45 protein-coding genes are annotated in these 55,012 nt (G+C 70.7%); 25 read left to right on the top strand and 20 right to left on the bottom strand.

What is annotated here, in order from left to right; all coding sequences use genetic code 11:
• Positions 1-209 precede the first annotated feature (209 nt).
• The 8 genes from ACIPC1_RS39105 to ACIPC1_RS39070 all read left to right on the top strand — a co-directional run bounded on the left by ACIPC1_RS39105 (position 210) and on the right by ACIPC1_RS39070 (position 11,171).
• A complete protein-coding gene (locus tag ACIPC1_RS39105) occupies positions 210-1,295 on the top strand; it encodes an S-(hydroxymethyl)mycothiol dehydrogenase (protein WP_402526256.1) in 1,086 nt (361 codons plus the stop codon).
• The gene (locus ACIPC1_RS39100; RefSeq protein ID WP_402526254.1) at positions 1,292-1,519 is read left to right on the top strand and encodes a hypothetical protein; all 228 of its coding nucleotides are present in this window, start codon (positions 1,292-1,294) and stop codon (positions 1,517-1,519) included. Before ACIPC1_RS39105 ends, ACIPC1_RS39100 begins: the two co-directional genes overlap by 4 nt.
• A 33-nt stretch (positions 1,520-1,552) precedes the next feature.
• Positions 1,553-4,009 (top strand): FAD-dependent oxidoreductase, encoded by a 2,457-nt coding sequence (locus ACIPC1_RS39095; RefSeq protein ID WP_402526251.1) that lies wholly within the window; start codon positions 1,553-1,555, stop codon positions 4,007-4,009.
• 36 nt (positions 4,010-4,045) lie between these two features.
• Positions 4,046-5,200 carry an N-methyl-L-tryptophan oxidase gene (gene solA / locus ACIPC1_RS39090; protein WP_402526248.1) on the top strand — a complete coding sequence of 385 codons (1,155 nt, stop codon included), beginning with the start codon at positions 4,046-4,048 and terminating at the stop codon, positions 5,198-5,200.
• An 11-nt stretch (positions 5,201-5,211) separates the two neighbouring features.
• The gene (locus ACIPC1_RS39085) at positions 5,212-6,342 is read left to right on the top strand and encodes an aromatic ring-hydroxylating dioxygenase subunit alpha (RefSeq protein WP_402526245.1); all 1,131 of its coding nucleotides are present in this window, start codon (positions 5,212-5,214) and stop codon (positions 6,340-6,342) included.
• Positions 6,335-7,801, top strand: coding sequence for an aldehyde dehydrogenase family protein (locus ACIPC1_RS39080; protein WP_402526242.1), 1,467 nt, complete (start codon positions 6,335-6,337; stop codon positions 7,799-7,801). The genes ACIPC1_RS39085 and ACIPC1_RS39080 overlap by 8 nt, the downstream gene beginning before the upstream one ends.
• Positions 7,802-7,997: 196 nt before the next feature.
• Positions 7,998-9,563 (top strand): APC family permease, encoded by a 1,566-nt coding sequence (locus tag ACIPC1_RS39075; RefSeq protein ID WP_402526240.1) that lies wholly within the window; start codon positions 7,998-8,000, stop codon positions 9,561-9,563.
• Positions 9,564-9,620: 57 nt separating this feature from the next.
• Positions 9,621-11,171, top strand: coding sequence for a GMC family oxidoreductase (locus ACIPC1_RS39070; RefSeq protein ID WP_402526237.1), 1,551 nt, complete (start codon positions 9,621-9,623; stop codon positions 11,169-11,171).
• 39 nt (positions 11,172-11,210) lie between these two features.
• Here ACIPC1_RS39070 and ACIPC1_RS39065 read toward each other — a convergent pair whose 3' ends face one another.
• The 4 genes from ACIPC1_RS39065 to ACIPC1_RS39050 all read right to left on the bottom strand — a co-directional run bounded on the left by ACIPC1_RS39065 (position 11,211) and on the right by ACIPC1_RS39050 (position 19,688).
• Entirely contained in the window at positions 11,211-16,064 is a 4,854-nt protein-coding gene (locus ACIPC1_RS39065; RefSeq protein WP_402526234.1) for a hypothetical protein, read from the bottom strand.
• Between the two features lie 78 nt (positions 16,065-16,142).
• Positions 16,143-17,021 carry a hypothetical protein gene (locus ACIPC1_RS39060; RefSeq protein ID WP_402526231.1) on the bottom strand — a complete coding sequence of 293 codons (879 nt, stop codon included), beginning with the start codon at positions 17,019-17,021 and terminating at the stop codon, positions 16,143-16,145.
• Between the two features lie 136 nt (positions 17,022-17,157).
• Positions 17,158-18,684: a hypothetical protein gene (locus tag ACIPC1_RS39055; protein ID WP_402526229.1), complete on the bottom strand. Its 1,527-nt coding sequence runs from the start codon at positions 18,682-18,684 to the stop codon at positions 17,158-17,160.
• Between the two features lie 299 nt (positions 18,685-18,983).
• Positions 18,984-19,688: a GntR family transcriptional regulator gene (locus tag ACIPC1_RS39050; protein WP_402526226.1), complete on the bottom strand. Its 705-nt coding sequence runs from the start codon at positions 19,686-19,688 to the stop codon at positions 18,984-18,986.
• Between the two features lie 178 nt (positions 19,689-19,866).
• Between ACIPC1_RS39050 and ACIPC1_RS39045 the strand changes: the two genes are divergently transcribed.
• From ACIPC1_RS39045 to ACIPC1_RS39025, 5 genes are read left to right on the top strand one after another with little or no spacing between them, the layout of a single operon-like run.
• The gene (locus ACIPC1_RS39045) at positions 19,867-21,186 is read left to right on the top strand and encodes an MFS transporter (protein ID WP_402526223.1); all 1,320 of its coding nucleotides are present in this window, start codon (positions 19,867-19,869) and stop codon (positions 21,184-21,186) included.
• Positions 21,183-22,025 carry a putative hydro-lyase gene (locus ACIPC1_RS39040; RefSeq protein WP_402526220.1) on the top strand — a complete coding sequence of 281 codons (843 nt, stop codon included), beginning with the start codon at positions 21,183-21,185 and terminating at the stop codon, positions 22,023-22,025. Before ACIPC1_RS39045 ends, ACIPC1_RS39040 begins: the two co-directional genes overlap by 4 nt.
• Positions 22,026-22,044: 19 nt before the next feature.
• Entirely contained in the window at positions 22,045-22,803 is a 759-nt protein-coding gene (locus tag ACIPC1_RS39035; RefSeq protein ID WP_402526218.1) for a LamB/YcsF family protein, read from the top strand.
• Complete coding sequence (locus tag ACIPC1_RS39030; protein WP_402526215.1) at positions 22,800-23,417, top strand: allophanate hydrolase subunit 1; 618 nt, start codon at positions 22,800-22,802, stop codon at positions 23,415-23,417. The genes ACIPC1_RS39035 and ACIPC1_RS39030 overlap by 4 nt, the downstream gene beginning before the upstream one ends.
• On the top strand, positions 23,414-24,283 hold the full coding sequence (locus tag ACIPC1_RS39025; protein WP_402526213.1) for a biotin-dependent carboxyltransferase family protein: 870 nt from the start codon (positions 23,414-23,416) through the stop codon (positions 24,281-24,283). Before ACIPC1_RS39030 ends, ACIPC1_RS39025 begins: the two co-directional genes overlap by 4 nt.
• A gap of 25 nt (positions 24,284-24,308) precedes the next feature.
• Here the strand turns inward: ACIPC1_RS39025 and ACIPC1_RS39020 are convergent, their stop codons facing one another.
• From ACIPC1_RS39020 to ACIPC1_RS39000, 5 genes are all read right to left on the bottom strand, one after another.
• Complete coding sequence (locus tag ACIPC1_RS39020) at positions 24,309-25,166, bottom strand: SGNH/GDSL hydrolase family protein (RefSeq protein WP_402526210.1); 858 nt, start codon at positions 25,164-25,166, stop codon at positions 24,309-24,311.
• On the bottom strand, positions 25,163-26,317 hold the full coding sequence (locus ACIPC1_RS39015) for a glycosyltransferase (RefSeq protein ID WP_402526207.1): 1,155 nt from the start codon (positions 26,315-26,317) through the stop codon (positions 25,163-25,165). The genes ACIPC1_RS39020 and ACIPC1_RS39015 overlap by 4 nt, the downstream gene beginning before the upstream one ends.
• Positions 26,314-27,438, bottom strand: coding sequence for a glycosyltransferase family 4 protein (locus ACIPC1_RS39010; RefSeq protein ID WP_384389849.1), 1,125 nt, complete (start codon positions 27,436-27,438; stop codon positions 26,314-26,316). The genes ACIPC1_RS39015 and ACIPC1_RS39010 overlap by 4 nt, the downstream gene beginning before the upstream one ends.
• Before the next feature lie 139 nt (positions 27,439-27,577).
• Entirely contained in the window at positions 27,578-28,996 is a 1,419-nt protein-coding gene (locus ACIPC1_RS39005; RefSeq protein ID WP_402526205.1) for a HEAT repeat domain-containing protein, read from the bottom strand.
• 300 nt (positions 28,997-29,296) lie between these two features.
• Positions 29,297-29,689, bottom strand: coding sequence for an ankyrin repeat domain-containing protein (locus ACIPC1_RS39000; protein ID WP_384389843.1), 393 nt, complete (start codon positions 29,687-29,689; stop codon positions 29,297-29,299).
• A gap of 259 nt (positions 29,690-29,948) precedes the next feature.
• Here ACIPC1_RS39000 and ACIPC1_RS38995 point away from each other — a divergent pair, with 259 nt between their 5' ends.
• A complete protein-coding gene (locus ACIPC1_RS38995) occupies positions 29,949-30,143 on the top strand; it encodes a hypothetical protein (RefSeq protein ID WP_266824614.1) in 195 nt (64 codons plus the stop codon).
• 37 nt (positions 30,144-30,180) lie between these two features.
• A complete protein-coding gene (locus ACIPC1_RS38990; protein WP_402526201.1) occupies positions 30,181-31,725 on the top strand; it encodes a hypothetical protein in 1,545 nt (514 codons plus the stop codon).
• A gap of 97 nt (positions 31,726-31,822) precedes the next feature.
• Here the strand turns inward: ACIPC1_RS38990 and ACIPC1_RS38985 are convergent, their stop codons facing one another.
• On the bottom strand, positions 31,823-33,322 hold the full coding sequence (locus tag ACIPC1_RS38985; protein ID WP_402526198.1) for a PLP-dependent aminotransferase family protein: 1,500 nt from the start codon (positions 33,320-33,322) through the stop codon (positions 31,823-31,825).
• Between the two features lie 102 nt (positions 33,323-33,424).
• On the opposite strand from ACIPC1_RS38985, the gene ACIPC1_RS38980 reads away from it, so the two are divergent.
• The 4 genes from ACIPC1_RS38980 (at position 33,425) to ACIPC1_RS38965 (ending at position 36,893) form a co-directional block, all read left to right on the top strand.
• Positions 33,425-34,111, top strand: a complete 687-nt coding sequence (locus tag ACIPC1_RS38980) for a YitT family protein (RefSeq protein ID WP_402526196.1) — start codon at positions 33,425-33,427, stop codon at positions 34,109-34,111.
• The gene (locus ACIPC1_RS38975) at positions 34,108-34,875 is read left to right on the top strand and encodes a glycerophosphodiester phosphodiesterase (RefSeq protein ID WP_402526194.1); all 768 of its coding nucleotides are present in this window, start codon (positions 34,108-34,110) and stop codon (positions 34,873-34,875) included. The genes ACIPC1_RS38980 and ACIPC1_RS38975 overlap by 4 nt, the downstream gene beginning before the upstream one ends.
• Before the next feature lie 39 nt (positions 34,876-34,914).
• A complete protein-coding gene (locus tag ACIPC1_RS38970) occupies positions 34,915-36,264 on the top strand; it encodes an MFS transporter (protein WP_402526192.1) in 1,350 nt (449 codons plus the stop codon).
• Positions 36,265-36,518: 254 nt separating this feature from the next.
• Positions 36,519-36,893: an RNA polymerase-binding protein RbpA gene (locus ACIPC1_RS38965; RefSeq protein ID WP_164314920.1), complete on the top strand. Its 375-nt coding sequence runs from the start codon at positions 36,519-36,521 to the stop codon at positions 36,891-36,893.
• A gap of 161 nt (positions 36,894-37,054) precedes the next feature.
• Here the strand turns inward: ACIPC1_RS38965 and fxsA are convergent, their stop codons facing one another.
• The 4 genes from fxsA to ACIPC1_RS38945 all read right to left on the bottom strand — a co-directional run bounded on the left by fxsA (position 37,055) and on the right by ACIPC1_RS38945 (position 41,213).
• A complete protein-coding gene (fxsA, locus tag ACIPC1_RS38960; RefSeq protein WP_402526189.1) occupies positions 37,055-37,633 on the bottom strand; it encodes an FxsA family membrane protein in 579 nt (192 codons plus the stop codon).
• Between the two features lie 143 nt (positions 37,634-37,776).
• Positions 37,777-38,568 (bottom strand): polyprenol monophosphomannose synthase, encoded by a 792-nt coding sequence (locus ACIPC1_RS38955; protein ID WP_402526187.1) that lies wholly within the window; start codon positions 38,566-38,568, stop codon positions 37,777-37,779.
• A 543-nt stretch (positions 38,569-39,111) separates the two neighbouring features.
• On the bottom strand, positions 39,112-40,725 hold the full coding sequence (locus tag ACIPC1_RS38950; RefSeq protein ID WP_402526185.1) for an amidohydrolase: 1,614 nt from the start codon (positions 40,723-40,725) through the stop codon (positions 39,112-39,114).
• Positions 40,726-40,772: 47 nt separating this feature from the next.
• A complete protein-coding gene (locus ACIPC1_RS38945) occupies positions 40,773-41,213 on the bottom strand; it encodes an Lrp/AsnC family transcriptional regulator (RefSeq protein WP_189188097.1) in 441 nt (146 codons plus the stop codon).
• 266 nt (positions 41,214-41,479) lie between these two features.
• Here ACIPC1_RS38945 and ACIPC1_RS38940 point away from each other — a divergent pair, with 266 nt between their 5' ends.
• Complete coding sequence (locus ACIPC1_RS38940; RefSeq protein WP_402526182.1) at positions 41,480-41,917, top strand: hypothetical protein; 438 nt, start codon at positions 41,480-41,482, stop codon at positions 41,915-41,917.
• Between the two features lie 31 nt (positions 41,918-41,948).
• Here ACIPC1_RS38940 and ACIPC1_RS38935 read toward each other — a convergent pair whose 3' ends face one another.
• Together ACIPC1_RS38935 and ACIPC1_RS38930 are read right to left on the bottom strand one after the other, a co-directional pair.
• Positions 41,949-43,043, bottom strand: a complete 1,095-nt coding sequence (locus ACIPC1_RS38935) for a phosphotransferase family protein (RefSeq protein ID WP_402526179.1) — start codon at positions 43,041-43,043, stop codon at positions 41,949-41,951.
• 12 nt (positions 43,044-43,055) lie between these two features.
• A complete protein-coding gene (locus ACIPC1_RS38930; protein ID WP_402526177.1) occupies positions 43,056-44,282 on the bottom strand; it encodes a hypothetical protein in 1,227 nt (408 codons plus the stop codon).
• 198 nt (positions 44,283-44,480) lie between these two features.
• Between ACIPC1_RS38930 and ACIPC1_RS38925 the strand changes: the two genes are divergently transcribed.
• Positions 44,481-44,744 carry a hypothetical protein gene (locus ACIPC1_RS38925; protein ID WP_402526175.1) on the top strand — a complete coding sequence of 88 codons (264 nt, stop codon included), beginning with the start codon at positions 44,481-44,483 and terminating at the stop codon, positions 44,742-44,744.
• Here the strand turns inward: ACIPC1_RS38925 and ACIPC1_RS38920 are convergent.
• Entirely contained in the window at positions 44,707-45,879 is a 1,173-nt protein-coding gene (locus ACIPC1_RS38920; protein WP_402526173.1) for an acyl-CoA dehydrogenase family protein, read from the bottom strand. The genes ACIPC1_RS38925 and ACIPC1_RS38920 overlap by 38 nt on opposite strands.
• Before the next feature lie 347 nt (positions 45,880-46,226).
• Between ACIPC1_RS38920 and ACIPC1_RS38915 the strand changes: the two genes are divergently transcribed.
• Positions 46,227-47,498, top strand: a complete 1,272-nt coding sequence (locus tag ACIPC1_RS38915) for a glycoside hydrolase family 18 protein (protein WP_402526171.1) — start codon at positions 46,227-46,229, stop codon at positions 47,496-47,498.
• Between the two features lie 51 nt (positions 47,499-47,549).
• On the opposite strand, the gene ACIPC1_RS38910 is transcribed toward ACIPC1_RS38915, so the two are convergent.
• Together ACIPC1_RS38910 and ACIPC1_RS38905 are read right to left on the bottom strand one after the other, a co-directional pair.
• Positions 47,550-48,215 (bottom strand): TetR/AcrR family transcriptional regulator, encoded by a 666-nt coding sequence (locus tag ACIPC1_RS38910; RefSeq protein ID WP_402526168.1) that lies wholly within the window; start codon positions 48,213-48,215, stop codon positions 47,550-47,552.
• Between the two features lie 119 nt (positions 48,216-48,334).
• Positions 48,335-48,475 (bottom strand): SCO1431 family membrane protein, encoded by a 141-nt coding sequence (locus ACIPC1_RS38905; protein ID WP_402526165.1) that lies wholly within the window; start codon positions 48,473-48,475, stop codon positions 48,335-48,337.
• A 222-nt stretch (positions 48,476-48,697) separates the two neighbouring features.
• Between ACIPC1_RS38905 and ACIPC1_RS38900 the strand changes: the two genes are divergently transcribed.
• Entirely contained in the window at positions 48,698-50,179 is a 1,482-nt protein-coding gene (locus tag ACIPC1_RS38900) for a M1 family metallopeptidase (protein ID WP_402526163.1), read from the top strand.
• A gap of 45 nt (positions 50,180-50,224) precedes the next feature.
• Here ACIPC1_RS38900 and ACIPC1_RS38895 read toward each other — a convergent pair whose 3' ends face one another.
• The gene (locus tag ACIPC1_RS38895; protein WP_402526161.1) at positions 50,225-51,616 is read right to left on the bottom strand and encodes a peptidase C39 family protein; all 1,392 of its coding nucleotides are present in this window, start codon (positions 51,614-51,616) and stop codon (positions 50,225-50,227) included.
• A gap of 302 nt (positions 51,617-51,918) precedes the next feature.
• Between ACIPC1_RS38895 and ACIPC1_RS38890 the strand changes: the two genes are divergently transcribed.
• Together ACIPC1_RS38890 and ACIPC1_RS38885 are read left to right on the top strand one after the other, a co-directional pair.
• A complete protein-coding gene (locus tag ACIPC1_RS38890) occupies positions 51,919-52,482 on the top strand; it encodes a uridine kinase (RefSeq protein ID WP_402526159.1) in 564 nt (187 codons plus the stop codon).
• A 435-nt stretch (positions 52,483-52,917) separates the two neighbouring features.
• Complete coding sequence (locus ACIPC1_RS38885) at positions 52,918-54,780, top strand: AAA family ATPase (protein WP_402526156.1); 1,863 nt, start codon at positions 52,918-52,920, stop codon at positions 54,778-54,780.
• The last annotated feature ends 232 nt before the right edge of the window (positions 54,781-55,012 follow it).

Raw genomic sequence — 55,012 nt, 5'->3', positions numbered from 1 at the left:
TCCCGCGCACCCCCCCCCCCCCCCCCCCCGGGGGGGGGCCCCCCCCCCCCCCCCCCCCCCCCCGCCTCTGTGTGTCGGGCAGGTTTCGTGCCGTCCGTTCCTTTTGCCAAGGGTTAACCCCCGCCTCTTGACGACCCCATGACGGCGTTCTCACTATGTTCCTCATAGCGCAACCCATCGTGCATTGCGCAACAGCAGAGGAGCTTGTCGTGCCACACGAGGTCCGTGCCGTAGTCGCCGTCAAGAAGGGCGCACCCGTCGAGGTGCAGACGATCCTCGTCCCCGATCCCGGCCCGGGTGAGGTGCTCGTCGCCGTACAGGCATGCGGGGTCTGCCACACGGACCTGCACTACCGGGAGGGCGCGATCACCGACGACTTCCCCTTCCTGCTGGGCCATGAGGCGGCCGGCACGATCGAGGCGGTCGGCGCGGGTGTCACCGATCTGGTCCCCGGCGACTACGTGGTCCTCGCCTGGCGCGCGCCCTGCGGCAGCTGTCGCTCCTGTCGCCGCGGCCGCCCCTGGTACTGCTTCGACTCACGCAACGCCACCCAGCCGATGACGCTCCTCGACGGCACCCCGCTCAGCAACGCGCTCGGCATCGGCGCCTTCGCCGAGAAGACCCTGGTCGCCGCCGGACAGGCGGTGAAGATCGACCCGGCCGCCCGTCCCGAGGCCGCGGGCCTCATCGGCTGCGGGGTGATGGCGGGGTACGGCGCCGCCGTCAACACGGGCAACGTCGGCCGGGGTGACACGGTCGCCGTCATCGGCTGCGGCGGTGTCGGCAACGCGGCGATCGCGGGCGCCTGCCTCAACGGCGCCATGAAGGTCATCGCCATCGACATCGACGACAAGAAGCTCGACCAGGCCGAGAAGTTCGGCGCGACGCACACGGTCAACTCCCGCGGCACGGATCCCGTGGAGGCGGTACGCGCACTCACCGACGGTTTCGGGGTCGACATCGCCATCGACGCGGTGGGCCGGCCGGAGACGTACAAACAGGCCTTCTACATGCGCGACCACGCCGGGGTGCTCGTCCAGGTCGGCGTCCCCGACCCGGAGATGAAGATCGAGATCCCGCTGATCGACCTGTTCTCGCGCGGCGGCGCCCTGAAGTCGTCCTGGTACGGCGACTGCCTGCCGAGCCGCGACTTCCCGTTCCTCATCGACCAGTACCTCTACGGTCTGCTGGACCTCAACGCCTTCGTCAGCGAGACCATCTCGCTCGATCAGGTCGAGGAGGCGTTCGCGAAGATGCACCGGGGCGAGGTGCTGCGTTCGGTGGTGGTCCTGTGATCACGGACTGCACTGGTGTGATCACGGACTGCACTGGACAGAGCCGCATCGACGCGGCCACCGGTCTCACCAATGCGACCGGCGGCTCGTATTCCGACCGACCCACCGTCGACACCTCCCTCCACAACCGGCTCCTCAACCTCCCCGGCAACACGGTCGTCCGCACCGGACACGGCGAGGACACCACCGTCGCCGCCGAGCGGTCCAACGTCCCCACGCCCTGAGCGCGTTCGCTCCCCACCCCGGCAAGGAGGGGCATGTCCAGTACGCCCGAAACCCATCCCCGAGTGGTCATCGTGGGCGCCGGCATCGTCGGCTGCTCACTCGCCGACGAGCTGACCGCCCGCGGCTGGACCGACGTCACCGTTCTCGAACAGGGGCCGCTGCCCGCCCCGGGCGGCTCCACCTCGCACGCGCCAGGTCTGGTGTTCCAGACGAGCCCGTCCAAGACGCTCACGGCGTTCGCCCGCTACACGGTCGAGAAGTTCAACTCCCTCCAGGTGGACGGAGTTTCCTGCTTCAACCAGGTCGGCGGTCTGGAACTGGCGACCACACCGGAGCGACTGGCCGATCTGCACCGCAAGGCCGGTTACGCCGCCTCCTGGGGCGTGCGCGGCGAGGTCGTCAGCGCGACCCGTTGCAAGGAACTCTGGCCGCTCATCGACGAGTCGACCGTCCTCGGCGGCTTTCACACGCCCGACGACGGCCTGGCCCGCGCCGTGCTCGCGTGCCGCGCCCAGCTGGCACGGGCCACCGAAAGGGGCGCCCGCTTCCTGGACCGCCACACGGTCACCGGCATTGAGCAGGAGGACGGCCGGGTCACCGCCGTCGTCACCGACCGCGGCACCTTCCCCGCAGACCATGTCGTCTCCGCCGCCGGTTTCTGGGGCCCGGTCATCGGCCGTATGGCCGGAGTCGAGATCCCGCTGCAACCACTCGCGCACCAGTACGCGAAGACGAGGCAACTCCCCGAGCTGGCCGACGCGGAGACGGAAGCCTCCAGGCCCATCCTCCGCTTCCAGGACCGCGACCTCTACTTCCGCGAGCACAACGACCGTATCGGTATCGGCAGTTACGCCCACAAGCCGCTCCCCGTCGACCCGTTCGCGATCCTCCCCTACGACGAGGCGCGCGCGAACGACATGGAGATGCCCTCCTCGTTCCCCTTCACCGAGGAGGACTGGGCGCCGAGTTGGGAGGACTGCCGCCAACTGATGCCCGCCCTGCGCGAGACGGAGATCGAGGAGGGCTTCAACGGCGTCTTCTCCTTCACGCCCGACGGCATGCCGGTGCTCGGCGAGTCACGGAAACTCCGCGGCTTCTGGCTGGCCGAGGCCGTCTGGGTCACCCACTCCGCGGGGGTCGCGAAGGCGGTCGCCGAGTGGATGATCGACGGACGCGCCTCCATCGACCTGCACGAGTGCGACCTCACGCGTTTCGAGGATGCGCAGCGTTCACCGTCGTACGTCCGTGAACGCGGTTCACAGCAGTTCGTCGAGGTGTACGACGTCCTGCACCCCCTCCAGCCGATGGAACAGCCCCGTCCACTGCGCGTCAGCCCCTTCTACGCCCGGCAGCAGGAACTCGGCGCCCGGTTCCTGGAGGGCGGCGGCTGGGAACGCCCGCACTGGTACGAGGCGAACGCCCCGCTCGTCGACACCCTCGGGCCGCTCCCCGAGCGCGACCCCTGGTCGGCCCGCTACTGGTCGCCCATCGCGGCCGCGGAGGCGAAGGCGACGCGCGAGAAGGTCGCGCTGTACGACATGACCCCGCTGCGCCGCCTCGAAGTCACCGGCCCCGGCGCCCTCGCCTTCCTCCAGCGCATGACCACCAACAACCTCCGCAAGAAACCCGGAGCGGTCACGTACACGCTGCTCCTGGACGAGACGGGCGGCGTCCGCTCCGACCTCACCGTCGCGCGCCTCGCCGTCGACCGCTTCCAGGTGGGCGCCAACTCCGCCACCGACCTTGACTGGTTGACCCGGCACGCACCCACCGACGTACACATCCGCGACATCACCTCCGGCACCTGCTGCATCGGCGTCTGGGGCCCGCTCGCCCGCGACCTCGTCCAGCCGCTGACCCGCGACGACTTCTCGCACGAGGGCTTCGGCTACTTCCGCGCGAAGGAGACCTACCTCGGGCATGTCCCGGTGACGGCGATGCGGCTGTCGTATGTCGGCGAGCTGGGCTGGGAGTTGTACACCAGCGCCGACCTCGGGCTCAGGCTCTGGGACACGCTGTGGGCGGCGGGCCGGCAGCACGGCGTGATCGCGGCCGGTCGCTCCGCCTTCAACTCCCTCCGCCTGGAGAAGGGTTACCGCGCCTGGGGCGTCGACATGACCGACGAGCACAACCCGTACGAAGCGGGCGTCGGTTTTGCCGTCCGCATGGACAAGGACGGCTTCGTCGGCCAGGAGGCACTGCAAGGACTCGCTCAGGCCGAGCCGGCGCGCAGGCTCACCCCGCTCCTCCTCGACGACCCGGCCGCCGTGGTCCTCGGCAAGGAGCCGGTGTATGTCGACGGCGTCCCGGCCGGGTACGTGACCAGCGCCTCGTACGGCTACACGCTGGGCCGCTGCGTCGCGTACGCCTGGCTGCCGACGCTGGCGAGCGGCACGGGCGTGCACATCGAGTACTTCGGCGAGAAGGTCCCCGCGACCGTCGCCGACGAGCCGCTCTTCGACCCGAAGATGACCCGCATCCGCCGCTGACACACCTGCCGTCGACACACCCTCAGGAGGCCAACTGTGTCCCCGACCTACGACGTGATCGTGATCGGTCTCGGCGGTATGGGCAGCGCCGCCGCTCACCACCTCTCCGCGCGCGGCGCCCGTGTGCTCGGCCTGGAGAAGTTCGGCCCGGTGCACAACCGCGGTTCCAGTCACGGCGGTTCGCGGATCACGCGCCAGTCCTACTTCGAGGACCCGGCGTACGTACCCCTGCTGCTGCGCGCCTACGAGCTGTACGACGAAGTGGAGCGGGCCACCGGACGGGACATCGCGACGCTCTGCGGCGGCGTGATGATCGGCCCTCCCGACTCGCTGACCTTCTCCGGCTCACTGCGCTCCGCCACACAGTGGGACCTGCCCCACGAGATCCTGGACGCCGCCGAGATCCGCCGCCGCTTCCCGACCCTCAACCCGAACGACGGCGAGATCGGGCTGTACGAAGCCCGCGCCGGGTTCGTCCGCCCGGAGAACACCGTCGCCGCGCACCTCCAGCTCGCCACCCGTCAGGGCGCCGACCTGCACTTCGACGAGCCGATGACGCGCTGGGAGCCGTACAAGGACGGTGTACGGGTTCACACGGCCGAAAACACTTACACGGCAGGCCAGTTGGTGATCTGCCCGGGGGCGTGGGCGCCGCAACTGCTCACCGATCTGGGGGTGCCGTTCACGATCGAGCGGCAGGTCATGTACTGGTTCCAGCCGAAGGCCGGCGTCCAGCCGTTCCTCCCCGCCAACCACCCCGTCTACATCTGGGAGGACGCGGCCGGAGTACAGGTCTACGGCTTCCCCTCGATCGACGGGCCGGATCTCGGCGCCAAGGTCGCCTTCTTCCGCAAGGGCGTCGAGTGCACCCCGGAGAACATCGACCGGACCGTGCACGAGGACGAGATCGGGGTCATGGCGGACCACATGTCCCGCTGCATCCCCGACCTGCCTGGCACCTTCCTCAAGGCCGCCACCTGCATGTACTCCAACACTCCCGACGAGCACTTCGTGATCGCCCGGCACCCCGCGCACCCGGAGTCCGTCACGGTGGCCTGCGGGTTCTCCGGGCACGGCTTCAAGTTCGTGCCGGTGGTCGGCGAGATTCTCGCCGATCTGGCCCTGAACGGCACCACCGAACACCCGATCGACCTCTTCGACCCCCGCCGCCTCGCCGCCGCGCCCGCCTGAGGAGTACGCACGTGACGACGACCCCCATCTCCCCCAGCCTGATCGCCACCCTCCCCGGGCGTTACTACACCGATCCGGAGATCTTCCGGCAGGAGCAGGAACGACTGTTCGAGTCGATGTGGTTCTGTGCCGTGCGTTCCGCCGATCTCGTCAAGCCCGGCGCCTTCCGCACGGTCCAGGTCGGCCGCGAGAGCGTCCTGATCACCCGTTCGCGCACCGGTGAACTGCGCGCGTTCCTCAACATCTGCCGCCACCGCGGTGCCCGGCTGTGCACGGAGGAGGCGGGCGAGGTCCGGCGCAATATCCAGTGCCCGTACCACGCCTGGACGTACGACCTCGACGGCAAGCTGGTCGCTGCACCGAACCTGATCAAGATGCCGGACGTCGACCGCGTCGAATACGGCCTGGTCAAGGTGGCCCTGCGGGAGTGGCTCGGCTATGCCTGGGTATGCGTGGCCGAAGAGCCGCCTTCCTTCGAGGAGACGGTGATGGGCGCGGCCGTGGAACGGCTCGGCAACGCGGCGGCCATCGAGCACTACGGAACGGAGAATCTCGCCCTGGGAAAACGCATCACCTACGACGTGAAGGCGAACTGGAAACTGATCGTCGAGAACTTCATGGAGTGCTACCACTGCGCCACGATCCACCCCGAGCTCACCGACGTACTCCCGGAGTTCGCGGAGGGTTACGCCGCCCAGTACTACGTCGGCCATGGCGCCGAGTTCGGCGAGGAGATCAAGGGATTCACGGTCGACGGCAGCGAGGGATTCACCAAGCTGCCCGCGGTAGCGGAGGATCAGGACCGTCGTTACTATGCGATAACCGTCAAACCGACCGTATTCATCAATCTCGTACCGGACCATGTCATCCTGCACCGCATGTTCCCCCTCGCCGAGGACCGCACGGTCGTGGAGTGCGACTGGCTCTACGCTCCAGAGGTCGTCGCGTCGGGCGCCGATGTGTCGAAGTCCGTGGAACTCTTCCACCGGGTCAACGCTCAGGACTTCGAGGCCTGCGAACGTACGCAGCCCGCGATGGCGTCCCGCGCCTACCGGCGGGGCGGGGTTCTGGTGCCCACCGAGCACCACATCGGGATCTTCCACGAGTGGCTCATAGGCATGCTGGGAGGCATGGATGGCTGATCTTTATATCGACGGCGCATGGACGAGTCCCCGGGAGAAACGGACCCGCGAGATCCGGTGCCCGGCGGACGGCTCGCTGGTGGCCGAGGTGGACGAGGCGGGCAGCCAGGACACGGTCGACGCGATCGCGGCCGCGCGCCGCGCCTTCGACGAGGGCCCCTGGCCCCACACGTCCGCGAACGAGCGCGGCGACCTGCTGCTGCGGGTCGCCGATCTCCTCGTACGCGACAAGGACGCACTCGCCCGCGCGGAGTCGCTCGACACCGGCAAACGCCTGGTGGAGAGCGAGTACGACATCGACGACATCGCGAACTGCTTCCGCTACTTCGGGAAGCTCGTGACGAACGAGTCCGGCCGGGTCGTGGAGACGGGTTCGGCGGGCGTCGACAGCCGGGTCGTATACGAACCGGTCGGCGTCTGCGCGCTGATCACCCCGTGGAACTATCCGCTGCTCCAGACGGCCTGGAAGGTCGCCCCGGCGATCGCGGCGGGCAACACCTTCGTCCTCAAGCCGAGCGAACTGACCCCGCACACCGCGATCCATCTGATGCGCCTCCTGGAGGAGGCCGGGCTGCCCGCCGGCGCGGGGAATCTGATCCTCGGCGCGGGGCCCGAGGCCGGCGCACCGCTGAGCGAGCATCCCGACGTGGACCTGGTGTCCTTCACCGGCGGTCTCCAGACCGGCCGCAGGCTGATGGCCGCGGCGGCCGGGACGGTGAAGAAGGTCGCGCTCGAACTCGGCGGCAAGAATCCGAACATCGTCTTCGCGGACGCCGATTTCGACACGGCCGTCGACATGGCGCTGACCGCCGTCTTCCTGCACTCCGGGCAGGTGTGTTCGGCAGGCGCCCGGCTGCTGGTCGAGGACTCACTGCACGACCGCTTCGTCGACGAGGTCGTACGCCGGGCCCAACTGATCAGGCTGGGCGGGCCGTTCGACGAGCAGGCGCAGACCGGTCCGCTGATCTCGGCGGCGCACCGGGCGAAGGTCGAGGCGTACGTCGCCAAGGGCCTGGAGGAGGGCGCGGTACTGCGCTGCGGCGGCGAGCGGCCGGCTGACCCTCCGCACCCGGAGGGCTTCTACTATCCGCCGACCGTGCTGGACGAGTGCTCCGGCGGGATGTCCGTCGTCCAGGAGGAGTCCTTCGGTCCCGTACTGACCGTCGAGCGGTTCACCGACGAGGCGGAGGCCGTACGGCTGGCCAACGCCACCATCTACGGTCTCGCGGGCGGGATCTTCACCTCCGACGAGGCGAAGGCCCAGCGGGTCGCGTCCGCGCTGCGCATCGGCACCGTATGGATCAACGACTACCACCCGTACGTACCCCAGGCCGAGTGGGGAGGTTACAAGCAGTCCGGGTTCGGGCGGGAACTCGGGCCTGCCGGTCTCGCCGAATACCGGGAGACGAAACACATCTGGCGTACGACGAATCCGAGTCCGCAGGGCTGGTTCGACTGATCCGATCCGCTCTGCCCTCCGATTCGACCGGTTCGGCCCTTCGGAGAAGTGAACGCCGGCAGCCAACGGATCCGCAGGATGACCCGGCAGCCGCGGATCAGCCCTATGATCCAGCACCCGCACACACCTTCGACCCCGCACGAGCCGCACTCCCCCTCCCGCCCGGGAGAACTTCCCTCTTTCCAGGAGCCCGCTCATGACCACCACGGCTCAACCACCCGAGAAACACAGTAACGACGACTCGGAACTCAACGAGTTCGGTTACAAGCCCGAGCTGAAGCGCACGCTTGGTAACTTTCACACCTTTGCCGCCGGCATCAGTTACATCTCCATCCTCACCGGTACCTTCCAGCTCTTCTACTTCGGTTACGGCAGCGGCGGGCCCGCCTACTGGTGGTCCTGGCCGATGGTCTTCGTCGGCCAGTTCATGGTCGCCTTGTGCTTCGCCGAACTCGCCGCCCGCTATCCCGTGGCCGGCTCCGTCTACAACTGGTCGAAGAAGGTGGGCAATCCGCACGTGGGCTGGCTCGCTGGCTGGACCATGCTGCTCGCCTCGGTCGTGTCGATCGCCGCCGTGGCCCTTGCTTATCAGCTGACGCTTCCTCAGATCTCTTCCGTGTTCCAGTTCGTGGGCGACGGCACGGGCAAGTACGACGTCGCCACCAACGCCGTGCTGCTTGCCTCCGTACTCATTGTCTTCACCACCCTGGTGAATGCCCTCGGCGTGAAGCTGATGGCCAGGATCAACACGGCGGGCGTCTTCATCGAGTTGGTCGCGACCGTCGTCCTGATCGTGCTGTTCGCGGTACACATCACGCGCGGTCCGCAGGTCGTGCTGGAGACGAACGGCACGGGAGCGGGCATGCCCGGCGGTTACCTCGGCGCGTTCCTGGTCGCTTCGCTCGCGTCCGCGTACGTGATGTACGGCTTCGACACGGCCGCGTCGCTCGGTGAGGAGTCCCGCGACCCCTCGCGCAACGCGCCGCGCGCCATCCTCCGCGCCATCATCGCCTCGTTCGTGCTCGGCGGACTCGTCCTGCTGTTCGCCCTGATGAGCGTCTCCAGCCTGAAGGGCGAGCAACTGTCCACGGACGGCCTTCAGTACATCGTCCTCAACGTGCTCGGTGAGGACGCGGGCAAGGCCATGCTGTGGTGCGTGTTCATCGCGGTCACGGTGTGCGCCCTGGCCGTCCACACGGCGGCGATCCGGCTGGCCTTCGCGATGGCCCGTGACAACAACCTGCCCGCCGCGTCCAAGCTGGCCAAGGTCAATCCGCGGTTCCAGACCCCGGTCCTGCCCGCGGTCATCATCGGCGTCCTGGCGCTGGCGATCCTGGTGGTCAACATCCGCCAGCCGCAGATCTTCACCGTGGTCACCAGCATCGGCATCATCATGATCTACCTCGCGTATCTGGGGGTCACGGTGCCCATGCTGGTCGCCAGGCTGCGCGGCAAGTGGCAGCCCGCGGGCGACGGGAAGTTCTCGCTCGGCCGCTGGGGCCTGCTCGTCAACATCGGCGCGGTGCTGTGGGGCACGGCCATGACGGTCAACCTGATCTGGCCGCGCGCCGCCGTCTACAACGCGACCGCCCCGTTCCACTGGTATCTGAAGTGGGGTGCGCTCCTCTTCGTCGGCATCGTGATGGGAGGCGGCTTCGCCTACTACTGGTTCGTGCAGCGGCACCGGACCGGGGTGCTCGCCGAGCACCAGTTCCAGCAGGCCCCGTCCGTCCCGCCCGAGGCCGCGACGGCAGCCGAGTAAGCGCCCCGAAGACAACAGCGATCTAGTAAGCGTCTGACTCAAGGAGGTCAACTCCCCATGAACGCAGATGAGTTCGACTACGTCGTCGTCGGTGGCGGCACCGCCGGCAACGTGGTCGCGGCCAGGCTCTCCGAGGACCCGTCCGTCACGGTGTGCGTGCTGGAAGCGGGGCCCAGCGACGTCGGCGACGACGACGTCATGAAACTGGAGCGCTGGATGGGCCTCCTTGAGTCCGGCTACGACTGGGACTATCCGATCGAGCCGCAGGCCAGCGGCAACAGCTTTATGCGGCACGCCCGCGCCAAGGTGCTGGGCGGCTGCTCCTCGCACAACTCCTGTATCGCCTTCTGGGCACCCGCCGAGGACCTGGACGACTGGGCGGCGGCGGGCTGTACGGGGTGGAGCGCGGCCGAACTCTTCCCGCTCTACCGGCGGTTGGAGTCGAACGACGCTCCCGGCGACCATCACGGCCGCACCGGCCCGGTGAAGCTGCGCACGCTGAAGGGCGAAGACCCTTGCGGCACAGCCCTGTTGGAGGCGTGCGCACAGGCGGGCATTCCCACCACCGGTTTCAATACCGGCCAGACCGTGGTCCGCGGCGCCAACTGGTTCCAGATCAACTCCGACGAGAACAACATCCGGCAGTCCTCGTCGGTCGCCTATCTCCACCCGATCATCGGGAAACGGCCCAACCTGGAGGTACGCACCGGGGTCCGGGCCAAGAAACTCCTGCTCGACGGCCGTCGCTGCGTCGGCGCCGAGTACCTGGACCCGGACCTGATCCACACCCGGACGGTACGCGCCCGCCGCGAGGTCATCGTGTCCTGCGGATCCATCGACACACCCAAGCTGCTCATGCTGTCGGGCATCGGGCCCGCCGAACAGCTGCGCGAGGTCGGGGTCGAGGTGGTGGTGGACTCGGCGGGCGTCGGCGAGAACCTCCAGGACCACCCCGAGGGCCTCATCATGTGGGACGCCAAACAGCCGATGACCACCACCTCCAGCCAGTGGTGGGAGGCGGGCATCTTCTACGACACCGAACCGGGCCTGGACCGACCGGACCTGATGTTCCACTACGGCTCGGTGCCGTTCGACATGAACACCCTGCGCTGGGGCTATCCGACGTCGGAGAACGCCTTCTGCCTCACCCCGAACGTGACCCGCGCCAAGTCGCGCGGCACCGTGCGGCTGCGCACCCGCGACTACCGGGACAAGCCCGTGGTCGACCCCCGCTACTTCACGCACGAACACGACGCGCGCGTGATGACGTACGGCCTGAAGCTGGCACGGAAGATCGCGTCACAGCCCGCGCTGAGCGGCTGGGCGGGCGCGGAGCTGGCCCCCGGCCCCGATGTCCGCACGGACGACGAGCTGCTCGACTACATCCACAAGACCCACAACACCGTCTACCACCCGTCCTGCACGGTGAAGATGGGCGCCGACGACGACACCTCGGCCCCGCTCGACGCCCGTCTGCGCGTCAAGGGGATCGAGGGTCTACGGGTCGCGGACGGATCGGCGATGCCGGACCTCATCTCCGTCAATCCGTGCATCACGACGATGATGATCGGCGAGAAGTGCGCGGACATGCTGAAGGAGGACCGCTAGTCACGCGCGAGGACTCTAGTCACACGCGAGGACCGCTGGTCACACGCCCTGCGGTGACGGCCGCTTGAACATCCGCGTCGCCGTGATCTCGCTGTGCACCGTCTCCCCCTCACCGGCCGGAGTCTGCTGAGGCAGACCCGGCCGGAGGTGTTCCTCCACGCTGATGTACTTCAGCCCGGCGCGCAGGTCGGCGTCGTTGCGGAGCCGGATGACGAGCGGGAACTCGGCGAGCGCCGTCGTGTCGAACAGGCCGGTGGTGTAGAGGAGTTGGACTCCGAGCGCGTCCGACACGGCACGCTGGAGCTCCAGCAGGTACGTCGCGTTGGCGCGCCCGATGGGGTTGTCCAGGAACAGCGTGCCCGCGTGCCGGTGCTTGTCGCGGCCCCGGTCGTTGCTGCGCAGCGCCGCCATCGTGCAGTACAGCGCGATGGCGGCGGTGAGCAGCTGGCCACCGGAGAACACGTCGCCCATCTGTCCGACGGGGACACGCTCGGCGCGCAGTACCGCGTCCGGCTTGAGGATCTCGACGGCGATGCCCTTCGGCTGGAGCGCGGCGCCGACCCCGCGCAGCAACAGCGACATGCCGTCGCGGCGCATGTCCGAGTTCTTCTTGACGGCCGCGCGGGTGGCCTCGTCGACGACCTCGCCGAGCCGGTCGGCGAGGGTGGCCTGGTCGGGCTCCTCGAACCGGATGCGCAGGAACTCCTGCCCGGACCACTCGCCGAGCCCCTCGGGAAGCCGGGACAGCCGCTGCGCGGACCGCAGGGTGGCGAGCGCCGACTCGACGAGCCCGCGCAGCCGGTCCACGATCGAGTCCCGGTTGCGCTCCAACTGCTCCAACTCGTCCGTCAGGACCCGCAGTCGGGGTGCGAAGGCGTCCCCCCACTTCTGGGCGTGCTCCGGCAGCGCGGAGGCGGGCAGTTCACGGATCTGCTGCCGCGCCGGGGTGCGCACCTGCTCGTACCGTGTGGAGTTGGCATGCCGTACGAGGATGTCGGAGGCCTCGCGCACGGCGGCCTCGGCGGCCGAGAGGTCGGCGGCGCAGCCGCGCAGGGAGCGGCGGGCCTCGGCGGCGGAGTGCCGTGCCTCTTCGAGGCTCCCGGGGTAGGGCTCGGTCTCCTCGTGCTCTTCGTCGGAGTGCTCGCGCAGCAGGTCCCTGAGCAGGGCGGCGGTCTCCTCGAAGCCGCCGCCCGCGTCCTCGGCGGTCCGGTGGGCGTCGAGCAGTGTGGCGTGGGCTTCGCGCGCCTGGCTCAAGGCCTCGGTGCGGGAGGCGAGTTCGCCGTTGGCCGTGCGCAGCAGCAGCTGTGCGTGCTCGGCGTTACGCGGGATCAGTTCCTCCGACAGCTCGGTGTGGGCCTCGCCGTCCTCGGGCGCGTGCCGCTCGGCCTCGCCGCGCAGCCGCCCGAGCTGCTCGCTCGCGGTCGACATCCGGGTCTCCAGGAGCTGCACGAGCTCCTCGGCGCGGGCGGCCGCGGCCTGCCGGGACGGCCCGTCGGAACCGTCCGTCGACTCCAGGAGCTGCCCCGCGCGCGTACGCACCTTGTTGCTGAGCCGGTCCCACTCGGCCAGCGCCGCGCTCTCCTCGCTCTCGGCCCGCGCCTGCTCGGCCCGCAGATCGGCGCCGACGCCGACCTTCTCGTACAGCTGCGATGCAGCCCGGTACGCCTCACGCAGGGCAGGCAGGGACGACTTCGCAGTCGTTGACTCGTCTTCCGCCACGTCGTCGGGGGCGCCCGCGATCTCCGCGCGCTCGGCACGCAGTGCGCGGGCCGTGCGGCGGGCGTCGTCGGCTGCGCGCTGGGTGGCGCGGCGGTCCTCGTCGGCGGCGCGGGCGCGCTCCAGGCAGACCTGGGCGCGGGTCTCCGACTCCGTTGCCTCGTCGGCGAGTTCGCGCACCTTGACCTGCCAGCCGGCCCGCTCGCGCAGCCGGAACGCGAGCCCGGCGAGGGCGTCGGCGGCGCGCCGGGCGCGCTGGGCGGCCTCCTGCCGCTCGTCCCGTACCAGGGCGGCCTCGGCCGCGGCTTCGTCGGCCTCGGCCCGCACGGTGCGTGCCTCGGCCAGCTCGGCCTCGGCCTCCTCGGCGAACGCGCGCGCGTCGCGGGCGGTCGCGGCGAGCTCGACGAGCCGCCCCGCCGGGCACCCGGTGCGCCAGGACGCGAGCCGCGCGGCCAGCTCACGGTCCTTGGCGAGCCTCCCTGCCAGCTCGCGGATCTCCTCGTCCCGTCGCGTCGCCCGCGTGCGCAGCGCCTGGCGCTCCTCGTCGGCGGCGTGCTCGTCGTGCATGGCCGGGTTCGGCGGTACGAGGAAGACGTCACCGTCTCCCGCGTCGGGCGCCGGAGCCGGGGCGAGCAGCGCGGCGGCGGTACCGACGGCCACCGCGGACCTCGGGAGCAGGGCGGCGTCGCTGAGCGCCTCGCGGGCCCGGGCATGGGTGGCCGGGTCGGTGATGATCACGCCGTCGACCAGCTCGGGCCGGGCGGCCAGCACGCGCGCGTGGTCGACGGGGTCGACTGCCTGCGCGAGGTAGCGCCAGCCCGGCAGCGCCGGGATCCCGTGCTCCCCGAGGAACTCGACGGTGGCGAGGACATCCGGGCCCGGCGGCAGCAGCCCCCCGTCGCCGAGCGCGCCGAGGATCCGCGCATCGTCGGCAGCGGCGGTGCGCAGGTCGAACAGCTGACGCTCGGCAGAGGCGACACCCTCGTCGAACAGCTCACGCAGTTCGTCGGCGTAGTGGTCCAACTGCTCGGGGGCAAGAGCGCGTTCTTCCGCAGGCCACGCCTCGGTGAGCACCTTGCCCGACCCACCGGCCGCGCGACCGGAGCGGGCAGCCGCCGTGCCCCCGCTGTGCGTGTCAGGAGCGCCCTGTCCCCGGAGCGCCGCCACGCTGTCACCCGCGCCCGGGCGCCTACGCGCCGTACCGCCCGTGTCGTCGCCGACGCGGTCGGAGTCACTGCTGGCCGCCCCGCGTCCCGCGGAACCTCCCGCTTCGGCTCGGGGCACCGGCACCCCACCGCGCCCACCGCCAGAAGCACCGGAAGCACCGGAAGCACCGGGCAGGCTCAGCAACTCCGCCAGTCGCTCCTCCCCCGCCAGCCCCTCCGCGGTGCCTCGCTCGGCCTCGTACGACCGCTCGGCCGCCGTCGCCGCGTCCGCCGCGCGGGCTGCCGTGAGCTCCGCGCGGGACGCCTCGGAAGCCGCTTCGCGGGCGTGCTCCGAGGCGCGCCGCGAGGCCTCCCGGGCGGTGTCCCAGGCGGCGACGGCCGTCTTCTCGGCGTCGCTGGCTGCGAGCGCGGCGCGCGCGGGGTCGGCGTCGGGGGCGCTGTCGTCGAGCCACCCGGCCCGCACCGCCTCGGCGGTCTCCTGCTCGACCTCGCCCAGGCGCTGGCGCAGATGCCCGATCTCACTGCGGGCGCGCTGCGCGGCGGTGGCGGCGGCGGTCGCGTCCGCGTGGGCCCTCTCGCCGACCTCCTGGAGCCCGGCGGACCGCTCCTCCTCCTCGTTGGCGAGCGCCTCGGCACCATCGGCGGCGCGGTGCAGGGCCCGTACGAGGTCGACGGCGGCCTTGGCCCGCGCGGCGAGCGCCGGTGCGGCATCCCGCTCGGCCTCGCGGATCGCGGCGGCCACGCGCGCGGAGCGGTCGGCGGCCGAGCGATGGCGCAGCACGGCCTCAGCGGCCTGCCAGGCGGAGTGCAGCGTGCGCGCGTCGGCAAGCTCACGCTTCTGCGCGGCCGCGGCCTTCTCGGCCCCGGCGAGCGCCAACGAGGCGTGCCGGTAAGCCAGTTCCGCCGAGATCAGCGAGCTCGTCGAGCAGGCGCTCTCAGCCTCGGTGACCGTGTGCGCGGCGCCGGTGACCCCTTGCGCCAACTCGCCTGCCCGGCCCCTCTCCCGCACGGCCCGCGCGGACAGGCGCCTGGCCAGGGTCCTCGTACGCCGCTCGGCGCCCGCGTGGATGTCACGCGCGCGTGCCCGTGTCTCGGCGGCTTCGACGATCCGCCCGAGCAGGTCCACGGACCCCGCCGTGAAGTCCCGTTCGGCGATGAGTTCGGCGCGCCGTCCCAGCTTGTTGCCGAAACCGCCGACCAGGTCGGCGAGTCCGTCGGTGTCCCGAGTGTCGGTGACCGCACGCAGCAGCAGATCCGTGAAGTCGGAGTCCTTCTTGACCGCGAAGAGACCGGCGGCCTCACCCTCGTCGGCGTTCATCTCCCGCTGGTAGCGGAAGAGTTCGGGGTCCAGGCCCAGGTCTCCGAGGTGTTCGTTCCAGCGGTCGTGGATCTCCTCCCAGTGCACTTCGAGGTGCGGATACGCCTTGCCCGCCTCGGTGATCGCGTCCCGGAAGCCCTTCATGGTGCGCCGTCGCCCCTGCGCCCCGGACGCGCCCTCCACGGGCGGCCGTACGGCGGTGGCCTCGGCGACCGGCAGATTGTCCAGGCTCAGCCCAGGACCGGGCCGGAACGAGTACCAGGCCTCGGCGAACTTCCGCGGGTCGTTGGAGACCTGCCGCCCCCGCCACTCGCTCACCTTGCCGACGACCACGCACTCACCGGTCAGCGTGTGCTGCCACTCCAGCGCCACATGCCCGCAGTCGTCGGCGAGCAGGAACTTGCGCAGCACACCGGAACTGGCGCCGCCCAGCGTGTTCCGGTGCCCCGGCAGCATCACCGAGAAGATCAGCTTGAGCAGCACCGACTTCCCGCCGCCGTTCTCCAGGAAGAGCACGCCCGCGGGCGCCGGGCGACGCGGCGGCCCGACGGGTTCCTCCGCGAAGAACTCCGCCTGGGTGGGCGCGGGGTCGGGCACCGGCTGACCCACTCCTCGCAGGTCAAGCACGGTGTCGGCGTAGCGCGCACCGGCAGGACCGATGGAGTAGAGGCGGACCCGGGACAGCTCGTACATGGCGGCGGACTCTCGTAGTCGTAAAGGGAGGGGTGGCGCTCGGGCGGTACTGACTTGGTCGGTTGTTGAGCGGCTCGGTCAGGAGTGGAAGGGCAGTCCGGCGCCGACCGCCAGCTCCACGTCGTCGGTGTCCGCAGCGGGCAGCAGACTCGCGGTGCCGTCGGTCACCGGGACGATGCCCAGTTCAAGGAGCTCGGCCATGGCGGCGCTCCCGGCCATGTCACGGACCTGGAGCTGATAGCGGGCCGTCGTCCGGTATGTCCCTCCAGAGTCGTCCCCGGTGCGCTGCAGGAACCCGGAGTCGGTGAGGAACGCGGCGGCCTTGCCGATGATTCCGGTGGTGGAACCGGCCAGTCTTCGCGCGTCCTTGGTGGCCCCGGTGGAGCTGCGCCGCGTCCAGATCCGCCAGGCCGCCTCCAGTCCCGGCGCGTCCGTCGCCGGATCACTGTTCTGCCCCTGCTCCTCGGCCCGCTCCTCCAGCCGGCGGCAGGCCTGTCGTACGAACGCGTCGACTCCGTTGACCGAGACCCGTCCGATGTACCCGTCGTCCGCGAGGTCCTCGGGACGGGGGAACGACATGGCGGCGACGGCCAGATGGGCAAGACCGTGCAGGAACCGGTCCCCCGAGTCGGTCGACGCCCGACGCGCGTAGTCGCCCATGCGGACGGCGAACACGGAGTCCTCGGCGGCGGTCACGGCCATCCCCGCGCGCGGGGACACCTCCAGGACGACCAGTCCCAGCCCGGCGGCCACGGCGTCCGCGAGCCGCGCGAACGGCGGGTCCTCTCGGTACCGCCGCAGCAGCTCCGCATACTCCTGATCGCGCGCGGGCTGCAGCTTGGGCTGCAGCCCGAAGGCGACGAGCCGCGCGGCATCGGCGGCGTCGGCGGGCGTGACGGCGGCGCTCACCGGCGCGGCGACGGCCTCCGGCTCGCTCCACTCGACGTGCTCAGTCACAGGTGAGACTCCTTGGTCTGATAAACGAGGGCGAGGGCAGTTGAGTAAGGGGCGCGGGGCGTGACATCAAGCGGCTCCGCCGCGTGGGCGCGACCAGCCACGGCCGGTCCGCAGCCGAACGACGACCCGAACAACATCACGCCGCCTCCGACCTGCCGGCCGCCATCCCCACCGCATCCAGCAAGGCCATGCCAACGATGAGATCGGCCCCACCGAACTCCGGATCGTCCAGCTCCGTCCCGTCGTCCACGGCGAACAACAGCTTCTGCTCACCCTGCCGGTAAGCCGTCCCGACCGGCGGGCTGGCCGCGTGCACAGCCAACAGCGCGACGAGGTAGGGCAGTTCAGGGTCCCGCCGCCGGGCGTCCGCAAGCAGCCCGGACAGCCGCCGCGGCGCGTCGGCAGGCAGGTCGAGGAGTTCCATGGCGCTCGCCAACTGCTCCTCGCTGAACCGACTGTCGTCAGGAGTGGCGATCAGATCCGGCTCGGGCATCTCCGCACCCAGATGCTCCCGCTCCATGGGAGGCGTCAGCAGTATGTCGACAAGGTCACCGACCCGCACGGACACCGGCGTACGCAGCCCCGTCCCGCGGGCGAAGAACGCATCCGTCACCCTCAGCGCCTGGTCGACCGGCAACGGCAGCACGGGCGCGACGAGATGGCCGTAGAGATCTATCCCCGAGGTCGTCATGGGGGTGGCGAAGGCCTGCCGGTCCTGCTCGGCGCGGAAGAGGGGCCCGGCCTCCAGAAGCCGGGACTGCAACTGCGTATGCCTGCGGATGCAGTCCTTGACGATGTCGACGAGCTCGGCGGCACGCCGCTTCTGTTCGGGGTCCTCGGACTCGTCGCGGGCCTTGCGGATGTTGGTGAGGATCGCGTTCTCGTGGCGGTACCGGTCGGCGACGTGGTCGAGGGCCTCCGCGATCATGTCGGGCACGGCCTCCAGCCAGTCCACGGCCCGCACATTGCGCCGGGTCGCGTCCAGCGCCCTGCGGAGCGTCTCCGCGAACTGCACGGTCCGGTACCTGGCCTGCTCGGCGGCGAGTTGGGCGTCGGCGAGCCGACCGCGGCTGATCAGCACCTCGAGCTTGACCTCGGCGGCGATCTGCGCACTGGTGACGTCGGTGTCGAGGGCGCCGACCAGCACGTTGACCGCTTCATCCGTCGTACGGAGATACACGCTTCCGCCGTACCCGGGCACTTCCTCGATCAGCTTGAAGTCGTAGTCCCGGCGTACATAGGAGCCGTCCGGCGCGAACGTGCCGTATACGGCACGGAAGCCGCGGTCGACGCTGCCGACGTTGATCAGGTTCTCCAGGACCCAGCGGGCGACGCGCTCGTGCTCGGCCACCGGCCGCTGCGGGGCCTGGGCGGCGATGCGCGGGATGAGCCTGGCCACTATCTGGTCGTGGTCCGCGCCCGTGTCGAAGTCCATGTTCAGCGTGACGAGGTCGATGGCGGCGAGGGCCACCTCCGCCATCCCGTAGACCGAGTACTCGCCGGCGAGATTCGCTTTGCGTACGTCGAGATCGTGCAGCGGCGCGGTGCAGGCGAGCGCGCGCAGCCGCCGCGCCAGACCCTCGTCGGCAGCCGGGCCCGGAGCGGGGCGCGGCCCCGCGCTGAGCTGGGGCGGAACACTGTCCGTCGATGCAGGCGAAGTCACGCTGCACAGACTAGGTCCTCGGTCTGACAACGGTCGAAACGACGCAGAAGCGACCGCCGCCACATCAGCCAGACCCACGCAGAAGCAATCACCGTCACAACGCCCGTGACCACGCAGAAGCAATCACCGTCACAGCCGTGACCACGCAGAAGCGACCGCCGCCACAACAGCCGTATCGACGTAGAGGGGATCACCGCCACAGCAGCCCGAACGACATAGAACAGATCTCCGCCTCAGCAGCCGCAGCAGCTTGGAGGCGATCATCGTCGCAACAGCCGCACCGCCCGCCCCCGCCGCTCTCAGTCGACTCCCTGCACCCCGTCGGCCACTCGCCGCCCGTACACCGCGAGGAGCCCCTTGCGTGAGTCGTCGAGATAGACCTCGAGCAGGCGCTCGGCCCCGTCCCGGTCGCCCTTCTGGAGGGTCTGGAGGATCTCGCGGTTGCGCGCGAGATACGGCTCGTACAGTCGTCGCGGGTCGTCCACCACGTGGAACGCGAGGCGCAGTTCGGCGAAGACGCTGCGCATCAGCTCGTCGGTGCGGGCGCTCCCGGCGAGCGCGACGAGTTCCCGGTGGAAGTGGATGTTGGCCGTCGAGACGCCCGTCCACTCGCCCTCGCGCGCCGCCCGTTGCCCGTTCGCCACGGCTTTCGCGAGGCCGTCCACGGCGTACGGCGGCTCGCCGAGGCCCCGGACCACGGCGCACTCGACGAGCGTGCGGGTGCGGTAGATGTCCTCGACGTCCTCGACGGTCAGGACCCGCACGAACACCCCGCGGTTGAGCTCGTGGACGAGCAGCCGCTCGTGTGTGAGCAGCCGGAACGCCTCGCGCAGCGTGTTGCGTGAGACGCCGAGCGCTCCGCCGATGCTGTCCTCGGACAGCCGGGTGCCGGGCGGGAAGTACCCCTCGGCGATGCGACTTCTGAGGATGTCCGCGACCCGCTCGGCGGTGCTGGTGCGCCCCAGCAGGGCGCGATCGTCGGCCAGTCCGGTCAGCTCTGCCATGTCCGGAATTCAATCGCAGATACAAGAACGAAACAACATGGGTATTGAAGGATCGTTCAACGATCCTCTACCTTATCGGTCAGGCGCCTGTCGCATGGCCGCGAAAACACGGCGCCACGCGCTTCCCGCACGGCACGGCTCAGTCCAAGCACCCTCCGTCCCTCATTGCGAGGTGCCCATGAGCACGACCCCTCCACCCCAGGCCCTGACCGCCGAAGACGGCTCCGAATCGGCTGAACCCACCACCCAGGACGGCCCGTTCGCCTGGCTGCACGCTCTCGGTCCGCGTGGCCGCCGTGCCTTCGCCGGCGCGTTCGGCGGCTACGGCCTCGACTCGTACGACTACTTCACACTGCCGCTGAGCATGGTCGCGCTGGCGGCGTACTTCGGCCTGGACAGTGGCCAGACCGGCCTGTTCACCACCGTCACGCTGGTCATCTCGGCGGTCGGCGGCGCCATCGCGGGCGTGGTCGCGGACCGGGTCGGGCGCGTCAAGGCCCTGATGATCACTGTGATCACGTACGCGGTGTTCACCGTGGCCTGCGGTTTCGCGCCCAACTACGAGACGCTGCTGGTTTTCCGCGCTCTTCAGGGGCTCGGTTTCGGCGGCGAGTGGGCGGTCGGCGCGATCCTGGTCGCCGAATACGCGAGCCCCAAGCACCGTGGTCGCACCCTCGGCGCGGTCCAGAGTTCGTGGGCCGTCGGCTGGGGACTGGCCGTGATCGTCTACACCTTGGTCTTCCAGTTCCTCGGCGACGACCTCGCCTGGCGCGTGATGTTCTGGACCGGCGCGCTGCCCGCGCTGCTCGTCGTCTGGGTGCGGCGCCGGGTGCAGGACGCTCCCGAGGCGGCCGCCGAACGCAAGAAGAGCGCCCGGAAGGGCTCGTTCACGGCGATCTTCAAGCCCGCCACGGCCGACGGCCCCGGTCTCCTGCGCACCACGTTCTTCGCGGTCCTGCTGTCGACGGGTGTCCAGGGCGGCTACTACACGCTGGCCACCTGGGTGCCCACCTACCTCAAGACGGAGCGCGGACTGTCCGTCGTCGGCACCGGCGGCTACCTCACGTTCCTGATCTCCGGGGCCTTCATCGGCTACCTCACCGGCGGCTATCTCACCGACAGACTGGGCCGCAAGCGCAACATCCTGCTCTTCGCGATCCTCTCTGCGGTGTGCATCCTCGCGTACGCCAACATCCCGAGCGGCGCCAACACCCTTGTCCTGGTGCTCGGTTTCCCTCTCGGCTTCTGCATGTCGGCCATCTTCAGCGGCTTCGGCTCCTTCCTCAGCGAGCTGTACCCGACGGCGGTGCGCGGCACGGGGCAGGGCTTCACGTACAACACCGGGCGCGCCGTGGGCGCCGTCTTCCCCACCACGGTCGGTTTCCTGGCCGACAGTTGGGGCGTGGGCGGTGCACTGGTCTTCGGCGCCATCGGATACGCCCTCGCGGCCCTTGCGCTGATCGGGCTCCCGGAGACGCGCGGAAAGGAACTCCTGTGACGGCCACGTCCGCTGTGATCCACACCCCCCAGGACCGCCCGTTGAGCCTCCTCGACAGCCACGCGCACGCGTGGACCCCCAAGAAGGCGCGCGCCCGCTTCCGTTCGGGCGTGTCGGGTCCCACCGCCGGAGTCGCCGCGGGCCACACCCAGGCGAACCTGATCTCGGTGCCCGCCGACTGGGCGTACGACATGCTGCTGTTCTGCCAGCGCAACCCGAAGCCCTGCCCGGTCCTGGACGTCACCGACGCCGGTTCCTGGACCACTCCACTCGCCGAGGGCGCGGACCTGCGCACCGACCTGCCGCGGTACCGGGTGTGGGAACACGGCGAGTTGGTGGCCGAGCCCACGGACGTGGTCGGTCACTGGAGGGGCGATCTGGTCTCGTTCCTCATCGGGTGCAGCTTCACCTTCGAGTGGGCGCTGAGCGAGGCGGGCGTCCCGATGCGCCACCTGGAACAGGGCCGCAACGTCTCCATGTACGTGACGGGCCGCCAGTGCCGTCCGGCCGGGCGGCTGCACGGCCCCATGGTGGTCTCGATGCGCCCGGTCCCGCCCGAGCATCTGGCCGCGGCCATCCGGGAGAGCAGTCTGCTGCCCGCCGTGCACGGAAGTCCGGTGCACTGCGGTGAGCCGTCGGGGCTGGGCATCGGGGATCTCGCGCACCCCGACTTCGGCGACCGGGTGGACGCCGAGCCGGGCGACATCCCGGTGTTCTGGGCCTGCGGAGTGACACCCCAGGCTGCCGTGATGGCGTCCCGCCCGCCATTCGCCATCACCCACGCGCCCGGCCAGATGTTCGTCACGGACACTCGTGACGAGCAGTACCGCGTGGCCTGAAGAGGAGAGACAGCACCTGATGACACCGATCGATCTCAACGCCGACCTCGGCGAGGGCTTCGGCCGCTGGCACCTGACCGACGACGAACAGCTGCTGTCCGTCGTCACCAGCGCCAATGTGGCCTGCGGTTTCCACGCCGGGGACGCGACCACCATGCGGCGGGTGTGCGAGCTGGCGGTCGAGCGCGGTGTACGGATCGGCGCCCAGGTCTCCTACCGCGACCTGGCGGGTTTCGGGCGGCGCGCGATGGACGTGCCGTCCGACGAGCTGACGGCCGAAGTGGCCTACCAGATCGGCGCCCTGGAGGTCTTCGCGCGTGCGGCGGGCTCGCGCGTGTCCTACGTGAAGCCGCACGGCGCGCTCTACAACCGCGTCGTGCACGACGAGGAGCAGGCGGGGGCGGTCGTCGACGGCGTACTGCTCGCGAACGCCGCCCTGCCCGTCCTCGGTCTCCCGTCCTCCCGCTTCCTGAAGCTGGCCGAGCGGGCGGGGCTGCCCACCGTCACCGAGGCGTTCGCGGACCGCGCGTACACCGAGGAGGGCACCCTGGTGCCACGTACCCAGGACGGCGCGGTGATCACGGACCCCGACACCGTCCTGGAACGCTCGCTGGGCCTGGCCCGTTTCGGCGTCGTGACCTCGCACTCCGGGGAGCGCGTCCAGGTCCGCGCCCGCTCGCTGTGCCTGCACGGGGACACCCCGGGCGCGGTGGACATGGCCCGCCGGGTCCGCGCCGGGCTCGAGTCCGCGGGCGTCCGCGTGGAGGCGTTCGCATGAGGGCATTGCCGGTCGGCGACCGTGCCCTGCTCGTCGAGGTCTCCTCCGGCGACGAGGCACAGGCCCTGCACGCCGAACTGTTGCGCCGCCGTGCGGACGGCTCCCTCTCGGTCACGGAGATCGTCCCCGCGGCCCGTACGGTCCTCCTGGACGGCCTGGACGACCCCGTGCGCCTGGCGGCCCGCCTCGCCTCCTGGGACATCCCGGCACTGCCCGCGCGCGCGGAGCAGGCGATCGAGATCCCCGTGCGGTACGACGGTCCCGACCTGGCGGACGTAGCGGCCCTGTGGGGCGTTCCGGCGCACCGGGTGCCTGAGATCCACGCGGCGGCCGAGTTCCGTGTCGCCTTCTGCGGGTTCGCGCCCGGCTTCGGCTACCTCACGGGCCTGCCGTCGGAGTACGACGTTCCCCGCCGGGCGACTCCGCGTACGACGGTTCCGGCGGGTTCCGTGGCGCTCGCGGGCCCGTACACCGGCGTGTACCCGCGTTCCTCGCCGGGTGGCTGGCAGCTGATCGGGACGACGGACGCGGTGCTGTGGGACCACGCGCGCGTGCCGGCCGCGCTGTTGGCTCCGGGCACCCGGGTCCGTTTCGTGCCGACGAGGCGCTCATGACGGACCGGGCCCTCTCCGTGGTGCGTGCCGGGGTCCTGACCACCGTCCAGGACCAGGGCCGCCCCGGCCACGCCCACCTCGGCGTACCGCGCTCCGGTGCGCTCGACGGGCCCGCGGCGGCGCTGGCCAACCGGCTCGTCGGGAACCCCGCCGAAGCGGCCGTCCTGGAGACGACGCTCAACGGGTGTGCTCTTCGCCCGCGTTCGCCGGTCACCGTGGCAGTGGCGGGCGCGCCCTGCCCGGTCACCGTGGACGGCCGTCCAGCGCCCTGGGGAGCGGCTGTACGCGTAGCCGCGGGCGCGCTCCTTGACGTCGGTCCCGCGCACGCGGGACTGCGCAGCTACGTGGCCGTCTCCGGTGGGGTCGCCGTGGACCCGGTCCTCGGCAGCCGCTCCACGGACCTTCTCTCGGATCTGGGTCCCCCGCCCCTGACGGACGGCATGGTGCTGCCCCTGGGTCGCCCCGAAGCCCTCCACGCGCGCGTGGACGTGGTCCCGCACCCGGCGCCGCCGTCCGAACTGGTCCTACGGGTGACGCGGGGCCCGCGCGAGGACTGGTTCACGGCGTCGGCCCTGCGCACCCTGACCGCCCGTGTCTACCGGGTGTCGTCGGCGAGCAACCGCATCGGCCTGCGTACGGAAGGCCCCTCACTGGAGAGGGCCGTTCCCGGCGAGCTCCCCAGTGAGGGCATGGTCCTGGGGGCCGTCCAGGTACCGCCCGACGGCAGGCCGGTCGTCTTCCTGGCCGATCATCCGACCACCGGCGGGTACCCGGTGATCGCTGTCGTCCGCCCGGGCGACCTGCCGGCGGCCGCTCAGGCCGTCCCCGGCACGCCGGTCCGCTTCGTGGCCGTACGCCGGCGTTGAAGCGGCCTGAGGGGAAGCCGAGCCGTCACGCCGGGTCCGGCTGGTGTTCGGTCACCGACAGGGCGGCCAGGGCGGCGGCCACGGCGTGCGAGGCGCTCAGGTCGAGGCGTGCGCTGGTACCGCGCGCCTTGTGGCGTACTTCGGCGGCGGCGAGCGTGAGCAACTGCGGCAGCAGGTCCGTGCACCGCCGGGCGACCCACCCGGTTCCGGCGGTGGCCAGCCACCAGAGGCTCGCCGACCGCGTGGGCGCGGGGAACTCGGCCTCGGCAGGGGGCTGGACACCGGTGGCGATGCCCTGCTCCGCGAGCAGCGCGTGGAACCGGAGCGCGAGCGCCCGGTGTCCCTGCTCCCCCGGGTGCAGTTTGTCCGCGCTCCACATCGCGGGGTCCTTCAGCCAGTCCTCCTCGGCGGCGTGCAGATGCAGCGCCCCGTGCCGCTCGGACAGGGCGTGCACGACCGCGTTGACGGCCCGTTGCCGCCGGGCCAGCGGCCGCGCCAACGCACCCGGCAGCCCGAGCATGTAGCCGGGGTCCGGGAGACAGGCCGTCATCACCACCGCTCCCTGGGCCCGGAACGCCGAGTACACCCTGTCGAGCCGGGCGGCCACGGAGTGGATGTCGAAGGTGTACCGCAGGGTGTCGTTGACCCCTATGACGACGGACACCACGTCAGGGCCCAGGGCCGTCGCCTCGGGCGTCTGACGCTCCAGGACGTCCCGCGTCTGGGCGCCGCTGACCGCCAGGTTGACGAACTCCACGGGTACGTCCCCCGGAGCGAGCCCCTGCGCGAGCAGTGCGGCCCACCCCCGCCATGTCCCGCCGACGGGGTCGCCCACCCCTTCCGTCAGCGAGTCCCCGAGGGCCACGAAACGAAGCGGTCTCATCCCAAGCCCTCCTGAAGGCGCGGCCGCACCTCGACCACCGCGTCGTGCGCGGCGAGGAAGCCCTCTACGGCGGTGCTCCATCCGAAACACTCGGCACGCGCGCGTGCCGCCTGCCTGCGCTCACCCTCGGGACACCCCAGCAGCAGCCGCACCGCGTCCGCGAAGGAGTCCCCGTTGTCCGCGGCGGTGGCCCCGGCGGACCCGATGACCTCGGGCAGGGCGGACAGGGAGCTCGCCACCACCGGCGTACCGCAGGCCATCGCCTCCAGGGCGGCGAGCCCGAACGTCTCGGCGGGCCCGGGTGCCAGGCAGACGTCGGCAGAGGCCTGGAGCGCGCCGAGCGCGGCGCGGTCCGCGAGGTGTCCGAGGAAGGTGACAGGCAGCCTCCGCTCCCGGGCACGCTGTTCGAGCCGGGCGCGCAGCGGTCCGTCCCCGGCGACGACGAGGACCGCACGCTGTCCGCGCCGCAGCAGCGCCTCAAGACCGTCCAGCGCCGTACCCGGCCGCTTCTCGACGGACAGCCTGGAGCACATCACGAGCAGGGCCTGGTCCACGCGCGCGTAGCGGGCACGCACCGCGGGATCCCGCAGCGAGGGGTCGCGTCCCACCAGATCGACGCCCAGGGGAGCGCGTACGACATTGCGGGCGCCGATCCGGACGAACTCGCGCTCGGCGAATTCCGTGGTGCACACGACACGCGAATAGGTGTGTGCGGTACGCACGTTGAGGGCGTCGGCGGTGCGCCTGGCCATCCCCTCGGAGAGCCCCCAAGTCCGCAGCACGCCGTCGGCGGTCTCGTGCGAGACCATCACGGCGGGCACCCGGGCCCGCCGCGCCCAGACGCCGGTCCAGCGCAGGGTGGTCCGGTCGGAGACCTCCAGGCGGTCGGGTGCGAGCGACTCCAGGAGCCGGGCGACCCGCCGCTTGTCCGTGAGCACGCGATAGCCGCCGGTGCCGGGCAGCACCGGCCCGGGCAGTGTGATGACGCGCCCCTGTTCGGTCTCCCGGTCCGTGGCGCGCTCACCGGGGACGATGAGCACCGGCTCGTGTCCCGCGGCCAGGTAGCCGGTGCCCAGCTCACGCAGCGCGGTGCGCAGGCCACCGGAGGCGGGGGCGACGAAGTTGGCGAGCCGTACGATGCGCAGGCTCATGCCGCCACCGCCGTCCGTGCGGAGAGCACGTCGCTGTAGTGCCCGATGAGCTGATCGCCGACGGCGGCCCAGGTGCGGCCCTCGACCATGTTCCGTCCCGCGGCGCCGTAGGCGGCCCGCAGTTCCGGATCGGCGGCCAGGGCCCACACGGCGTCGCGTACGGCGGTGGCGTCGCGCGGTGGCACCAGCAGCCCGGTACGCCCGTGGGCCACCAGGTCGAGCGGTCCGCCGGCGGCCGGCGCGACGACGGGCACCCCGCTGGCCATGGCCTCCTGCACGGTCTGGCAGAAGGTCTCGAAGGGGCCGGTGTGCGCGAAGACGTCCAGCGAGGCGAAGATCCGGGCGAGTTCGTCACCCGTGCGACGCCCGAGGAAGACGGCGCCGGGCAGCTGCTCGGTGAGGCCGGCCTGACTCGGTCCGTCGCCCACGATCACGAGACGCACGCCGTCCAGGCCGCACACCCCGGAGAGCAGTTCTACCTGCTTCTCGGGGGCGAGCCGGCCGACGTAACCGACGATCAGCTCACCGCCCGGCGCCAGCTCCCGGCGCATCGCCTCGTCCCGGCGGTCGGGACGGAAACGGTCGGTGTCCACACCACGCGCCCACAGCCGTACCCGGGGCACACCGTGTGACTCCAGGTCGTGCAGGGCCACGCTGGACGGGGCGAGCGTGCGGTCCGCGGCGGCGTGCACGGAGCGAATACGCCGCCACGCGGTGGCCTCGCCGGCACCCACGTACGTACGGGCGTATCCGGCGAGGTCGGTCTGGTAGACGGCGACGGCGGGGATGCCGAGCCGGGCGGCCGCGGCCATGCCGCGGACGCCGAGGATGAAGGGGCTGGCCAGGTGAACGATGTCCGCGCGGTGTTCGGTGATCGCCGCGGCGACGCGTCGGCTGGGGAGAGCGACGCGGACCTGGGGGTAGCCCGGGAGCGGAAGGGAGGGGATTCGGACGACAGGGCACGGCGCGGTGGCGTCGGGCCCGCTCCCGGCAGCGGTGGCCGGGGCGACGACGAGGGGAACGTGACCGCGATCGACGAGGTGCCGGGCGGTCTGAAGCGCGCAGTGAGCCACGCCGTTCACATCGGGGGGAAAGGATTCGGTCACGATGACGACACGCATACCCGTGTTCTCGCCCCGCTGGACGTGCCCGCGTCAACGTGGATCTTTCCGTACGGGGAACGTCCCATGAGCGTTGAACTCCGCACCCGTCCAGGTCAGCCCGCGTCCACGACTTCCCGGCCCATGGGTCACCGAACGTTCATACGGCGGGCATGTCCGGCCCGATTCTGCTCCGTACCGCCGTCTGCACTTCGGCCTCCTCGGCCGGATCCGCCGCCAGCCTGCGCAACTGGTCCACCACACGTGCGTCACCGGTCTCGGCATGCCGTGCGGCGACCTCGCGGGTGGTCTCCTCGCAGTCCCACAGGCACTCGACGGCGAAGCCTGCGGGGAAGGACGGATCGGTGGCGGCGAGCGCGCGGGCGGCGCGCCCGCGCAGATGGGACGAGGCGGTCTCGCGGTACACATGTCGCAGGACGGGTGCGGCGCAGATGATGCCGAGCCGCCCGGCCCCGTCGACGAGGGTGCACAGTGCCGGGGCGTCGGGGCCCTCGCCCCGTACGGCTTCGCGCAGCGCGCCCAGCACCAGCTCGCTGTCCTGCGTACCGCCCCGGCAGGCGAGCATCCGGCCCGCGGCGGCCCCCAGGGGATCTGGTCGGTGGGCCCAGTTTCGTGCCCGGTCGACGGCGGCGAGACTCCGCATCCGCTCGAAGGCCTCGACGGCGGCCTCGGCCACTGTCGGCGAACCGGCGGCCGCGGCACCCTCGATCAGGTCGAGAGCGTCCGGGTCATTGCTGTCGGCGAGATAGCGCAAGGCCGTGCAGCGGGCCCCGTCGTCGCCACCACGGGCGGCCTCGACGATCTCGGGCCGGTCCTCGGGGCCTGCGACGGCGCTGAGGCAGCGGGCGGCCGGGACATGGAGCGCGGCTCCGCGTTCGATGCCCTGCTGGGCCCACTCGAAGACGGCCTGCACGCTCCACCCCGGGCGGGGCCCGGCCGGTCGCATCTGGCGCTGCCAACGGTCGAAGGAGCCCTGTTCCTGGGCGGCACGCACACGCGTGCCGATGGATTCGCGCGGATCGTCGGCCCACAGCCGCCAGGGCCGTGGTTCGAACGCGTCGCGCACGGTGGCGGCGAGCGCGGCCTCGCCCTCGGCGTCGGCCGGGAAGCGGGCGAGCACGGGTGCGGCGAGGGCCCGCAGGCCCGCGTCGTCATCGCGCAGGGCCAGCTCGTCCAGGGCCCAGGCCCAGTTGGTGCCGGAGGCGGCGTACCTGCGCAGCAGTTCGAGCGCGTCCCGCCTGCCGTACGAGGCGAGGTGTCCGAGGACCGCCAGCGCGAGCCCGGTACGGGAGTCGCAGTCGTCGAGAACGTCCTCGGCGTCGAAGAGGTGCCGCTCGATCTCGTCGAGCTCACCGCTCACGTCGAGGTAGAGACGGGCGTAGTAGAGGGAGCGGTTCTCCACCTGCCAGTCGTGGCGGGGGTCGCGCAGCACACAGTGGTTCAGCGCCGCGAGCGCCTCGGCGCGCGGTGCGGTGAGCGCGTGCAGCGTGCCGTCGCCGCGACCCCTCTGAAGCAGGCCGAGCAGCGTACCGCTGGGCGCTATGACCGGATCGAACATGGGAAACAGCCTCACATCAAGCGTCGACGCAACCGGGATCCTGCATTACCTGGCCACGTGACAACACGTCGGAGCGCCCGCCGTCTCTTGCTTGCTGAAGACCATCTTCCTCTGCCTCTCGTCGGTGGCCCATGCGGGCCGCGTCACGGCCCGCGCGGTGCGGCAACACCTGCCCAGCCATCACGTCCGTGAATCACGACGTCATGATGACCCAGCGGTTCTTCCCGCCGCGACCGCATTTCCGGCGGCCCCGCTCCGCCTCCCCCATTTTCTTCGTTTCGCCTGTTCAGGGCGTTGAAGTCATCGTGTACCGAACAACTCGAGCAGCTCGGTCTTGCCGAACATCCGGGCCGTGTCGACGGCCGAGGGCGTGCCCGCGGCCGGATCGGCGCCGCCGTCCAGGAGCGCCCGGATCACCGCCTCCTCGCCCTTGAAGACGGCCCCCGCGAGCGGCGTCTGCCCCCGGTCGTTGATGCGGTCCGCCTCGGCGCCCCGCGTCAGCAGGGCGCGTACGGCGTCGGCGTGGCCGTGGTAGGCGGCGAGCATCACGAGCGAGTCACCGCGGTCGTTGGTGAGGTTGGCGGGAACGCCCGCGTCGACGTACGCGACGAGCGCCTCGGTCTCGCCACGGCGCGCCAGATCGAAGATCTTGGTCGCCAGCTCCACGACATCCGGGTCGGGGGCTTCACTCATCGGCCGGACCGCCTCTCACTGCAACCGTTCGGGTGAATCGCCAGCGTACTGGCTCCGGCGGTACATGACCGGCACCGTCTGCGGCAAAGATCACAACGGATTTCCCGGCTGCGACGGGCCTGCTCAGGCGGCCTGCACGGCTCCACCATTCGGGTGAAATCTAGGGGAATTCACCCCATTGCACCTTTTGTCGTATGGATACATGCTGTGATCCTGGAAGAACTCATGGTGACTGTCCCCACGAACCAGGAGAGCTCAAATGATTCTGTCCATCTCAGGCGTCGTCCTCCTCGGCATCATCGTCTTCCTCTTCTTCAAGAAGGACGGGCTCAAGGGGTCGCATGCCTTTGTGGCCGCGCTGTTCGGGTTCTACCTGGCGAGCACGGCCATCGCTCCGAGCATCAAGGCCGGCGGGGAGAGCCTTGCGGGTCTCCTCGGCGGGATCAAGTTCTGACATCCCTCCCTCTCGCACGCACCATCAGGAGACAGCAGTGGCCCGGCGCCCTCTCCCCCGCATTCTGAGCAACGGCAGCGCACAGATCGCCCGAAGCCGGGATCTGGCCCGGACGGCAGCCGACAGCGCCACCGACGTCCTCCACCCGCTGATCACGATCACTCGTGGACTGCGCCGGCTGGCGGCTGCCGGGCGGCGCAGGTGGGCGGACACGCCCAAGGACCGGCGCGGGCCACTGCTGTTCCTGGTGGCCTCGGTGGTCCTGGTCGTGGCGCTGGTGCCGTACGGACCGCTGTTCGCCGTCATCACACTGATGGCGGCGGCAGCCTGGGCGGGCCGCGAACGCGCCGCGCCGGAGCCGACGGGCCCCGACGACTCGCAGACCCAGCGCCTCCAGTCGCTGTACGAGGCCCTGGTCCCGTACTTCTCCGCGGCCGAGGACCCCGCTCCCCTCTATGCCCACGGCGGCGACTGGGAGAAGGCCTTCTCGTCGTACGACTTCGACGACGACGGACGCGTCTCCCAGCTCCACCTCCGCTACCCGGCGTACTTCACCGACGGAGAGGCGGAGTCCCGCGCCCGGATCGAGCAGCTCCTGCATGCCAAGTCCGGCCGCGGCCGTGAGTACCACTTCGAGTGGGACGAAGAGGGCAACGAGCTGAGGATCACGGTCCTTTCGCCGCTCCCCACGGACATCGCCGCCCAGCGGTTCGTGACGGCCCCCGGCGAGACGGTCCTCGGCTTCACCGACCCCGCCGACGTCCAGCGCACGCTCCCCCTCACCTACGGTGATCAACAGCGTGACGTCCCCCCGGTCGTCTGGCGCACCGGGGTCCGCTCCACGGAGCCACATCTCCTTGTCGCGGGCGAACCGGGCAGCGGTACCACCACACTCCTGCGCTCGATCGCCCTGCAGTGCCTCCAGTACGGCGATGTCGTGATCGTCGAGGGCGCGGGCACCGGCGAGTACGCGTGCCTGACCGGCCGCCAGGGTGTCCTGGCCGTCGAGTGCGGGCTCGCCGGGGCACTCGCAAGCCTGGAGTGGGCCGCTCACGAGACGGAGCGGCGTCTCATCGCCGCGAACCGCGCCCGGCAGGCGGGCCAGGCCGCGCCGGACGACACCAAGCACCCGCTGTGGATCCTGCTCGACCGCCCGAGCGCGCTGGGGCACTTCGCCGCCGTCGACGGCCGCAACGACCCCCAGTCACTCCTCCAGGTCCCCCTGCGCCATGGCCGTGCGGCCGGTGTCACGGTCGTCGTGGCCGAGCACTTCGAGAGCCTCGACTCCCTCAGCGACGCCGTCCGCCAGCACACCCGCGCGCGCGTGGTGCTCGGTCCCGCGTCCCCCACCCAGCTGGAAACGGTCCTCGGCGCACCCCCGCACACCACCCCCACCCGCGCCGTACCCCCCGGCCGCGGCTACGCCCGCCTCGGCACCGGCCCCGTCCTCCGCCTCCAGGTCCCGGCCACCCCGGACCCCGACGACGACGCGACCAGCGAGACCCACCGCAGGGCAGTCCTGGACCTGCTCCCGGAGCGAACGATCCCGGCGGAGGCCGAGATCAGCCCGTCCGGCGTCTGAGGACGAGCCCTTCGGGCGAACGGGGGTCTGGGGGCGCCACCCCCAGGTACGGGAACAGGCAGGGGCGGAGGGGGCGAAAACCCTCCGCCCCTGCGCGCTAAGCCACGAACGTCCGAGGCGCCTCGCTCCCCGAGGCACCGCCCTCCACCAGCCGCGCCGCCGCAGCAAGCCTCACCGCAGCCTCCTCCGCCACCGCACCCCCGACGGTGAACGGCAACCGCACATACCCCTCGAAGGCGCCATCCACCCCGAACCGCGGCCCGGACGGCACCCGGACCCCCACCCGCTCCCCCACCTCGGCGAGCCGCGACCCGGACAGCCCACCGGTCCGTACCCACAAGGTGAGACCACCCCGCGGCACCGCGAACTCCCACTCGGGCAGCTCACGCCGTACGGCAGCGACGAGGGCGTCCCGGTTCTCCCGGGCCTGCGTCCGCCGGATCTCCACCGCCTGCTCCCAGCCTCCGGTGCTGAGCAGCCAGTTCACGGCCAGTTGCTCCACTACGGGCGTGCCCAGGTCGGCGTACGCGCGCGCGGCGACCAGGCTGCGGATCACGTCGGGAGCGGCCCGCACCCACCCGATCCGCATCCCGGCCCAGAAGGCCTTGCTGGCGGATCCGACCGTGATGACGGTGGACCCGGCGGGGTCGAAGCTGCACACGGGACGGGGCATGGCCGATCCGTCCTCGTCCAGGCGGAGTTCGCTCATCGTCTCGTCCACGACGAGCACGGTCCCCGCAGACCTGGCCGCGTCCACCAGCACGCGCCGCCGGTCCTCGTCGGCAAGGGCGCCCGTCGGGTTGTGGAAGTCGGCGACGACATACGCGAGCCGGGGCGCCGAGTCACGCAGGACCTGTCGCCAGCGGTCCATGTCCCAGCCGGCGAGCCCCTCGGCCATGGCGACGGGCACCAGCCGGGCCCCGGCCTCGCGCATCAGCTGAAGGATGTTGGCGTACGAGGGCGACTCGACGGCGATCCGTTCGCCGCGCCCGGCGAAGAGATGGCAGATCGCGTCCATCGCCCCCATCGCCCCGGTGGTCACCATGATCTGTTCGGGCATGGTCGGAATGCCGCGCGCGGTGTACCGCTCGGCGAGCATCGAACGCAGCGCGGGCAGCCCGGCGGGATAGTCGCCGTGGGTGTGCGCGTAGGGCGGCAGTTCCTCCAGCGCGCCCTGGACGGCCCGGGTGAGCCATGGCTCGGGTGCGGGCAGCGCCGCGCAGCCGAGGTCGATCATGGATCCGAGGGCCTCGGGAGGCAGCGGCTCGAGTCCGCGCGCGGGCAACGGATTGCCCGCGGGCACGGCGGTCCAGCTGCCCGCTCCGCGACGGGACTCCAGGAACCCCTCGGACCGCAGCGCCTCATAGGCCGCGGCGACCGTCGTACGGCTGACGGACAGGGACAGCGCGAGCTCCCGCTCGGCGGGCAGCCGCGCGGCGACCGGCACCCGCCCTTCGAGCACGAGGAGCCGGATGCCGTCGGCGAGCGCGCGATAGGCGGGCGGGCGACGGGAACCGGGCCCCGCGGGGCGCTCCTGCTGGGAGTGGAGCAGCCGGGCGAGCTGAGCGGCACCCACCGCCGAAGTCCACTGAGTCATGATTCCCAGTCCACCTTCCCCGAATTGGCCATGGATGCGATGACTTCTCAAGCCACAGAGTGACACGGGTCAGGCCACGACGACCAATACAGGGGGCTCCTCTTGTCCACGCGCACCACCCGCTCGGAACCCGGACTCCTTGCCCCCCGACGCTTCCCGCGCCGGCTCGTCCAGCTGTACGTCGGCCTGGCGCTGTACGGCGCGAGCTCGGCCCTGCTCGTGGAGTCGGGTCTCGGGCTGGAGCCCTGGAACGTACTGCACCAGGGTCTCGCCGAGCTGACCGGTCTGACGATCGGCGTGGTGTCGATCTTCGTGGGCGCGGCGGTGCTGCTCCTGTGGATCCCGCTGCGCCAGCGCCCGGGCCTGGGTACGGTCTCCAACGTCTTCGTGGTCGGCATCGCCATGGACGGCTCACTCACCCTCCTGCCCGACGCCCACATCCTGGCCGTACGGATTCCCCTTCTCGTGGCGGGCATCGTGCTGAACGGCGCGGCGACCGGCCTCTACCTCAGCGCGCGGTTCGGTCCAGGGCCGCGCGACGGCCTGATGACGGGCCTGCACCAGCTCACCGGCCGCTCGATCCGCCTGATGCGCACGGCCATCGAGGGGGCAGTCGTCGCGACCGGGTTCGCCCTCGGCGGCACGGTCGGAGTCGGCACGGTCCTGTACGCGATCGCGATCGGCCCGCTCGCCCAGTTCTTCCTGCGTGTGTTCGCCGTCCCCACGGCACCGGGCGGCAGCACGGTCGTTGCCGCCGGGCAACCGGAGCGCGCCACACTTTCCGGGTGAGCACGCGCATACGTCACCCGTATCTCGACCACCCCGGCCCGATCGCCTTCGCACACCGGGGCGGAGCGGCGGACGGTCTGGAGAACACCCTGGCCCAGTTCCGGCGGGCGGTGGAGGCGGGCTACCGCTACATCGAGACGGACGTCCACGCGACGGCGGACGGCAAGCTCGTCGCCTTCCACGACTCGACCCTGGACCGGGTCACGGACGGAGCGGGCCGGATCGCGGACCTCCCGTGGGAGGACGTGCGCCACGCGCGCGTGGCCGGCAAGGAACCGGTGCCCCTCTTCGAGGAGCTGCTCGAAACCTTCCCCGAGGTGCGCTGGAACGTCGACATCAAGGCCGAACCCGCCCTGCATCCCCTGCTCAATCTGATCGGCCGCACCGACGCCTGGGACCGCGTCTGCGTCGGCTCGTTCTCCGAGGCGCGCGTCTTCCGCGCCCAGCGCCTGGCCGGACCGCGCCTGGCCACCTCGTACGGCACCCGGGGCGTCCTGGGGCTGCGGTTGCGCTCGTACGGCATACCGGCCGCGGTGCGCGGCTCGGCGATCGCCGCCCAGGTGCCCGTGTCCCAGTCGGGTGTGCCGGTGGTCGACCGGCGCTTCCTGCGTGCCGCCCACGCGCGCGGGCTACAGGTCCACGTGTGGACGGTCAACGAGGCGGATCGTATGCACCGGCTCCTGGACCTGGGAGTCGATGGCATCATGACCGATCACATCGACACGCTGCGCAGCGTCCTGGAGGACCGGGGCACCTGGGTCTGAGCCCCGCGCGGTCCGTTCACGGGGAAGCGAGGAGCGCGGGTGGACACTGACACCGTGCGTGCAGAGGCGACCGACGAGGCCGCCGGGCGGCGGCGCGAGCAGCACGGCTGGTACATGTACGACTGGGCGTGCTCCGTCTACTCGACGAGCGTGCTCACCGTGTTCCTCGGCCCCTATCTGACATCGGTCGCCGAGGCGGCGGCGGACCCGGACGGTTTCGTGCATCCCCTGGGGATCCCGATCCGCGCCGGTTCCTTCTTCGCGTACGCGGTCTCGGCGTCCGTCATCCTGTCGATCTTCGTGATGCCGATGGCGGGCGCGGCCGCCGACCGCACGGGCCGCAAGAAGCCGCTGCTCGCGGCCGCCGCCTATGTGGGTGCCGCGGCCACCACCGGCATGTTCTTCCTGGCCGGCGACCGCTATCTGCTGGGCGGACTGCTGCTGATCGTCGCCAACGCCTCGGTGGCCGTGTCGATGGTCGTCTACAACTCCTACCTGCCGCAGATCGCCCCGCCCGCGGAGCGTGACGCGGTCTCGTCCCGGGGCTGGGCCTTCGGTTACGCGGCGGGCTCACTGGTCCTGGTCGCGAACCTGATCCTGTTCACGGCCCACGACAGTTTCGGCCTCTCGGAGTCGATGGCGGTGCGCATCTGTCTCGCCTCGGCGGGCATCTGGTGGGGGGCCTTCACCCTCGTACCGCTCAAGCGCCTGCGCGATCGCCGTACAGCTCCCACCGGGACGGCGTCCGTGCACGGATGGCGGCAACTGGCCGCCACCGTGCGCGACATGCGCGGCAAACCCCTCACCCTCTCCTTCCTGCTCGCGTACCTCATCTACAACGACGGCATCCAGACGGTCATCTCCCAGGCCTCGATCTACGGATCGCAGGAACTGGGCCTCGGCCAGTCGACACTGATCGTCGCCATCCTGCTGGTGCAGGTGCTGGCGGTGGCGGGCGCCCTGGGCATGGGCCGTCTGGCGCGCAGATACGGCGCGAAACGTACGATCCTCGGCTCGCTCGTCGCCTGGACCGTGACGCTCTGCGCCGGGTATTTCCTGCCCGCCGGCGCGCCCGTCGGGTTCTTCGTCCTGGCCGCCGGCATCGGGCTCGTCCTGGGCGGCAGCCAGGCACTTTCCCGCTCCCTGTTCTCGCATCTCGTGCCGAGCGGCAAGGAGGCCGAGTACTTCTCCGCCTACGAGATGAGCGACCGTGGCATGAGCTGGCTGGGCCCACTCCTGTTCGGGCTCACCTACCAGCTGACCGGAAGTTATCGGGACGCGATCATCTCGTTGGTGGCCTTCTTCGTCATCGGGTTCGTGCTGCTCGCGAGGGTGCCGGTGCGACAGGCGATACGCGACGCGGGGAATCCCGTACCCGACAGGATTTAGCGCCGGAGGCCAAAGGCCGGTAGTGTACGCGTTTGGCCTGCCAGGCGTACCGTTACTGCGCGTCAAGATACTGAAACGCCGGGTTACATCTGCTCTCAGATGTGACAAAGCGGGCGCAGGTGGGTACAACAAGGGGCGGCTACGACGGCGACGCATGACCCGGAACGGGAATCTTTACCGCCGACCGGACGTTGACCGGATGACGACGACAGCGACACCTGTCCTGTGGGCGACAAGCCCGGGAGGCACGATTCATGAGTGAGCGAGCTCTTCGCGGTACGCGCCTCGTGGTGACAAGCTACGAGACGGACCGCGGCATCGACCTGGCCCCGCGCCAGGCCGTGGAGTACGCATGCGAGAAGGGACATCGCTTTGAGATGCCCTTCTCGGTCGAGGCGGAGATCCCGTCCGAGTGGGAGTGCAAGGTCTGCGGGGCCCAGGCACTCCTGGTGGACGGCGACGGCCCTGAGGAAAAGAAGGCCAAGCCCGCGCGTACACATTGGGACATGCTGATGGAGCGACGCACCCGAGAGGAACTCGAAGAGGTCCTTGAGGAGCGTCTGGCGGTTCTGCGCTCCGGCGCGATGAACATCGCGGTACATCCGCGGGACAGCCGCAAGTCCGCGTAACCCCCGCCGGGGTTGGGTGGCATACACGAACGCACGCAGCCGCGGGCGCCGTACCTGACGGGTACGGGGTCTGCGGCTTTGTGCGTTTCGGGGACGGCCAGGGGTACGGGGGCCCGGCCGGGGTGCGGGGCCCTGGGGCTGTGGGGCCCAGGGCCCGCCACTCAGCCGTTCAGCGGCGGGCGCGGGCCCGGATCCTGCTGCCGGCCCGTGTCGTCCCTGATGACCTCGCCCTGGACGACCTTGCCGTCGGGGCGGTGCATCCGCGCCTGCTGGAAGGCGTCGCCCAGCGTGCCGGGAGGAGCCGCCGCGATCCTGCGCTCGATGGTCCGCTCGGCATAGCGGCTGAGGGCCTTCTGGACGGGCGGGATCAGGAGGAGGAGGCCGACGGCGTCGGAGAGCAGGCCGGGGATCATCAGGAGCAGGCCGCCGAGCATCATCAGCCCGTTGCCGTCGCCCTTTCCGGTCGCCACCGTGGGCGCCGCCCCGCTCTGCTGCTGTTGCAGCGTCTCGCTGAGGTTGCGGAAGGCACGGCGCCCGGCCCGCTTGATGACCACGGAGCCGAGGACGAAGGCCGCGACCAGCAGCAGAAGCACCGTGAAGCCGCTCGCCGCCCCCGCGACCACGGTCAGCAGCCAGATCTCCAGCACCAGCCACACGGCGACGCCGAGAGGCAGGAAGGTGCGCAGCCGCGAGCGCCGCGGGCGGGCGGGGTACGTGGGTGTCGGAGCGCCAGTCGTCATGTTCCCAGTGTGCCTGGAGGCGGCTCAGTACGGGATAAGCGGATGATCAACAGCACCTGTGAACCGGGAACGGAACCTGTGAGAGCCCGGGCGGGCGCAAGAAGCCGTACGACGGTCGAATCACCCCGGCGGGACGAATCGACTCAGAGGGACTTGCGCCCCGTGATCCGCCCGACCCGCTCCCCCACGCCCCACGTGGTGACCCGCCACAGGGCCTCGATCAGAATGTCCCGGCTCATCTTGGAGTCGCCGTGCTCCCGCTCGACGAAGGTGATCGGGACCTCGACGACGTGAAAGCCGGCCTTGACGGCGCGACGGGCCAGGTCGACCTGGAAGCAGTACCCCTGGGAGGCGACCTCGGTGAGGCCGAGGCCTTCGAGGGTCTCGCGACGGAAGGCCCGGTAGCCGCCGGTGACGTCGCGGATCGGCACGTCCAGCAGGACACGGGAGTACAGACTGCCGCCGCGTGAGATGAACTCGCGGGACTTGGGCCAGTTCACGACCCGCCCGCCCGGCACCCAGCGCGAGCCGAGCACGAGGTCGGCGCCCTTGAGGGCGGTCAGCAGACGGGGCAGCTCCTCGGGCTGGTGGGAGCCGTCGGCGTCCATCTCGACGAGTACGCCGTAGCCGTGCTCCATGCCCCAGCGGAAGCCCGCGAGATAGGCGGCGCCGAGGCCTTCCTTGCCCTTGCGGTGCAGCACCTGGACCTGCTCGTCCTCGACGGCCAGCTCGTCGGCGAGTTTCCCCGTGCCGTCGGGGCTGTTGTCGTCCGCCACGAGAACGTGCGCCTCGGGCACGGCGGTGCGCACCCGGCCGACGATCTTCTTGATGTTCTCGGCCTCGTTGAAGGTCGGAATGATCACCAAGGCCGGACCGAGCGGGCCGAACTGTCTCCCCTGGGCTTCCGCCGCCAGGGTCCCGTCGCCGTCGTTCACTGCTGCCCCTTCGAGTACGTACGCAGAAGTCCACCATAGTGGCCGCAACCTGCGCTGCCACGCCGTGGCGGTAGTACGGGGGTGTCGCTTCACCAAGAGGCGGGTAAGACCTGAACCCGCCCGGCGCAGCACGCGTGCTGCGGATCGGGGCCCGGCGCCCTTCGGGCCGACCAGGGACCCGCTGGCTGCGGGTCGACCGAAAGCCGTTGTCTACTGAACGTCCGGGCCCCACCCGGGTCACACCTGCCGACTTGTCGGAACGTTTCCCTCGCCTCTCGCTGCGTGGGTGCTGGGCCTGGCTCCCAGTGGTGGTGTGCCGGTGCGGCACACCGCCCCTGACCCAGCGGCGCTTCGAGGCCGCGCGGAAGTTCCCCGGTCGGACGTCCGGTGGTGGACCCGGCCGAACCTACCCGCCACCTGCGGCCCACTGTCAACAGCCGTTTGACCTGCGCTTTCTCCCTCAAACGCCTGGTCAGTGCGGAGGATGCGCAGGTCGCGCGACGGGGCGGCGGGCGGTGATCCGAGACGCGCCACCCCGGGACATCACTCGTTAGGCCGTACGAATACCGTCCGACCGCCCACCACGGTGCGCAGGCAGACGGGCAGGTCGTTCCCGGGGGTCAGATCCGGCAGCCCGGGGGTGCCGGAACGAGGATCGGTGGACCAGCGCGCGACCCGGTCGTCGGGGGCCTGCACGACGAGCTCCTCGGTGCGCCACACGGCGTAGTCCGCGGGCGCGCCCGGCACCAGGACACCCCCGTCGTCCCGTCCGACGGCCCGCCATCCACCGCGCGTATGCGCCGTGAACGCGGCGCGCACCGACACCCGGTGCTCGGGCGTGCGGTGGAAGGCGGCGGCGCGGACGGTGCCCCAAGGGTCGAGGGGCGTGACGGGGCTGTCGGAGCCGAAGGCGAGCGGCACGCCGGTGCGCAGCAGGGCCGCGAACGGGTTGAGCGTGCGGGCCCGCTCGGCGCCCAGGCGCTGGGCGTACATGCCGTCCTCGCCGCCCCACAGCGCGTCGAAGGCGGGCTGCACGGAGGCGGTGAGGCCGAGTTCGGCGAAGCCCGCGATCGTCTCGGGGGTGAGCATCTCGGCGTGCTCGACACGGTGTCTTGCGGCGCGTACGCGGGCGAGGCCGACCTTCTCGGCGGCGGAACGCACCCCTTCGACCACGGAGGCCACGGCGGCGTCCCCGATGGCGTGGAAGCCCGCCTGGAGGCCCGCCTCGGTGCACGCGACGACATGGGCGGCGACGGCCGCCGCGTCGAGGTAGGCGGTGCCGCTGTGGCCGGCGTCTGCGTACGGCTGGTGCAGACAGGCGGTGTACGAGCCGAGGGAGCCGTCCACGAACAGGTCACCGGCGGCGCCGACCGCGCCCAGGGCGCGCGCCTTGTCGACATCCTGCTCGGCCCAGTAGCCGACCACCCGCGGGCCGGGCTCCTCGGCGGCGAGCCGCAGCAGCCCGGTGAAGTCGTCCTCGGAGGAGATGTCCGGTCCCGCGCACTCGTGGACGGAGCCGATACCGAGCGAGGCGGCGCGGGCGAGCGCGGCGCGCTGGGCCCGGGTGCGCTGCTCCACGGTGATGGCGTCGAGGGCGGCCCCGCGGACGGCGTGGTGGGCGTCGCGGGTCAGCGGACCGTCCTGGTACCCGGCGCGTCCGGTGACCCCCGGCACGAGGTCCAGGAGCGCGCTGGTGACCACGGCGGAGTGCACGTCGATGCGGGAGAGGTACAGCGGACGTCCGCCGGTCGCCTCGTCGAGTTCGGTACGCGTCGGAGGACGTCCACCGGGCCAACGGGCCGCGTCCCAGCCGTGTCCGAGCAGGACCCGGTCGGCGGGGCGGGCGGCAGCGAAATCCCGTACGAGGGCGAGTGCCTCCTCCAGGGAGGGGGCGTCGGACAGGTCCAGGCCGGTGAGTGCGAGGCCGGTGGCGGTGGTGTGCACGTGTGCGTCGGTGAACGCCGGGGTGACCAGGGCGCCTTCGAGGTCCACGACCTCGTCGACCCCGTCGGCGAAGGCGTCGGCCGCGCCTTCCGAACCGACCCAGGCGACCTGCCCGCGTTCGACGACCATCGCGGTGGCGAAGGGATCGGCGGGACTGTGGACTTCTCCACCGCGCAGCAGCACGGTGTCCGACGAGGCGGTGCTCTCACTCATGGGGAACAGTTTCGCCCCTGCCGGCACCGGTCCCGTGCCGGGGTCCGTCAGATCCGGGGTGGCCGCGCCTCGTACGGCGTCGACAGCACCACCGTCGTCCGGGTCGACACCCCTGCCAGGCCGCGCAGCCGTGCGAGGAGTTCCTCCAGTTCGTGCGGGGTCGAGACCCGCACCTTGAGGATGTAGTTCTCGTCGCCCGCGACGCTGTGGCAGGCCTCGATCTCGGGCACGCCGGCGAGGCGTTCGGCGATGTCGTCGGGGGCGCTGGGGTCGAACGGCTTCACCGAGATGAAGGCCGTCAGGGGCAGCCCGACGGACTCCGGGTCCACGACCGCCGCATAGCCGCGGATGACACCGCGTTGCTCCAGTCGGCGCACCCGTTGGTGCACGGCAGACGTGGACAGGCCCGTGGCCTTGCCCAGGTCGGTGTAACTCATCCGCCCGTCCGCGACGAGCAGCTGTACGATCTGTCGGTCCAGCTCCTCCATGGCGCAGAACTTACAGGGCCCTTGATCCTCGCGGATACCTGAGCGGCGCAGGTCATACCCGGTTTGTGATGTGGCAGAGTTCGACCTGTGAGCCGGCCGGGGGACGAACCCACCGGGCCGGGCACCTGCGGGCGGCATGTGACGAACGCCACATAGTCGGAACCGGGTCCGTGATGTTCTCGTGATTACCGCAGAGACGGGGCGGGAAGTGCTTGCTGTGGTCGAGGTCGCAGCGCCTTGTCGGCCCACCCAAGGGGGAGAAGCCCATGCAGAGTCTTAAGCGCCCTGGTCGTACCGCACCCAAGCGGCAGCAGCCGGTCGTCGACTCCGAGCCGGAGGGCGTCGAATCAGACGCCCTGGACGGTGAGGAGTTCGACGCGTACGACACCTTCGAGATGTACCGGGTGATCTGCCCGGACTGCGCGCAGCCCATCGCGCTCCTGGCGGACGAAGAGATCCTTCCCGAGCACGCCCTGTGCGCCTCGCCGTGGAACCCGTTCGGGCTCACGGTCTGCACCGGCACGGGCCGGGCCGCGGACGACGCACAGCCCGCGGACGAAACCACGGAACCTCAGGAGCAGGACACCGCCCTGCTGTTGACGCTCCCTCAGGGCCTCGACTGGCGGACCCAGCCGTTCTCGCACGTCGGCGGCCCCAGCTCGCGCCCGATGCGGGTTCCCGAGATGCGGCGCCTGGCCGCCTGACCGTCTCGCGCGCGCCGCGGCTGACGCCCGGTCAACTCCAGTAGCTGCCCTGCACCATGGCCCGCAGGCTGCCGTGGTGCAGGATCAGTGTGTCCGGATCCCGGGGGACGACGACCTCACCGAAGTGTGCCTGGCGGTAGGCGATGCGCAGCATCACGATCGCGTGCCGCAGGGCGGCGTACAGCGTGTAGAAGTCCATGTCCCGCGGTGTGTGGCCGGTGAGTTCGGCATAGCGCCGCTCCACCCTGTCGCGGCGCAGGAAGTCGGGCAGTCCGGCCTGGCCGAAACTCACGGTGAGGTCCTGGAAGAAGCGGTGCAGATAGACGGTCCAGCCGAGGTCCACCTCGCGCGGGGCCGGTGCCGCCATCTCCCAGTCGAGGACGGCGACGGGTTCGAAGCCGTCGTAGATGACGTTCCCGATGCGCGCGTCGCCCCAGTTGAGCACCGTCTCGCCCTCGTCGCGGGGCCACAGCTCGTCGAGGCGGTCGAAGGCGCACTCGATGAGGGGCGAGCGTGACAGGCCGTCAACCACCCATGCGTAGTAGGCACGTTGGGCCTCGACGTGCCTACCGAGTGGGCTTCGACGGCCTTTCAGGGACAGGAATCCCGTCTCCTTCAAGGGGACTTGGTCGTGCAGTCGCGCCAGGAGTCCGACCGAGGCCGCCTCAAGGTGCCCGCGTTCCTCGTCACTTGCCGCGTGCAGCCAATTCCCTTCGTACGTATAGGGCATGACGTCCGGTGGCACCCGTCCCGCGATCCGTTCCATGACGAGGAACGGCGCCCCGAGCGGCCCCGGGTCCTCCTCCAGCCACAGCACGCTCGGCACCGGCAGGTCGGTGTGCTCGGCGACCAGGCGCATCGTGCGGTACTGCCGGGTCATGTCGTAGACGGGGAAGACCGTGTACGCCGCCGGGTCCGCGGCCAGTCTCAACGCGCAGGCGCGCAGGGGCGGTTCGGGGTGCTCGATGTCGAAGAGCAGGGTTTCGCTGGACATGCCGTTGGACGGGGGGACGGATACGTTCACCGCCCTGGCGCCGGGGAGGCGGGTGGCGAGCCAGCCCGTCAGCTTGCCGGTCAGCTCCTGGAGGTCGCGTGTCGTCGTACGTGGGCGGGGTGCCGTGGCCATCTCGCGCCCCCTTCAGTGCGCGACCGAGTCGAATCCGGTGAACCCGCTGGGATCATGGCGGCCGAAGGAGCCGTGCTCGAAGATCCCGTGCCCGGTCTGTCCGTCCAGCGTGCAGCGGGCGGCGTGGTCGATCACCCCGTACGCGGCCGGCCGATGAGCCGTCGGGTCGGAGAGGTCGTAGACGCGGCGGTCGGTCCAGCCACGGCCGCGCCAGGTGCCGTGCTGCCAGTCGTCGGCCGGTGGATAGCCGGCGCCGACGGCCAGCGGGGAGGAGGTGAGCACCTCCACTTCCAGTTCCATGGGCTTGCGGTCCGCCGGGTGCGTGAGGTGGATGACGGCGGAGGCGGGGTGGCGGGTACCGGGTCGATAGGTGATGTCGGCCTGGGGCCAACCCAGTTGGAGGTCGCGGCGGCCATCGCGTACGAGTGTCGCGTCGCTGAGGGTGCGGTATCCGTCCGCGTCCTCCTGGATGACGACCATCAGGAACCGGTCCTCGAAGCGGACCGGGCACCAGACCCAGTGGAACCCCTCGGTCGGGTTCTCCTCGGCCAGGCGTCCGCCCTCCTCGCCCGGGAGGGGCCGGACGCCCCAGCTGCGGTCGCGGGTGCCGGTCCACTCGCCCGTCCGGACGGGTATCTCCCGGCCGCCGACGCGGATCATCCCCTCGACGCTGCCCGCCTGCACGAAGCGGCGCCCTTCCAGCGTGAGCCGGCCGCCCCGGCGCTGGACGTGGTGCGGCTCCCAGAGAGCCGGGAAGTCGGCGGTCCAGGTGATGTCGTACGACAGGGAGTCCGGCGGCAAGTCCGACGACGACACGTCCGGCGACGGATCAGGTGATGAGCCGGGCGAAGAACCCGGCGAGGAGCCCGGACGGGAGGAGCCCACCGGGGAACCCGGCAGCGAATCGGCCTCCAGCTGAAGCCTCAGCCGCCGCAACGGCTCCTCGACCGTGATCCGCAGCGGTCCCACCGCGAGGTCCATCCGCTCGTCGCCGAGCGCGTCCGAGGCCCGTACCGCGTGCAGGCGGTCGCCGTACCGCAGGGTGGCGTACGCGTCGATCACCCCGGCGTTCGGGTACACCCCGAGACCCACGATCAGGAGCGCCCGCCCCTGGTGGTCGAAGACATGGAAGATGCAGCGGTCGTAGGCGTTCCGGTCGCCTGTCGCGACATGCTTCATCGACAGGGGCACCTGGTGTACGGGGTACTCGTCGAGGGCAACGGGGCGGTCGTCGGGCATCGCAAGCCTCCCTGGGCGCGCGGCAGTTGACGTCGCCCGGAGGGGTACGGCCCCCGGCGCGCAGTTGACGGTACGTCAGATGTGGGCCATGGGCCAGATACCGGAACCCAGGCGGAGCCCCCCGCGTGGGCCCGTCGCGAACGCACGGGCGATTCCGGGGGCCGGTGACCTGCCCGCCCGCCTACGCGTTGCCCCGGTATGACCCCCACATATTCAGCGACCGGGCGTCGGCGCAGGACCGTCGCGCCGGCGGCCGCAGAATCGGTTCCGCGGCCGGTTCAGCAGGCGCCGCCACTCCCGGATCCCCCCATCTACCGCGCCCTCATCCGCACCTGGGCCGACCGTGGCCGCACACTGCCGGGGCGCCACGACCCGGAGTGGGCACGGCTGGCGTCGCCGTCGGCGATGTACGGCCACGGGTCGTTCAGCGCGACTCGGGACCCGCGAGGTGACGGGCGATGACCATCCGCTGGATCTGATTGGTGCCCTCCACGATCTGGAGGACCTTGGCCTCGCGCATATAGCGCTCGACGGGGAAGTCGGCGGTGTAGCCGTACCCGCCGAGGACCTGCACGGCGTCCGTGGTGACCTTCATCGCGGTGTCCGTGCACAGCAGTTTGGCCATGGCCGCCTGCTTGGAGAACGGCCGGCCCATGTCGCGCAGGCGGGCGGCGGCGACGTAGAGCGCCCGGCCCGCCTCGATCTGCGTCGCCATGTCCGCGAGCATGAAGCGCAGCCCCTGGAAATCCGAGATCGGCCGCCCGAACTGCTGTCGGCCAGTGGCATAGGCCAGGGCCTCGTCAAGGGCCGCCTGGGCCACGCCGATCCCACAGGCCGCGATGCCGAGCCGCCCGGAGTCGAGCGCGGACAGGGCGATCGCGAAGCCCTGGCCCTCCTCGCCGATCCGCCGGTCGTCGGACACCCGTACGCCGTCGAAGTGGACCTGCGCGGTGGGCGAGCCCTTCATGCCCATCTTCTTCTCGGGCGCCGCGGCGCTCAGGCCCTCGGAGTCGCCCGGCACCAGGAAGGCCGTGATGCCGCGGGCACCCTCGCCGCCGCTGCGCGCGAGCACGGTGTAGAAGTCGGCGATTCCGCCGTGGGTGATCCAGGCCTTGGTGCCCGTGATCACCCAGCCGTCACCTTCGCGAACGGCCTTCGTACGGAGGGACGCCGCGTCCGAGCCCGAGGAGGGTTCGGAGAGGCAATAGGCGCCGAGGAGGCCACCGGTGAGCATCGCGGGCAGGTGCTCGGCCTGCTGTTCCTTGGTGCCGTAGTTCGCAAGTGCGTGGCAGGCGAGGGAGTGCACGCTGACGCCGAGGCCGATGGTGAGGCGGGCCGCAGCGAGCTCTTCGAGGGCCTGGAGGTAGACCTCGTACGGCTGGTCGCCGCCGCCGAACTCGGAGTCGTACGGCAGTCCGAGCAGTCCCGACTCCGACAGCAGGCGGAAGACATCGCGAGGGAAATGCCCGGCGTCCTCCTGCTCGGCCGCCTGCGGGACGATCTCGCGCTGTGCGATGTCCCGGACGAGCGAGATCAGATCCCGGGCCTCGTCCGTGGGCAGTTGACGGTCCACCGGCTGCGGGGCGCGGTCGGGCATGGCGACGCTCTCCTCCCTGTTGGGCACTGGCGGGCGTGCACCTGGGTGGGGTGACTCCCGCCGGGTCTCACTGGCCTCAGCCGATGCTGCCGTCCCGGGTTGCGGAATCGGCTGATCAGCGGCGGTGGCGCTGTAAGCATGCCCGATCGGAGGCATCGAGTCACCAGTTAACGACCGCTTACTAAAAGAAAGGGAAATTGGTCCGAACCATTGACCGCACTGGTCTAGTCCTCCTAATGTTCCTCCCACGTCACCGCGTTCATGCCAAACAGACATATACGCATGACAGTGCTCAGCAGGTCCCAGCACCACGCCCCCCGGCTCCCCTCCCCCACGAGGAGACATCGATGCGCAGACCGCACCTCCCCCGCGCACCCTTCCGCGCGCTCCTGTCCGCCGCCTGTTGCGCCGTTCTCGGCGCCGGGCTCCTGGCAGGCGCGGGTACCGCGACCGCCACCACCGAGTCCGCCCCCGCCGCGGTCGACACCCAGACCGGCACCACCCAGGCCGCCGCGGCCGGTTCCAAGGTCGTCGGGTACTTCACCGAATGGGGCACCTACGACCGGAAGTACTACGTCAAGAACATCGAGACCTCCGGCTCGGCGGCCAAGCTCACCCACATCAACTACTCCTTCGGCAACGTCGTCGACGGCAAGTGCGCGATGGGTGACGCCTACGCCGCGACCGACCGGACGTACACCGCGGCGGAGTCCGTGGACGGCGTCGCCGACACCTGGGACCAGACGCTGCGCGGCAACTTCAACCAGCTCCGTGAGCTGAAGAAGCTGCACCCGAACCTCAAGGTCCTCTGGTCCTTCGGTGGTTGGACCTGGTCCGGCGGGTTCGGAGCGGCCGCCGCGAACCCGACCGCGTTCGCCCAGTCCTGCTACGACCTGGTCGAGAACTCCAAGTGGGCCGATGTCTTCGACGGCATCGACATCGACTGGGAGTACCCCAACTCCTGCGGCAGCACCTGTGACACCAGTGGCAGGGAGGCCTACAAGAACCTGCTGGCGGCGCTGCGTGCGAAGTTCGGCACGAGCAACCTCGTCACCTCGGCGATCACGGCCGACGCCACCACCGGCGGCAAGATCGACGCGGCGAACTACGCGGGCGCCGCTCAGTACGTCGACTGGTACAACCCGATGACGTACGACTTCTTCGGCGCCTGGGCCACCACGGGACCGACGGCCCCGCACTCGCCGCTGACCTCGTACACCGGCATCCCGACGGCCAACTACTACACCGACGCGACGATCGCGAAGCTCAAGGGCCTCGGCATCCCGGCCTCGAAGCTTCTGCTCGGCATCGGCTTCTACGGGCGTGGCTGGACCGGCGTCACCCAGTCGACACCGGGCGGCACGGCGACCGGCGCGGCGGCGGGTACGTACGAGGCGGGCATCGAGGACTACAAGGTGCTCAAGACGAAGTGCCCGGCCACGGGCACGGTCGCGGGCACGGCGTACGCCAAGTGCGGTACCAACTGGTGGAGTTACGACACCCCGGCGACCATCGCGACCAAGATGACGTACAAGAACGCGCAGGGCCTGGGAGGCACCTTCTTCTGGGAGCTGAGCGGTGACACCACGAACGGCGAGCTGATCAAGTCGATCAACTAGCCCTACTGGTACGTCACTAGGGGCGGGGGTCCGGCGGCCCCCGCCCCTTCCTCATGTGTCCCGACGGGCGGGCGCCGGGGCCGCGTACGAGGGGTCCAGTTCCTCGACCGCGCGCATGGCGCCGCCCAGCATCTTCACCAGCAGCTCGCGCATGGTGTCGCGCGGCAGCACCTGGTCCTGGTGGCCGATCCAGTCGAGGGTCGCCCCCTCGACGCTGTAGAGCCAGCCGAGCAGGGCCATCCGCGGCAGCGGGGCGATCTTGCGCCGCCCGTACGCGCCTTCGGCGATGGTCTCGACGATGACCTCGCGTACGCCGTCCCGGAGGGCGTGCACCTCGGCGTCGAATCCGACTCCGCCGCTGATGATCGTGCGGTACGCGGACTGGTTGTGCTCGGCATAGCGCAGATAGCCGTCGATGGTGCGGTGCACCCGCTGCGCCGGGGGGAGTTCGAGGCCGCTCGCCGCCCGGGAGACCAGCTCGGTGACCGAGTCCTCGATGATGGAGAGGTAGTAGCCGCGCTTGGACTTGAAGTAGTAGTAGATCAACCCTTTGGCGACATGCGCGTGCCGCGCGATGTCGTCCATCGACAGCGCGTCATAGGACGTGTCGGCGAACAACTTCCGTCCGATGGCGATGAGTTCGGCGCGGCGCGCCAGTGAGCGATCGGTACCGCGAGCCCGTGGGCGCTCGACGCCACGCTGTTGACTGCTATTCAATCTCGATCCTGGTCTCCGGCTGCCGACGGGACATCCGCAGTATGGCAGACCGGCACCGCCTGCTCGTTCGACTCTCATCGACCTCACAGGCGGCCACCAAAGGCGCCGACCGGGTCAGCTCACAGCAGGCCGAGCTGAGTGACGAGCATGGCCAGAACCACGACGAAGGTCCAGCCCACGACGTGCTCCAGGATCCTGGGTCCGTCGTCCTTGGGGCCGCCCGTGCGGGCACGGGTGGTGGTGGCGGAGGTCGCGGTCATGGCATCTCGCAGACGTAGTGGTGCGGTGGACTCCCCCGCCGCCGGTCGGCTCCCCGCCGACTCGACCACTTTGCCACCGGAAACAGTTTCAGTGGTAGAGACCTTGGTCACGTCCACCGGCCCGACACTTCGATCAGCTTCGAATCCCGCTGTTCCCACAACTGTGCATGCGGTGTGTGCGTCTCCTCACAGGCAAGTGGTCAGCCAACCGAAAGGTTCTCGATGAGCACGTTCCGGACGCACCGCCGCAGCGCTCGCCTCGCCCTCGCGACCGCGATCACCGTGGCTGCCGCCCTGACGGGTCCGGTCTCCCAAGCCGCTTCCGTCGGCTCGGATGCCGCGTCGCCGGGAGCGGCAGGGCTCGGCGACCCGATCTTCCCGCTCGACGGCAACGGCGGTTACGAGGTGAGCCGCTACACCCTCGACTTCGACTGGCAGGCGCCGAAGACACCCTTCGAGGCCTCGACGACGATCAAGGCCACCGCGACGCAGGCCCTCTCCCGCTTCAACCTGGACTTCGCGGGCAACACCCTGCACACGGTGACCGTGGACGGACAGTCGGCCGCCGCCGTACGCGAGGGCGACGAGCTGGTGATCACTCCCGCGAACGCCCTCGCCCGGGGCAAGGCCTTCACGGTCAAGGTCACCTACACCGCCGACCCGACCCAGATCCGCCACCGCGACGACGCCATCGAGGACTACGGCTGGATCCCGACGCCGGACGGCACGGTGCTCTACCCGCAGCCCAACGGCGCCAAGATGATCTTCCCGTCGAACGACCACCCGAGCAGGCGGGCGCCGATCACCTTCCACATCACCACTCCCGCGGGCCTGTCGGCCGTCGCCAACGGCAAGCTCACCAGCCGCACCGAGCAGGCCGACGGACGGGTGCGGTGGACGTACGACTCCGAACAGCCGGTGGCGGCCCAGCTCGCGCAGCTGGCGATCGGCAAGTTCACCTTCGTCGACAGCACCGGCCCGCACGGGCTGCCGATCCGCGATGTGGTCCCGGACGACCTGGTGGCGCCGACCGAGCAGTACCGCAAGCTCACCGCCGACCACATCGCCTGGCTGGAGGAGCGGCTCGGCCCCTACCCCTTCAACCGGTACGGCCTCCTCGTCGGCGACACCGACCTGGCCGTCGCCCTGGAGACGAACACGATCTCCCTGATCCCGAAGGCCGACCTGCTCGGCGACCAGGTCAGCGCGGAGCGGAACCTGGTGCACGAGCTCACCCACCAGTGGACCGGCGACAGCATCGGCATCAAGACCTGGTCCGACCTGTGGCTGAGCGAGGGCCACGCCCGGTACTACGAGCGGCTGTACTCGGAGTCGCACGGCGGCGTCAGCTTCGAGGCGACCATGAAGACGGCGTACGAGAACCACGACCAGTGGCGCCACGACTACGGTGCCCCGGCCGAGCCGACCGAGCCGAACCTCTTCAAGCGGATGCGGTACGACGGTTCGACGCTCGTCCTGTACGCGCTGCGCGAGCAGGTCGGCCAGGAGACGTTCGGGAAGATCGAGCGCGCCTGGGTCACCAAGTACCGCGGAAAGACGGCGAGTACGCAGGACTTCGTCGACCTGGCGTCGAAGGTCGCGGGCGAGGATCTCGAGGGTTTCCTGCACCCCTGGCTGTATGGCGCGAACACGCCGCCGATGCCGGGCCATCCCGACTGGGTGGTCAATCCGGTCCAGAGCTGAACCGACGGGCGGCCCCTTCACGGGGGTGAGGGGCCGCCCGTCTCCTCAGCGGACGCCCACCGCCGCGAGCGCCACGAGCTGCCGCGCCGACGGCTGCGCCGGGAAGTACAGGTAGCAGACGCCACCGCTGCCCGAGGCGACGCCCCCGGCGGCGTTGTACCGCTTCGTGCGCAGCCAGATGTTCTCGAACTCGCGCCGCTTGTAGACACGGCGCACCGCGCTGTCGCTGGGAGACGCCGGGTCGTTGGCGATCACGTCGCCGTCGGCGGTGAATCCGATCACGGTCATCAGGTGGCCGGAGGTCCCGTAACCCGCCCCGGTCAGCTCGGACTTGAGGAACGACTGGGACGTTATGGCCGGGATACCGGCGGCGATCAGCGTCTCCAGCTCGGTGAGCGAACCGAGCCGGGTCACCACACCCTGGAGGTCCTTGTACGTCGCCGCGTACGCCGCGTTGAAAGGCCAGTTGCCGCAGCCGGCGTACTGGTAGTCGTACGTGTACCGGGCCGCGTGACACACCTGCGGGTCCGTGAAGTCCGGGTCGACCCAGGCCAGTTGGTCCGCCGTCGGCTTGCGGCCCCAGTACTCGACGATCATCTGCGAGGAGGTGGGGCTGCACCAGGCCTCACCGCCGTTGTCGTACTGGGGGTACTGGCCCGCGTGGGTCTCCTGCGAGTAGCGCGGGACCTTCAGCTCCTGGGCGAGGCCGGGCGTGGAGGCCGGGACGGTGAACCGGTCGGGAACGTCGGAGCCCATCGCGCCCAGCCGCCACACGGTGGGTGTGACCTTGGTGCCCGGGGTGCGGTACAGCGTCAGCCGCAGCCGGTAGGAGACCAGGCGCAGGCCGGAGGCCGCGTCGTCGATGGAGAAGGTGTCGGTCCAGATGCTGCTCCTGCCGTCGCTCTGGTCGTCGACGGAGGTCCGCCTGATGTCCTGGTCGCCGGCCGCCCAGCGGCCCAGTACGTACCAGGGGGTGTCGGTGCCGTCCGAGTACGTGCCCGTCAGCTCGACCTGGATCCAGGTCCCGGCCGGGGTGTCCGCGTTCCAGGAGGCGACGGCCTCGGTGGCGGGGACCGCGAGCTGGTGCACGGGGGAGGTCCAGGTCCCGTACTCCCACAAGGCGGTCTTGTTGGTGTGCGGGTCGGTGTACGTCCTGGTGCCGGCCGGGGTTGCGATCATCACGCCGGGCCGGACGTCGGGCACGGCGCGCGTGCCCTTGGCCGTGCCGCCACGCCAGTCGGCGTACGAGATCCAGGCGCGGTTGTCCACGAGGCCGGACGGCTCCTTCGACAGGACTGTCGACGGCGCTTTCGACCGGGCTCTCACCGGGCGCTCGGTCGAGTCCGCGGCGGCCGCCGGACTCACTGCGCCCGCCGCGGCCGCGACCACTGCCGCGGTCAGGACGGTTCTGCGGGACGGCTGTTCAGCTCTGGGCATGGGTGGGTGACCCCCGGGTGTCCGATCCGAAACGGGCAGGTCCAATGCGCGGGTGTGCGCCAACTATGGATGCCTCCCCAGGCTTCTGCCAGCACTTTTAGCCTCGCGGCGCCCGCCAATATTGGTCCTGACCCTTGGCATGACCGGGAACGCGGCGGCCCGGACGCGGGGAAGCCGCCCGGTATAGAGTTTTTTCTCAGGAATACTCCGACAAGACACCCGCCCCACCCCTCCCAGGAACTCCCATCCACGACCTCGTCCCACATCTGCTCCGGCTGCCGCCCTCCTGCGGCCCGGTCCGCATGGTCGGCGTCGACGGGCACGCCGGCTCCGGAAAGACCACGTTCGCCGGGCGGCTGGCCGCAGCACTGGGCGGCGCACCCGTTCTGCACCTCGACGACATCGCGACGCACGAGGAGCTCTTCGCCTGGACCGGGCGACTGCTGAGCCAGGTGGTCGAGCCGCTGCGGCACGGCGAGAGCGCGCGCTACACGCCGTACGACTGGACCGCGCGGGCCTTCGGGCCGGTCCGTGAGCTGCCGCCCGCTCCCGTGGTCCTCCTGGAGGGCGTCGGCGCGGGCCGCCGCGCGCTGCGGCCGTATCTCGCGCGACTGCTGTGGATGGAGTTGCCGCAGGAAGAGGCGTGGACGCGAGGGCGGCGACGGGACGGCGAGGCGCAGGGCGAGTTCTGGGGCGAGTGGGTCTCCGCCGAGCGCCGGCACTTCGCCGAGGACCCGTCAAAACCTTTCGCCGACCTTCTGGTGCGGCAGCGTTCCGAGGGATACGAGGTGCTTCCGGGGCCCGCCGGGACTCCTGGACCGGACCAGGGCATCACTCACGGTGACGGACCATCCGCAGTGTGCTGAACTTGTGAAGACCCTTGCCTGAGAACTTTCCTCAGTGCCTCAACTCGGCTTGACCGGGGGGCCGTACAGGTCTTACGTTCTGAATGTGCGGCCGTTCGAGGCCGCCCCGCAGACGCGAAGCCCCCGGTTGTTCCCCCGTGATCGGGGGCTTCGTTCTGCCCCGGACAGGTTTTCCGGACGCTGCGAGGTGTGATTCGCTCACCCTCGGTCACCAAAGCGAGTGCGCCCCATCTGCTTCCACCTCGTGGAACGGGGTGTGCTGCACCCTTCGGCCCGGCACTCCCTCGCAGGTACGATGCCTCTCGGTGCGATATTCGGACGGCAGCTCTGCGCACCAGTGCAACTCCCGTCCGCGGCACAGCGGTTCGACCTAGGCTGCCGACGGGCACCGGCCCGGCGGAGGACCATCGGGGGCACGGTTTGTGGGGGGACGGGATGGACTTCGGCACGCAGGGCCCGGAGGCCCCGGCCGACCTCGCCTGGCTGCGGGGGGTGGATGCCTACACGATGGGCGCCTATCCGCAGGCGGAGGAGGAATTCCGTATCGCGGTACGGATGGATCCGGGTATGGCGGACGGCTGGCTCGGACTGCACGCGCTGCGGGTGGACACGACGACCGCGCTGCTGAGGATGTTCCGGCATCGGGAGCGCTTCGGGGAGCAACGCACTCGGCATCGCCGCACGCTCAACTCCTGGTACTGGCTGGGCTGGTGGGTGCAGCCGGTCCTTGAGAGCCCGCGCGACCTGCTGCTCGCACACGCCTCCCACTGGCTGGACGGCCGTCATGTCCCCGAACTGGAACGGGCGTTGGCGGGTCTGCCACCGGTCGACACCGACCCGCAGGTGCGCTTCCTGCACGCCTGCCGCGCCTATCTGGTGAAGGACTGGGAGCAGTTGGTCCGGCACACGGATCCACTGGTCCACGATCCGATGCTGGGCATCGAGGCCGGTCTCTTCGGCGGCATGGCCCGGGTGCGTCTGGAGATGTTCGGGCAGGCCGAGCCGCTCCTGTCCGCCGCGCTGATGCGCTGTCGCAGCGAGCAGCCGCAACGCAAGGAGCTGCGGTACTGGCTGGCGCGGGCGCACGAGGGCACCGGACGCTCCGCCGCCGCCCTGCCGCTGTACCGGGCGGTGCACCGGGTCGACCCCGCCTTCATGGACACCTCGGCGCGGCTCGCGGCGATCTCGGAGGGCGACGGGTACGACGAGGTCAGCGACCTCGCGGCGATCACGCTCGCCGGGGTCGGGCAGGACATGTTGGAGGGGCCCGACGGTATCGATCCGCTGTTCGGCCCCGAGGGGCGGGACCTGAAGCTCTCGGAGCCCGGTTTCGTACCGCCGGGCACACTCCCGCCGGAGACGGACGTGGTGCGTGAGAAGGCCATGGTGCCGGTGCAGCCGCTGCCGCCGGGGCCGACCGACCCCGCCTTACTCGACGAGGCGCTCGCCGAGCTGGAGCGCATGGTGGGCCTGGAGCCGGTGAAGCGCCAAGTGAAGGCGCTGTCCGCGCAGTTGAACATCGCGAGACTGCGCGCCGGGCAGGGCCTTCCGGTCCAGCCGCCCAAGCGGCACTTCGTCTTCTCCGGTCCCTCCGGTACCGGGAAGACCACCGTGGCCCGCATTCTCGGCCGGGTCTTCTACGCACTCGGGCTGCTCGGCGGCGACCATCTGGTGGAGGCGCAGCGGGCGGACCTGGTCGGCGAGTATCTCGGCCAGACGGCCGTCAAGGCCAACGAGTTGATCGACTCGGCCATCGGCGGCGTCCTCTTCGTGGACGAGGCGTACTCGCTCTCCAACTCCGGTTACGGCAAGGGCGACGCGTACGGCGACGAGGCCTTGCAGGTGCTCCTGAAGCGGGCCGAGGACAACCGCGACCACCTGGTCGTCATACTCGCCGGCTACCCCGAGGGCATGGACCGCCTGCTGACCGCCAACCCCGGCCTCTCCTCCCGCTTCACCACCCGCGTCGACTTTCCGTCCTACCGTCCACTCGAACTCACCTCCATCGGCGAGGTGCTGGCCGCCGAGAACGGCGACGCCTGGGACGGGGAGGCGGTGGACGAGCTGCGCTCGATCGCCGGGCACGTCGTCGATCAGGGATGGATCGACGAGCTCGGCAACGGGCGGTTCCTGCGGACGCTGTACGAGAAGAGCTGCGCGTACCGCGATCTGCGACTCTCCGGCTATCCGGGAGTCCTGTCGCGCGACGACCTGTCGACACTCCGGCTGCCGGATCTGATGCAGGCGTACGGGGAGGTTCTCTCCGGGCGGAGGCCGCAGGATCCGTCGGCGATGTGAATGGGGGGCGGGGGCTTCGATCAGTTTTTCGCCCCGCCGCCACCGTTCCCGTATCTGGGGGCTCCGCCCCCAGACCCCCTGGGGTTGTTGGTTCGCTGCGGGCCGCGGGGGCTTGTCGCGGGGGTGGCCCCCCCCCCCCCCCGGGCCCCGGGGCGGCGCCGCCCCCCGGGCCGCACGCCCAAGCCGAGGGCGCCACCCCGGGCCCCCCCCCCCCCCCCACCGCGAACCCCCC

The organism is Streptomyces sp. NPDC087263, from assembly GCF_044744645.1.
GTDB lineage: Bacteria > Actinomycetota > Actinomycetes > Streptomycetales > Streptomycetaceae > Streptomyces.
Note: the sequence above shows the minus strand (reverse complement) of the source record. Positions and strands in the feature narration are given on the sequence as shown.

Excerpts from the sequence above, each read along its gene's own strand:
- ACIPC1_RS39095 (WP_402526251.1), top strand. The coding sequence starts at position 1,553 with ATGTCCAGTACGCCCGAAACCCATCCCCGAGTGGTCATCGTGGGCGCC.
- ACIPC1_RS39080 (WP_402526242.1), top strand. The coding sequence starts at position 6,335 with ATGGCTGATCTTTATATCGACGGCGCATGGACGAGTCCCCGGGAGAAA.
- ACIPC1_RS39075 (WP_402526240.1), top strand. The coding sequence starts at position 7,998 with ATGACCACCACGGCTCAACCACCCGAGAAACACAGTAACGACGACTCG.
- ACIPC1_RS39070 (WP_402526237.1), top strand. The coding sequence starts at position 9,621 with ATGAACGCAGATGAGTTCGACTACGTCGTCGTCGGTGGCGGCACCGCC.
- ACIPC1_RS39065 (WP_402526234.1), bottom strand. The coding sequence starts at position 16,064 with ATGTACGAGCTGTCCCGGGTCCGCCTCTACTCCATCGGTCCTGCCGGT.
- ACIPC1_RS39050 (WP_402526226.1), bottom strand. The coding sequence starts at position 19,688 with ATGGCAGAGCTGACCGGACTGGCCGACGATCGCGCCCTGCTGGGGCGC.
- ACIPC1_RS39045 (WP_402526223.1), top strand. The coding sequence starts at position 19,867 with ATGAGCACGACCCCTCCACCCCAGGCCCTGACCGCCGAAGACGGCTCC.
- ACIPC1_RS39035 (WP_402526218.1), top strand. The coding sequence starts at position 22,045 with ATGACACCGATCGATCTCAACGCCGACCTCGGCGAGGGCTTCGGCCGC.
- ACIPC1_RS39030 (WP_402526215.1), top strand. The coding sequence starts at position 22,800 with ATGAGGGCATTGCCGGTCGGCGACCGTGCCCTGCTCGTCGAGGTCTCC.
- ACIPC1_RS39025 (WP_402526213.1), top strand. The coding sequence starts at position 23,414 with ATGACGGACCGGGCCCTCTCCGTGGTGCGTGCCGGGGTCCTGACCACC.
- ACIPC1_RS39020 (WP_402526210.1), bottom strand. The coding sequence starts at position 25,166 with ATGAGACCGCTTCGTTTCGTGGCCCTCGGGGACTCGCTGACGGAAGGG.
- ACIPC1_RS39015 (WP_402526207.1), bottom strand. The coding sequence starts at position 26,317 with ATGAGCCTGCGCATCGTACGGCTCGCCAACTTCGTCGCCCCCGCCTCC.
- ACIPC1_RS39010 (WP_384389849.1), bottom strand. The coding sequence starts at position 27,438 with ATGCGTGTCGTCATCGTGACCGAATCCTTTCCCCCCGATGTGAACGGC.
- ACIPC1_RS39005 (WP_402526205.1), bottom strand. The coding sequence starts at position 28,996 with ATGTTCGATCCGGTCATAGCGCCCAGCGGTACGCTGCTCGGCCTGCTT.
- ACIPC1_RS39000 (WP_384389843.1), bottom strand. The coding sequence starts at position 29,689 with ATGAGTGAAGCCCCCGACCCGGATGTCGTGGAGCTGGCGACCAAGATC.
- ACIPC1_RS38995 (WP_266824614.1), top strand. The coding sequence starts at position 29,949 with ATGATTCTGTCCATCTCAGGCGTCGTCCTCCTCGGCATCATCGTCTTC.
- ACIPC1_RS38985 (WP_402526198.1), bottom strand. The coding sequence starts at position 33,322 with ATGACTCAGTGGACTTCGGCGGTGGGTGCCGCTCAGCTCGCCCGGCTG.
- ACIPC1_RS38965 (WP_164314920.1), top strand. The coding sequence starts at position 36,519 with ATGAGTGAGCGAGCTCTTCGCGGTACGCGCCTCGTGGTGACAAGCTAC.
- fxsA (WP_402526189.1), bottom strand. The coding sequence starts at position 37,633 with ATGACGACTGGCGCTCCGACACCCACGTACCCCGCCCGCCCGCGGCGC.
- ACIPC1_RS38950 (WP_402526185.1), bottom strand. The coding sequence starts at position 40,725 with ATGAGTGAGAGCACCGCCTCGTCGGACACCGTGCTGCTGCGCGGTGGA.
- ACIPC1_RS38945 (WP_189188097.1), bottom strand. The coding sequence starts at position 41,213 with ATGGAGGAGCTGGACCGACAGATCGTACAGCTGCTCGTCGCGGACGGG.
- ACIPC1_RS38940 (WP_402526182.1), top strand. The coding sequence starts at position 41,480 with ATGCAGAGTCTTAAGCGCCCTGGTCGTACCGCACCCAAGCGGCAGCAG.
- ACIPC1_RS38935 (WP_402526179.1), bottom strand. The coding sequence starts at position 43,043 with ATGGCCACGGCACCCCGCCCACGTACGACGACACGCGACCTCCAGGAG.
- ACIPC1_RS38930 (WP_402526177.1), bottom strand. The coding sequence starts at position 44,282 with ATGCCCGACGACCGCCCCGTTGCCCTCGACGAGTACCCCGTACACCAG.
- ACIPC1_RS38925 (WP_402526175.1), top strand. The coding sequence starts at position 44,481 with ATGACCCCCACATATTCAGCGACCGGGCGTCGGCGCAGGACCGTCGCG.
- ACIPC1_RS38920 (WP_402526173.1), bottom strand. The coding sequence starts at position 45,879 with ATGCCCGACCGCGCCCCGCAGCCGGTGGACCGTCAACTGCCCACGGAC.
- ACIPC1_RS38915 (WP_402526171.1), top strand. The coding sequence starts at position 46,227 with ATGCGCAGACCGCACCTCCCCCGCGCACCCTTCCGCGCGCTCCTGTCC.
- ACIPC1_RS38905 (WP_402526165.1), bottom strand. The coding sequence starts at position 48,475 with ATGACCGCGACCTCCGCCACCACCACCCGTGCCCGCACGGGCGGCCCC.
- ACIPC1_RS38900 (WP_402526163.1), top strand. The coding sequence starts at position 48,698 with ATGAGCACGTTCCGGACGCACCGCCGCAGCGCTCGCCTCGCCCTCGCG.
- ACIPC1_RS38895 (WP_402526161.1), bottom strand. The coding sequence starts at position 51,616 with ATGCCCAGAGCTGAACAGCCGTCCCGCAGAACCGTCCTGACCGCGGCA.
- ACIPC1_RS38890 (WP_402526159.1), top strand. The coding sequence starts at position 51,919 with ATGGTCGGCGTCGACGGGCACGCCGGCTCCGGAAAGACCACGTTCGCC.
- ACIPC1_RS38885 (WP_402526156.1), top strand. The coding sequence starts at position 52,918 with ATGGACTTCGGCACGCAGGGCCCGGAGGCCCCGGCCGACCTCGCCTGG.